Origin of the sequence: Streptomyces sp. NPDC057877, from assembly GCF_042796855.1 — a bacterium.
Classification (GTDB): Bacteria; Actinomycetota; Actinomycetes; order Streptomycetales; family Streptomycetaceae; genus Streptomyces.
Window position 1 is genome coordinate 115,344 of the sequence record NZ_JBHVMS010000011.1, and the last position, 56,666, is coordinate 172,009.

The following is a 56,666-nucleotide window of genomic DNA, read 5'->3' on the forward strand; positions in this document are numbered from 1 at the left end:
GCGGCGGCCGACTCCGGGGACGCCTTGCGGTAGCTGCGGCCGTAGAACGTCCACGCCGAGCAGAAGGAGCAGTCCCACGGGCAGCCGCGGGTGAACTCGATGGACGCGCAGGGGTCCAGTTCGCCGATGAAGTAGCGGCGGCGGTTGCGCATCAGGTCCCGGGCCGGGAGCGGCGAGTCGATGCTGTGCAGCATCAGCGGCGCGGGCCCCCGCCCGGCCGCGGTGACGACACCGGGCACCCCCTCCACGCCCCCGTCGCGCACCGCCTCCAGCAGCGGCGCGATCGCGGGCTCGCCCTCGCCGCGCACCACGGCGTCCACCGCGCCGTGCGCCTGCTGGAGCACCTCCTCGGCGACGAAGGACACGCTGTGGCCGCCGAGGAAGACGAAGCAGCCCGGCACCACCCGCTTGACCCGGGTGGCCAGTTCGATGGCCTCCGGGATGTTGGCCAGGTAGTTCAGCGAGATGCCGAGCGCTTCGGGCCGGAAGGACATCACCTCACGGCGCAGCCGTTCCTCGCCGAGCACCTGCCGGTCCACGACCCGCACCTCGTGCCCGGCGTCGCGGGCGGCGCCCGCCACCCGTTCCAGGCCGAGGGGTTCGAGCCGCAGGAAGATCTCGGAGTACATCAGGGCGCTGGGGTGGACGAGCAGCACGCGCATGGTCACCTCGCCACGTAAGCCGACGGAACCGGAACGCGGAAGCTTCCGGGGTTTCCCCTTCGTATCCCGGCAAACCCCCGCCGCGTACCGCCCGTACCGCCGCCTGGCGGCACGGCGCGGCCCGCAGGAGTGGTCCCGGCCCGTGGGGTACCGGTATTCACACGAACGGCTCCACCACTGGCGCGGCCCGCCCGGGTGGCGGTGTCCTGGAAGCCGGGAGGGACCCGCATCCGGGACACATCGGGCACGACCCCACCGTCCAGCCCCACCGGACCGAACAGCCCAGGGAGACCGCCAAGTGACCCACACCGGCTCCGGCTCCACCCAGGAACCGACGACCAGCACCACCCAGAACCCCGACGCCAACCCGGGCGTCGTGCGGGGCCCCGCCACCCCTAAGCCGGGCACCCCAGCCCCCGAACCCCCCACACCCCCGCCCCCCGACCGGCCCGTGGCCCTCGTCACCGGGGCCTCCTCCGGCATCGGCGCCGCGACCGCGCGCCGGTTCGCGGAGGGTGGCTGGCATCTGCTGCTCACCGGCCGGGACCGGGGGCGGCTGGCGGAGACGGCCGTCGGGATCCCGGCCGTCGTGCTGCCCGCCGACCTCACCGAGCCGGAGGGCCCGCGGCTGCTCGCGCAGGCCGCGCTGCGGGCCGTCGGACGGATCGACGTGCTGGTCGCGGGGGCCGGGATCGGGTGGGCGGGACCGTTCCTGACCATGCGGCACGCGGACATCGACCAGGTGCTGAACGTCGACCTCAACGCCACCCTCCACCTGGTCCGCGAGGTGCTCCCGGCGATGGTCGCCGCCGGACGCGGCCGGGTCGTCCTGGTCGGGTCGGTCGCGGGCTGCGTGGGCGTCCGCGACGAGGCGGTGTACTCCGCGGCCAAGGCGGGCATGGCCGCGTTCGCCGAGGCCCTGCGCCAGGAGCTGCGCGGCACCGGCGTCGGGGTCACGCTCGTCGTGCCCGGCCCGGTGGACACCGCCTTCTTCGACCGCCGGGGCACCCCCTACCGGCGCTCCCGCCCCCGCCCCACCTCGGCGGGCCGGGTCGCGGGCGCCGTCTGGGACGCCGTACGGCACGGCCGTGACGACGTCTACGTCCCGGGCTGGCTGACCCTGCCCGGCAGGGTGCGCGGTGTCGCCCCGTCCCTGTACCGTCGGCTGCTGCACCGGTTCGGCTGACCGGGCGACGCCCGCCGCCGAGCCGTCCCTTGTACGGCTCCTACAACGGCCACGCCCTCTGAGCAGTCGGAACGGCTGCATGCCGGTGTGGTTCTGTTCAGTCGTACCAGGAAAACACGCTGGAGACTGTACGGAGTCGACGGCCCGGATTCCTCGGTCTCCTTCGTAAGGTCGCTACATGACCGTTTTGGATGAGGCACCGGGTGAGCCCACGGACGCACGCGGACGCGTCGCCGAGCTGCACGAGATCCGCGCGCAGGCCCTGGCCGGTCCCGGCGAGAAGGCGACGGCGGCACAGCACGCCAAGGGCAAGCTGACCGCCCGGGAGCGCATCGAGCTGCTGCTTGACCCCGGTTCCTTCCACGAGGTCGAGCAGCTCCGGCGGCACCGGGCGACCGGGTTCGGCCTGGAGGCCAAGAAGCCGTACACCGACGGTGTCATCACCGGCTGGGGCACGGTCGAGGGCCGCACGGTCTTCGTCTACGCCCATGACTTCCGCATCTTCGGCGGCGCGCTGGGCGAGGCCCACGCCAAGAAGATCCACAAGATCATGGACATGGCCATCGCGGCCGGGGCGCCGCTGGTGTCCCTCAACGACGGCGCGGGCGCCCGCATCCAGGAGGGCGTGGTCGCCCTCGCCGGGTACGGCGGCATCTTCCAGCGCAACACCAAGGCCTCCGGAGTCATCCCGCAGATCAGCGTGATGCTCGGCCCCTGCGCGGGCGGCGCGGCCTACAGCCCCGCCCTCACCGACTTCGTGTTCATGGTCCGCGAGACCTCGCAGATGTTCATCACCGGCCCCGACGTGGTCAAGGCGGTGACCGGCGAGGAGATCACCCAGAACGGCCTCGGCGGCGCCGACGTGCACGCCGAGACCTCCGGCGTCTGCCACTTCGCCTACGACGACGAGGAGACCTGCATCGCCGAGGTGCGGTACCTCCTCTCGCTGCTCCCGCAGAACAACCGCGAGAACCCGCCCCGCGTGGAGTCCTCCGACGCCCCCGACCGCCGCTCCGACGTCCTCCTCGACCTCGTCCCGGCGGACGGGAACCGGCCGTACGACATGGCCAAGGTCATCGAGGAGATCGTCGACGACGGCGACTACCTGGAGGTCCACGAGCGCTGGGCCCGCAACATCATCTGCGCGCTGGCCCGCCTGGACGGTCAGGTCGTCGGCATCATCGCCAACCAGCCGCAGGTCCTCGCGGGCGTCCTGGACATCGAGGCTTCGGAAAAAGCTGCACGCTTTGTCCAGATGTGTGACGCTTTTAACATCCCGATCGTCACGTTCCTGGACGTGCCCGGCTTCCTGCCCGGCGTCGACCAGGAGCACGGCGGAATCATCCGGCACGGCGCGAAGCTGCTGTACGCCTACTGCAACGCCACCGTGCCGCGCATTTCGCTGATCCTGCGCAAGGCGTACGGAGGTGCGTACATCGTCATGGACAGCCAGTCCATCGGTGCGGACCTGACCTTCGCCTGGCCGACGAACGAGATCGCCGTGATGGGCGCCGAGGGCGCCGCGAACGTCATCTTCCGGCGGCAGATCGCCGACGCCGAGGACCCCGAGGTCATGCGGCAGAAGATGGTCAAGGAGTACAAGTCCGAGCTGATGCACCCGTACTACGCGGCGGAGCGCGGCCTGGTGGACGACGTCATCGACCCGGCCGAGACCCGCGAGGTGCTCATCAGGTCGCTCGCGATGCTGCACACCAAGCACGCCGACCTGCCCTCCCGTAAGCACGGCAACCCCCCGCAGTAACCGGACGGACCCCGCACGGCAACCCCGTAGACCACTTCCTGACGGAGACTGAGAACTATGAAAGCCCCTGACATCCGCGTCGAGAAGGGCCACGCCGAGCCCGAGGAAGTCGCCGCCATCACGGCGATCCTCCTGGCCCGTGCCGCCGCCCACAGCGCCACCCCCGCCCCCCACGCCCACGGAGGCCGGGTGAGAGCGGGCTGGCGCCGCCTGGAACGCGAACCGGGCTTCCGCGCCCCCCACAGCTGGCGCTGACAACAGCAGACAGAAAAGGGCCCCTCTCCCGGAGAGGGGCCCTTCTGCTGTCGGGGGCGCGAGGAACCGCGCGACAAACCACAGACTGCCCGCGGACGGCCAGAAACCGCCGGGGGCAGCCCGGTAGCCGCGGATCCCTACCGCAGCCGCGCCATGAGCGCATGCTCGACAAGCGTGATCAACGTCGACTTCGCATCGGCCCGGTGCCGCGCATCCGTCGTGATGATCGGCGTATCAGGCCCGATCTGCAGCGCTTCCCGCACTTCCTCCGGCTGATACGGCTGCTGCCCGTCGAACCCGTTCAGCGCGATCACGAACGGCAGCCCACTGTTCTCGAAGTAGTCCACCGCGGGGAAGCAGTCGGCAAGGCGCCTGGTGTCCACTAGGACCACCGCGCCGATCGCGCCGCGCACCAGGTCGTCCCACATGAACCAGAACCGGTCCTGGCCGGGCGTACCGAAGAGGTACAGGATCAGGTCCTGGTCCAGGGTGATACGCCCGAAGTCCATGGCGACCGTCGTGGTCGTCTTGTCCCCGGTGTGGGTGAGGTCGTCGATGCCTGCCGAAGCAGACGTCATGACGGCCTCCGTGCGCAGCGGATTGATCTCCGAGACGGCGCCGACGAACGTGGTCTTGCCCACGCCGAAGCCGCCAGCCACCACGATTTTCGCGGACGTGGTGGAGCGGGAAGGCCCTCCGCTAGAGCTTGCGAAGTCCACTGAGCACCCTTTCGAGCAGTGTCACGTCTGGCTGGCCGCCGGCGCTCTCGTCGCCGCCGGGCTGATGGATGGCGACCAGTCCCGCCTCCGCCAAGTCGGCGACGAGGATCCTGGCCACGCCGAGAGGGATCGTCAGGAGGGCGGAGATTTCCGCCACCGACTTGATCTCGCGGCAGAGGTTGCAGATCCGCTGATGCTCGGGCAGCTGGCCCTGCATCTGGTGCGGCTGCGCTGTGGTGTGCACCAGTGCCTCGATGGCGAGCTGGTACCGCGGCCTGGTGCGACCGCCCGTCATGGCGTACGGGCGCACCAGGGGGTTGTTCGACGCCCCGGCGGGCGCCGGCTCAGGGGTGCGGCGCTGCGGCTGCACGGGCTGGATGCGCGGTGCCTGCGGCTGGTCGTACGGGCCGGGGCCCTGTGGAGCGTACGGCTGCCGGTGGCTCGGGGTGGAGGGGAAGTTGTACCGGTTCTGGGAACCGTCGTTCTGGCCCTGGGCAGGGCCGTACGACCAGTTGCCCGATGATGAACCGCCTGGGGGTGTTGCCACTTTCTCTCCTCCTCCTACTGCGCCGGGCACCCATCCCTGTGGAGCCGCGTCCCGAAACCTTACGGCCCCGGGACGCGAAAACGCACCGTCTGTCTGTTAGTTGAGAAGGCTCCCCTGGAGCTCCGCACGGAGATCCGGGGTCAGAACCGTGCCCGCTCGGTCCACCAGAAGGGCCATCTCGTACCCAATGAGACCGATGTCCGCTTCGGGGTGTGCCAGAACCGCGAGCGACGAACCGTCGGAGATGGACATGATGAAGAGGAATCCCCGCTCCATCTCCACAACCGTCTGGTTCACGCTGCCGCCCTCGAAGATGCGCGAGGCACCGGCGGTCAGCGAGGTCAGACCGGAGGCGACGGCCGCGAGCTGGTCGGCGCGGTCGCGGGGAAAGCCTTCGGACATCGCCAGAAGGAGTCCGTCGGCGGAGACCACCACCGTGTGGGACACACCGGGGGTGTTGTCCACGAAGTTGGTGATCAACCAGTTCAGGTTCTGTGCCGCCTGGCTCATCGGGCTCACACTAACGCTCCTGGTTGTAGGTGCTGTCAGGACCGAAGCCCTGGCCGTTCGTTTCACTTCCTGCGCTGCGTCCCCGCTGGACGCCCCGGCGCAGGTTGCTCAGCCTGCCCCGGACGTCCTCGGGAGCGCGGGAGACCTGTGGGCCGCCCTGCGGGGTCGACTCCGCGGCGCCCTCGACCAGATTGGCCTTGGGCACCCGCCGCGGCAGGCCGGAGGCTGTCACTCCGCCCGCCTTGGGCTTCTTCAGGCGCGAGGCCTGCTGCCAGCGCTCGTCGTTGGCCGAGCGCCAGTTGTCGTCGCTGCTCGCCGAGGGGGAGGCCGGTGCCGCCTGGGCCGCATGCCGCTCCGTGCCCGCGCCGCTCGCGGTGGATCCGCGGCGGGGGAGCCCGGCGTCGGTCAGCTCGTGGCCCGTGGGCTGGTCCGCTCCCGGACGGTCGAAGCCTACGCCGTTCCGGTCACTCGCGTCAGCGGCCTGGGTAGATTCCGCTTCCGGAGCGTACCCGGCCGGGTAGCCGTTCTGGTAACCGTCCGTCCGCTGCCAGTCCTGCTGGTAGGACTGCTCGTCAAAGCCACCGAAGGAGTCCGCCGAGGTACCGGGCGCGGCCTGTGCGTCGGCCTGCGCGGGCTCCCCGAAGCTGGGTTCCGGATAGCCGCCGTTCGCCGGGAATCCGTTGGTCGAGCCGAATCCGTCGTTCTGCGGCGCACCGTCGTTCGACGCGTAGTACTGCTCGTCGTACGACTGCTGCTGCGGCTCCTCGTACGAGGACTGCTGCCCGTACGCCGACTGCTCGGGGTAGCCGGTACCTCCGTTGTCGTAGGCCTGCTGAGCCTGCTGGCTCTGCTGGCCCTCCGGGAAGCCGTCGTCGTAGGCGGTGCCTTCCGGCGTCTGGTGGGTCTGGGCCTCCAGGGCCGCCCGGCGCTCCTCGCGCATCAGGGAGCGGCCGACCGGGTCCAGCTCGCGGATGTCGTCCGGGATCTCGGCGTAGCGGCTGTCGTCGAAGCCGAGTTCCGCGGCCGTGCGCATCGGCTGCTGCGGCTGCTGCGGTACGCCGAAGTTCTCACCCTGGAAGTTCTGCTCCGGGATGATCTGCGAGACGGTGAACTCCTCGCGGTCCAGCGGCTGTTCGCCACCGCCGCCGTGGGTGATCGCGTCCGGCAGCATGACCAGCGAGGTGGTGCCCGCCTGCTCGCCCGAGGGGCGCAGCTGGACCCGGATGCCGTGCCGGTCGGAGAGGCGGCCGACCACGAACAGGCCCATGCGCTGGGAGATCGCGACGTCCACGGTCGGCGGGTTGGCCAGCTTGTGGTTGATGTCCGCGAAGTCCTCGGCGGTCAGGCCGATGCCCTTGTCGTGGATCTCGACCATGACACGGCCGTCGGGGAGCCGGGTCGCGGTGACGCGGACCTTGGTCTGCGGCGAGGAGAACGTGGTGGCGTTCTCCAGCAGCTCGGCCAGCAGGTGCACGAGGTCGGTCACGGCACGGCCGTGGATGTCCGCCTCGGGCACGCCGGACAGCTCGATGCGCTCGTACTGCTCCACCTCGGAGGAGGCGGCGCGCAACACGTCGACCAGCGGGACCGGCTGGTCCCAGCGGCGGCCGGGCTCCTCGCCCGCGAGGACGAGGAGGTTCTCGCCGTTGCGGCGCATACGGGTCGCCAGGTGGTCCAGGCGGAAGAGGTTCTCCAGCTGGTCCGGGTCGGCCTCGTTGTTCTCCAGGTCGGTGATCAGGGTCAGCTGGCCCTCGATCAGCGACTGGTTGCGGCGCGAGAGGTTGGTGAAGATCGCGTTGATGTTGCCCCGCAGCAGGGCCTGCTCGGCGGCGAGCCGGACGGCCTCGCGGTGGACCTGGTCGAAGGCGCGGGCGACCTCGCCGATCTCGTCCCGGGTGCTGATCGGGATCGGCTGGACACGGGTGTCCACCCGGCCCGGGTCGGTCCGGGAGAGCTGGTCGACCAGCATCGGCAGGCGCTGCTCGGCGATGCCGAAGGCGGCGTTGCGCAGCTGGCGCATGGAGCGGCTCATCTGGCGGGCCACCATGCCGGCCAGGATGAACGCGGCGAGCAGCGCGATCACGACGGCGGCACCGGTGATGAAGGCGTCCCGCTTGGCGTCGTCGGCGATGGTCGAGGCCTCGCTCACCGCGGCGTCGGACATGTCCGACTCGATCGTGCGGTAGGCGTCGTACTTGAGGGTGTTGACCGCCCACCAGTTCTCCGGCGTGATGCCCTGCTGGGCGAGGGCGGCACGCTCGGCCGGGTCGGTCGACTCCAGGCCCGCGACGGCCGCGACCATCTTGGCCGGGTCGGACGGCGGCGCCTGGTAGTCGGGGTTCTGGGCGAGCGCTTCCTTCGCCTGCTCCTTGGCGTCGGCCGTGATCTGCTCCTGGAGGTCCTCCAGCTTGCGCTGGTCGGCCTCGGTGCCACCGCCGATGTACTCCTCGATGGCGATGCGCTCCAGGTAGGCGTACGAGGAGAGCGACACCTTCTGGGTGGCCAGGCTGCCCTCGCCGGGACCCGGCTTGACCAGCAGGTGCATACCGATGGAGCGCTCCAGCGACAGCGCCGACTTGGTCAGTGAGATCGCGTAGACCGTACGGCCGTAAGCGGTGATGTTTCCGGTGCCGAGGCCGAGTTCGTTGGCGAACTCCAGCAGCGGGTGGGCCACCTGGAGGTAGCCCTCCTCGCTCTGCACACCGGTGAGCTTGGAGGAGACGTAGGCGCCCTGGCGCAGCGTCGGGAGGGTGGTCTCCGCCTCCCGGAACAGCCGGAGCCGACGCTCGAGGCCGGGCTTGCCCGGCATGCTCTGCGCGGCCTGGTCGAAGGCGTCGGCGGCCTTGTCGGTCTTCTCGCGGGCCTGCGTGACGGTGGCCTGGTCCTCGTTGCTCTTGCTCTGCAGTAGCAGCGGGGCGGCGGTGATGTCACGTTCGTTGTAGAGCGCGTCGGCGTAGACCAGCGCGGCCTGCACCAGCCGGGCGGTCTTCTCCGCGTCCTCGGCCTCCTGCCAGGTGTCGATGGAACTCTTCACCTGGAAGCCGCCCATGACCAGGCCGACCAGCACGGGTATGAGCAGGATCGCGTTCAGCCGGGTCGGCACCCGCCAGTTGCGCGGCGAGAACCGGCCGCCGCTGGGCGCGGGCGCGGCCGTCGGCTCCGGGCCGGGCACGGGGGCGGGCGCCGCTCCGCGCGGCGGCGGGGTGAAGTTGCCCCGCGCGGGCGGCTCGGGACCGTTCTTGCTTCGCCTCACTCGACCAACAACCTCTCGGCGGCGGGCACCAACGTTGTGCCGCAGTGTCTCAGAGCCCAGTACGCCATCGACCATGAAGTACGTCTTTGACTATTGGGCAGTTCAGGCATTCCAGCACGTCAACCAGCGCTCATCCAAACATGGGAAAGCGCTGGTTCTTGACGATGTAAGCACCAGATAAAACGGTCATAAAGAACGAGCCCCGGCAAAAGACGGGGCCTTCGTGCGCGCAGCGACACCATATGACCGCGACGCGTGGTGGCATCACCCGATTCCTCTGCCGAAACGTTATGAACAGCGGAGCCGGCCGTGTCAAAGGCCACAGCCGGCTCCGGAAGGTCTACGACAACTGCCGTAGGTGACTGATCACTTGGGTGAGGTCACCGCAGGCGCGCCATCAGCGCGTGCTCCACCAGCGTGATCAGGGCGGACTTGGCGTCCGACCGGTGCCGGGCGTCCGTGGTGATGATCGGGGCGTCCGGTCCGATCTGAAGTGCCTCGCGCACCTCTTCCGGGGTGTACGGCTGGTGGCCGTCGAAGCCGTTGAGGGCGACCACGAACGGCAGGCCGCTGTTCTCGAAGTAGTCGACCGCGGGGAAGCAGTCGGCGAGCCTGCGGGTGTCCACCAGCACGACGGCGCCGATCGCGCCGCGCACCAGGTCGTCCCACATGAACCAGAACCGGTCCTGGCCGGGCGTACCGAAGAGGTACAGGATCAGGTCCTGGTCCAGGGTGATACGGCCGAAGTCCATGGCCACCGTGGTGGTGGTCTTGTCCCCGGTGTGGGTCAGGTCGTCGATGCCCGCGCTGGCGGACGTCATGACGGCCTCCGTGCGCAGCGGGTTGATCTCCGAGACGGCGCCGACGAACGTGGTCTTGCCCACGCCGAAGCCGCCCGCCACCACGATCTTCGCGGAGGTGGTGGAGCGGGAGGCGGCAACCTGCCCGCCGCTAGAGCTTGCGAAGTCCACTGAGCACCCTTTCGAGCAGTGTCACGTCCGGCGCACCGGTGGTTTCGTCGCCGCCTGGCTGGTGGATGGCGACCAGTCCGGCCTCCGCCAGGTCGGCGACCAGAATCCTGGCCACGCCCAGCGGCATGGCCAGCAGTGCCGACACCTCGGCCACTGACTTCACCTCACGGCACAGGTGGCAGATGCGCTGGTGCTCCGGGAGGAGTCCCATCAGCGCTGCCGGGTCGGCCGTGGTGCTGATCAGTGCCTCGATGGCGAGCTGGTAGCGCGGCCGGGTCCGGCCGCCGGTCATCGCGTAGGGACGGACCAGCGGCTGGTCGCCCTCGTCCCCGTACGGATCTGAGTACGGATCATGAGAGGCGGTGGGCGGGGTCATGAATCCTCCGGGCGGGACAGCAAGTCGGTCAGTCGAGCCGTCGGACGGGGCCGGTGGGGGGATTGTGGCGGCCGGACGGTGATTTGGTGAGACGGGTGGATCCGGGGCCGATCAGTGGAGCAGACTGCCTTGTAGTTCGGCACGCAGGTCGGGGGTGAGTACCGCGCCCGCACGGTCGACGAGCAGAGCCATCTCGTAGCCGACCAGGCCGATGTCGCACTCGGGGTGCGAGAGGACGGCGAGGGACGAGCCGTCCGAGATGGACATGAGGAAGAGGAAACCTCGCTCCATCTCGACCACGGTCTGCGCCACCGTGCCGCCTTCGAAGATGCGGGACGCCCCGGCCGTCAGCGAGGTCAGTCCGGACGCGACGGCCGCCAGCTGGTCGGCGCGGTCGCGGGGGAAACCCTCGGACAACGCCAGCAGAAGGCCGTCGGCGGACACGACGACGGTGTGGGACACCCCGGGGGTGTTGTCCACGAAATTCGTGATCAACCAGTTCAGGTTCTGTGCCGCCTGGCTCATCGGGCTCAACTAACGCTCCTGCTGGTGAGTGGGGCTGGGGAAGCTGCCCGTCTGGCCGGATCCGGCCTGGCGTCCCTGGGCGATGCCCCGACGGAGATTGGTCAACCGGCCGCGTACGTCCTGAGGAGCGCGCGAGACCTGCGGACCACTCTGGTGCTGTTGCTGCTGAGCCGTGCCCGGGACGAGGTTGGCCCTGGGCACCCGGCGCGGCAGGCCGGAGGTGGTGACACCGCCCGCGGCGGGCTGCCGTACGCGCTCGGCCTGCCGGACGAGATCGTCGTTCGGCGAGCTGCGCCAGGCGGCGGTGGAACGCTGGGGGGCCGCCGGGGTCTGCGGCTGCTGTTGCGGGGCGGGAGCCGAGCCGTTGCTCTGCTGACCGCCGTCGCGCTGGCCGTGGAACCAGTTGGTCTCCAGCGTGTCGTACAGGGGGGTACGTCCGTCACCGCCGCCCGGCGCCGGGGGCAGGGCCTCCGGCTCGGGACGGTGGGGACGCTGCGGCTGGGGACGCTGGGGGGCCGACGGGCGCTGTGCACCGAAGTCGGACCCGGCGCCGCCCTGCTGCGGCCGCTCGAACTGTCCGGTGGGGGCGGGGTTCGAGGGGGTCTGGCGGTCGGGCAGCCGGTGCTGCCCGGTGGAACCGTTGTCGTAGCCCTGGGGGGCCTGCGGCATCTGCGGGGCCTGGAACTGGCCCGTGGAGCCGTTGTCGTAACCCTGCGGCGTCTGCGGCATCGCGAACTGGCCGGTGCCGGACGAGTCCTGCTGCCCGGAGCCGAAGAGGTCGGCGCGCCGGAACGGGTCGTTGCCGTCCTGGCCGCCCGGGCGCTGTCCGCCCATGTCGGACGGGCGCGGGAACTGGCCCGAGTCCTGCCCGCCGTTGACCCCCGGACGCGGGGCGTCGAAGTCGGGGCGCGCGAACTCGGAGGTCGAGCCGGGGCCCTGGCGGTCGTCGACGCGCGGGAACTCGGAGGTGGACGCCGGGTTCTGGCGGCTGTCGTAACCGGGGAAGCCGGAGGGGGATCCGGGGCCCTGGCGGTTGTCGAAGCCGGGGAAGTCGGAAGGGGAAGCGGAACCCTGGCGGTCGTCGAAGCCGGGGAAGTCGGAAGGGGAAGCGGAACCCTGGCGGTCGTCGATCCGCGGGAACTCCGAGGTGGCCGCGGTGGAGCCGGGGCCCTGCCGGTCGTCGACGCGCGGCATCCGGGAGGTCTGCGAGACATCCGGCTCGTCATGGCCGCGCGGCGCGTCCAGCGAGGCGCGCGGCACCGGCGGCTGCGCGTTCTCGTCGCTCCAGCTCGGCCGGGACTGCTGGTTGCCGCCCGGCAGCTCGGCCCGGGCCCCGCCGCGCGGCGGCAGCTGGGGCTGCTCGCCCTGCTGCTGACCACGACGGCCGCGCCCACCGCCCGCGTTGCCGCGCTGCGGAGGCACCCCACCGCGGGTGTCCTGGCCCTGCGGCGCACCCGGGCCGGAGGACTGGAAGCCCTGCGGCGCCGCCTGCGACGGCTGACCGAACCCGGCACCCGCGCCCGCGGGAGCCGGACGACCCTGCTGCGGGCCCCGCGCGCCACCCGGCGCACCCGGACCCGGACGGCCGCCCGCACCGGGCAGCGCGGCCCGCGGACCCTGACCGGCGCCGAGCAGACCACCGCCCGCTCCGGCCCCGGCGCCCACGGCACCGCCACCGCGGCGCGCGGCGGCGACACCGGCCGCGGCCTGCGCGGCGGCGGAACCGCCACCGGGGCCACCGGCGCCCTGACCCTGCTTGGGCTGCGGCTTGGCGCCACCCTGGGCGACGTCGACGGGCAGCATGACCAGCGCGGTCGTACCACCGGAGTCGGACGGGCGCAGCTGGATGCGGATGCCGTGGCGCTGCGACAGACGGCCGACCACGAACAGACCCATGCGGCGGGAGACGGAGACGTCCACGGTGGGCGGCGAGGCGAGCCGCTCGTTGATCGCGGCCAGGTCCTCCGGCGACAGGCCGATGCCGGTGTCGTGGATCTCGATCAGCACCCGGCCGTCGGGCAGGGCGTGACCGGTGACCTTGACCTTGGTCTGCGGCGAGGAGAACGAGGTCGCGTTCTCCAGCAGCTCGGCGAGCAGGTGCACGAGGTCGTTGACGACGCGTCCGGCGACCTGGGTGGTCGGCACGGCGGCCAGTTCGATGCGCTCGTACTGCTCCACCTCGGACGCGGCGGCGCGGAGCACGTCGACCAGCGGGACCGGGCGGGTCCAGCGGCGGCCGGGCTCCTCACCGGCGAGGACGAGGAGGTTCTCGCCGTTCCGGCGCATACGGGTCGCGAGGTGGTCCAGCTTGAACAGCGAGGCCAGCTGGTCCGGGTCGGCCTCACGGGACTCGAGTTCGGAGATCAGCGACAGCTGGCGCTGGATCAGACCCTGGGAGCGGCGCGAGAGGTTGGTGAACATCGCGTTGACGTTGCCCCGCAGCAGGGCCTGCTCGGCGGCGAGGCGGACCGCCTCGCGGTGCACGTCGTCGAAGGCCGCGGCCACTCGGCCGATCTCGTCCCGGGAGTGCACGCCGACCGACTCCACCGAGGTGTCGACGTCCTGCGGGTCGGTCTCCGAGAGCTGCTTGACCAGCTCGGGCAGGCGTTCCTGGGCGACCTTGGTGGCGGTGTCCTCGAGGCGGCGCAGCGAGCGGATCATGGACCGGGCCACGACGAACGCGCCGACCAGCGACACACCGAGCACGATCAGGATCAGCGCACCGGAGATGATGGCCTCTTGCTCCGACTCGTTGCGCAGCTCGCGGGCCTTCTGCTCCATCTCCTCCAGCAGGCGGCGCTCGATGTTCTTCATCTGCTGGATCTTGGTGGAGCTGTCGTCCAGCCAGTCCCGGTAGGAGCGCTTCTCCAGACCCTGCAGACCGTCCTCACCGCTCAGCGCGCGCTTGGCGTAGAGGTCGGTGGCCTCGATGATGGCGTTGCCCTGGTCGATGGGCCGGAGCAGTTCCTCGGTGCCGTTGCCGTAGATGCTGCTGAAGCTGCGCAGTTCGGAGGCCTGGCTCTGCAGGGCCGCCTCGGCGTACAGCCGGTCGTTGTCGGACAGGTTGCCGAACGTGGTGTTGCTCGCGGGCAGGGCCGCGGCGAGCACCGCGCGCTGGACGGACGCGTACTCCTTGGCGGAGGAGAACGCCGACAGCGAGCGGGTGCGCTGGATCATGTCGGGGTTGCTGGTGGCCTCGGCCATGTCCTGGGAGAGGTCCAGCAGGTGGGTGATCAGCCGGTGGTAGGCCTCCACCGTCTGGGTGGAGTTGTCCTTGGCCTCGTACGCGGTGTTGCGGATCTTGTTGAGGCCGTTCAGGTCGCTCGCGAGGCCCACCAGGCTGTCGCGGACGCCCTGGAGGTTGCCTTCCTTGCTCGCGGCGTCGACCTCTTCGGAGGCGGTGAGGAAGTTGTCCAGGGCCCGGTCGGTCTTGTCCCGGTAGCCCTTGACCAGGACGGCGCTGGTGGTCGAGCCGTGCGCCAGCGGGCCCGCCGAGTTGTCGCGCTCCTCCTGGAGGGCGGCGGCCAGCTCGGTGGCCTGCTTGGTCATGTCCGTCAGCAGCTTCATGTTGTCGAGCTGCTGGATGTCGTCCATGGACTGGTTGATACGCAGGGCGCCCAGCGAGGTGGCGGCGACCACCGGGAGCGCCAGCAGCGACACCAGTCGGGTCGAGATGCGCCAGTTGCGCAGGGCTATTCGCGGGCCGGGGCCCACCGGACCCTGCGGTGGCTTCACGTCGGGGGTCGGGGGCGTGGGCGACGCGGGCGCGCCGGGGCGCCCGGAGCGGGCACCGCCGTCACCGGTCGGGGCCGGGCCCTGGTTCTGGGCGTGCTGGGGCGAGGAGCTGCCGGCCATGGAGCCAGTCCCGCCGTGCGGCTCCGGCTCCGCCGAAGCACTGCCATCCCTCTTGAAACGTCCCTGCACTAGCGTCGCAACCTCTGGACCAGGCGCCCCTCCGCGTGAACGGAAGGACGGTGTCGGCGTCGTCGGGAACGCCCTGAATACGTTCCCGGGTGGTCGTGAGTGACCGGCGCTGGTTCCCCCTATCTCGCCGCCACTCGGCGCTGCTTCGCGCCCCCTGCGCGCCGGCTCGATCCTGCGGCGGTCCGTGGAATTCCAGCACAGTGCAGGATCTCCAACAAGGCCAGTTGGTCAGGCTGTGACCTACGTGACTGCTCGTGAGTGGCGGACTACCACCGGTAGACAGAGGTTGCGCTTATACCGGGCGTATCGCCGCGAGTCGCCGGTGTGGGCCACCTGTCCCAGTCGCCATGATCAGGAGCGGAATGTTGGGTTCAGGCGGCTATTGTCCTTTTCGCCGGTATAGCAGTCGCGCCCGAATTGACCGGTTTGATCTCGCCACCGTGAGCAAACTCACATCGAAATCAGGGGAGCTTCCTGTCCTCGCTGGGGAACGCGATGTTTAGCCTGACGCTTTACAAGAGACGTCATTCTGTAAACCGGCGCCGCAGGCGCCCCGTACCGACAGGGTCCGTACAACCGTGAAGACGACGACGCTGTTCCGCCCGACGGCCGGCACCGCCAACCCGCGACGCACCACGCTGGCGCATCTGAAGGACGCCGACGAACTGCGGGCGCCGGTCCAGCAGGAGCACTCCGTCGAACTGCCCGCCCAGACCGCCAACCCCCGGCGCACCGTCCTCGTCGACGCCCCGGAGCCGGCCGCCGCGGCGCGGTAGCAGCAGGCAGTAGTAGCACACGGCCCCCCGGGTGGGCCGACCGGGCGCCCCGCGTGAAGTGCGCGAGGCGCCCGCCCTTTACGGGCGTTAGCCTGGAGCGTCAGACTCCAGCCGCTTCAGTCAAGGGGCCAAGCAACCCGTGCGTATCGCCAGGTTCTCCATCGACGGGAACGTCGCCTTCGGCGCGGTCGAGGGCGACAAGCCGGACGAGCTAGTACTCGACATCATCAAGGGCATCCCGTTCGCGGACTTCGAACTCTCCGGTACGAAGGTGCCGCTGAGCAAGGTCCGGCTGCTGCCCCCGGTGCTCCCCAACAAGGTCGTCGCCTTCGGCCGCAACTACGCCGACCACGCCCGCGAACTGGGCAACGAGGTGCCCGAGGCGCCGTTCGCCTTCTTCAAGCCGTCCACCTCGGTGATCGGCCCCGGCGACGAGATCCAGTACCCGTCCTTCTCGTCGGAACTGCACCACGAGGCCGAGCTGGCCGTCGTCATCGGCCGGATGTGCCGCGAGGTCCCCCGCGAGCGCGTCAAGGACGTCATCCTCGGCTACACCTGCGCCAACGACATCACCGCCCGCGACGTCCAGAAGCGCGAGAAGCAGTGGGCGCGGGCCAAGGGCTTCGACACCTCCTGCCCGCTGGGCCCCTGGGTGGAGACCGACCTCGACCCGGCGGACCTGACCATCCAGCTCACGGTCAACGGCCAGCAGCGCCAGCTCGGCCGGACCAGCGAGATGACGCACTCCGTCGAGGACCTGATCGTCAACATCACCGAGGCCATGACGCTGCTCCCCGGCGACGTGATCCTCACGGGCACCCCCGCGGGCGTCGGCCCGCTCGCAGTCGGCGACGAGGTCGCCGTCAGCATCGAAGGCATCGGCACTCTCACCAACAAGGTTGTCAAGCGTGGCTAGCGCACCCTCCCCCAAGCTCTCGACCCCGCTCGAGCAGGGGGTACCCCCCCGCGTCCGTTTCTGCCCGTCGCCCACCGGCAACCCCCACGTGGGCCTGGTCCGCACCGCCCTGTTCAACTGGGCGTTCGCCCGCCACCACCAGGGCACGCTGGTCTTCCGCATCGAGGACACCGACGCGGCCCGCGACTCCGAGGAGTCCTACGAGCAGCTCCTGGACTCGATGCGCTGGCTGGGCTTCGACTGGGACGAGGGCCCCGAGATCGGCGGCCCGCACGCGCCGTACCGCCAGTCGCAGCGCATGCACCTCTACAAGGAGGTCGCGTCCAAGCTGCTGGAGGCCGGGCACGCCTACTACTGCTACTGCTCGCAGGCCGAGCTGGACACCCGCCGCGAGGCCGCCCGCGCCGCCGGAAAGCCCTCCGGCTACGACGGCCACTGCCGCGACCTGAGCGCCCAGCAGGTCGCCGAGTACCAGGCCCAGGGCCGCACCCCGATCGTCCGCTTCCGGATGCCCGACGAGACGATCACCTTCACCGACCTGGTCCGCGGCGAGCTGACCTTCACCCCGGAGAACGTCCCGGACTACGGCATCGTCCGCGCCAACGGGGCCCCGCTCTACACGCTGGTCAACCCGGTCGACGACGCCCTGATGGAGATCACCCACGTCCTGCGCGGCGAGGACCTGCTCTCCTCCACCCCGCGCCAGATCGCCCTGTACAAGGCGCTGATCGAGCTGGGCGTCGCCAAGGAGATCCCCGCCTTCGGGCATCTGCCGTACGTGATGGGCGAGGGCAACAAGAAGCTGTCCAAGCGCGACCCGCAGGCCTCGCTCAACCTCTACCGCGAGCGCGGCTTCCTGCCCGAGGGCCTGCTCAACTACCTCTCCCTGCTCGGCTGGTCCCTCTCCGCCGACCAGGACATCTTCACCACCGCCGAACTGGTCGCGGCCTTCGACATCGCGGACGTCAACCCCAACCCGGCCCGCTTCGACCTCAAGAAGTGCGAGGCCATCAACGGCGACCACATCCGCATGCTCGACGTGAAGGACTTCACCGCCCGCTGCGAGCCGTGGCTGAAGGCCCCGTTCGCCCCCTGGGCGCCGGAGGACTTCGACCAGGCCAAGTGGCACGCCATCGCCCCGCACGCGCAGACCCGGCTGAAGGTCCTCTCCGAGATCACGGACAACGTCGACTTCCTGTTCCTGCCGGAGCCGGTCTCCGACGAGCCGAGCTGGACCAAGGCGATGAAGGAGGGCTCCGAGGCTCTGCTGCGCACGGCCCGCGAGAAGCTCGAGGCGGCCGACTGGACCTCGGCGGAGTCCCTGAAGGAGGCCGTCCTCGCCGCCGGTGAGGCCCACGGCCTCAAGCTGGGCAAGGCCCAGGCCCCGGTCCGGGTCGCCGTCACCGGCCGCACGGTCGGCCTGCCGCTGTTCGAGTCCCTGGAGATCCTGGGCAAGGACAGCACCCTGGCCCGGATCGACGCGGCCCTGGCGAAGCTCACGGGCTGACACACGGGGGAGTCGACGCGCTACCTTCGGTGGCATGGCCATCCACGCCGTCGTCTGGGACGTCGACGACACCCTCTTCGACTACAGCACCGCCGACCGCGAGGGCATGCGGGCGCACCTCGTCACCGAGGGCCTGCTCGACGGACACGGATCCGTGGAGCGGGCCCTCGTGCGTTGGCGGGAGATCACCGACGCCCAGTGGGCCCGGTTCGCGGCCGGTGAGGTCGACTTCGAGACCCAGCGCAGGGACCGCACCCGGGTCTTCCTGGGCCGTGACCTGACGGACGCCGAGGCCGACGACTGGTTCGACCGCTACCTCGCGCACTACGAGGCCGCCTGGGCGCTCTTTCCCGACGTCCTGCCGGTCCTCGACGCCCTCGCCGCCAGCCACCGGCACGCGGTGCTCTCCAACTCCAGCCTCACCGTCCAGGACCGCAAGCTGCGCGTCCTCGGCGTCCACGAGCGCTTCGAGTCCATCCTGTGCGCCGCCGAACTCGGCGTCTCCAAGCCGGAGGCCGCCGCCTTCCTCGCCGCCTGCGACGCCCTCGGCCTGGCCCCGCACGAGGTGGCGTACGTCGGCGACCACCCGGAGATAGACGGGCGGGGCGCCGCGGACGCCGGATTGCTGTCGGTGTGGATCGACCGGCCCGGCGGGTACGCCACCGCCGTACCTCCGACGGGTCCGCATCGCATCGCGTCCCTGGCCGAACTGCCCTCCCTGCTCGGCGCGGATACTCGTTTTGGAGCCCCGTCCACCTTCGGGTAATGTTCTTCCTGCGCCGCGGGGAGCGGGCCGGAAGGCCGGAACCCTCCAGCGCAAAGCTAGAACAAGAACCCCTTTGGGGCTTGCGTTCCAGTGGCCTATGGTGTAATTGGCAGCACGACTGATTCTGGTTCAGTTAGTCTTGGTTCGAGTCCAGGTAGGCCAGCTCGCAGAGCTTGATCTGCGCCGCGGATCCCAGTCCGCAAGCCCCCGTTGTGTAGCGGCCTAGCACGCTGCCCTCTCAAGGCAGTAGCGCCGGTTCGAATCCGGTCGGGGGTACGGTGATGTCTCACGAGATGATCGCGGGACGATCGCTAGGGCCCCCGTTGTGTAGCGGCCTAGCACGCCGCCCTCTCAAGGCGGTAGCGCCGGTTCGAATCCGGTCGGGGGTACTGACTGGTCTAAACCACATTGGTCTATGGTGTAATTGGCAGCACGACTGATTCTGGTTCAGTTAGTCTTGGTTCGAGTCCAGGTAGACCAGCTCGGACCTGCGGAAACGCAGTGTCCACGCCCCCGTTGTGTAGCGGCCTAGCACGCCGCCCTCTCAAGGCGGTAGCGCCGGTTCGAATCCGGTCGGGGGTACGAGTCCCAAGGGCCTTCGCTTCGGCGGAGGCCCTTCGGCGTGTCCGGTACGGCGATCGATCCCGGTGCCCCGCCGGTGAGTTCGGGACCTGCCGCGGCGTTGAGGCAGGTCCCTTGTCCGTTCCGGCGGGGCGGGCGGTCAGCCCGTACGGCGAAGGGCCTCCGAGAGGCGGCCCGCGGCGTCGATGACCGCCTGGGCGTGCATCCGGCCGGGGTGGCGGGTGAGGCGCTCGATGGGGCCGGAGACCGAGACGGCGGCGACCACGCGGTTCGAGGGGCCGCGCACCGGCGCGGAGACGGAGGCGACGCCGGGCTCGCGCTCGCCGATCGACTGGGCCCAGCCCCGGCGCCGTACGCCGGACAGGGCCGTGGCTGTGAAGCGGGCGCCCTGGAGGCCGCGGTGCAGGCGCTCGGGCTCCTCCCAGGCCAGCAGGATCTGCGCGGACGAGCCCGCCTTCATCGTGAGGGTCGAGCCGACCGGGACCGTGTCCCGCAGACCGGACAGGCGTTCCGCAGCGGCGACGCAGATGCGCATGTCGCCCTGGCGGCGGTAGAGCTGGGCGCTCTCGCCCGTCACGTCACGCAGGTGCGTGAGCACCGGCCCCGCGGTCGCGAGCAGGCGGTCCTCGCCCGCCGCCGCGGCCAGCTCGGATAGGCGCGGGCCGAGGATGAAACGGCCCTGCATGTCGCGTGCCACCATGCGGTGGTGTTCCAAGGCCACGGCCAGGCGGTGAGCCGTGGGTCGAGCCAGTCCGGTGGCACCGACCAGACCCGCGAGGGTGGCCGGACCGGACTCCAGAGCGCTCAGGACGAGGGCCGCCTTGTCCAGAACGCCGACGCCGCTACTGTTGTCCATGCAACGATACTCGCGTCTCACTCTGTGAAACGCAAGTTCAATTTTCCGTGGAACACGCCACCCTGGATGGACACAGCGGCCCGCCGAGCAGCGGGCCAGGCGGCGGATGCCCGGACCGGGGCACGGGCGCCGTCACCGCACAGTCTCTAGTTGGGCCGGCGCACCATGGCCGGCCGGAGGGAAAGCGATGGGTAGGACACTCGCGGAGAAGGTCTGGGACGACCATGTCGTCCGGCGCGCCGAGGGCGAGCCCGACCTCCTCTACATCGATCTGCACCTGCTGCACGAGGTGACCAGCCCACAGGCCTTCGACGGGCTCCGCAAGAGCGGCCGCACGGTGCGCCGCCTCGATCTGACCATCGCCACCGAGGACCACAACACCCCGACCCTCGACATCGACAAGCCGATCGCCGACCCGGTCTCCCGCGCCCAGCTGGAGACCCTGCGCCGCAACTGCGCCGAGTTCGGCGTACGGCTGCACCCGCTCGGCGACGTCGAGCAGGGCGTCGTCCACGTGGTGGGCCCGCAGCTGGGTCTGACCCAGCCGGGCACGACCGTGGTGTGCGGCGACTCGCACACCTCCACGCACGGCGCGTTCGGCGCGCTGGCGTTCGGCATCGGCACCTCGCAGGTCGAGCACGTACTGGCCACCCAGACGCTGCCGCTGGCCCGCCCGAAGACCATGGCCATCACCGTCGACGGCGAGCTGCCCGACGGTGTGACCGCCAAGGACCTGATCCTGGCGATCATCGCGAAGATCGGCACCGGCGGCGGCCAGGGCTACGTCCTGGAGTACCGCGGCCCGGCCATCGAGAAGCTGTCGATGGAAGCCCGGATGACCATCTGCAACATGTCGATCGAGGCCGGTGCCCGCGCGGGCATGATCGCCCCCGACGACACCACCTTCGCGTACCTCAAGGACCGCCCGCACGCCCCCGAGGGCGCCGACTGGGACGCCGCGGTGGAGTACTGGAAGACGCTGCGCACCGACGACGACGCGGTCTTCGACGCCGAGGTGTTCATCGACGCCGCCGCGCTGTCGCCGTTCGTCACCTGGGGCACCAACCCCGGCCAGGGCGCGCCGCTTTCGGCCGCCGTCCCCGACCCGGCTTCGTACGAAGACGCTTCGGAGCGCCTGGCCGCCGAAAAGGCCCTGGAGTACATGGGGTTGAGCGCCGGGCAGCCGCTGCGCTCCATCGACGTCGACACGGTCTTCGTAGGTTCCTGCACCAACGGCCGCATCGAGGACCTGCGCTCCGCCGCCGAGATCCTGCGCGGCCGCAAAGTCGCCGACGGCGTACGGATGCTGGTCGTCCCGGGCTCCGCGCGGGTCGGTCTGCAGGCCGTCTCCGAGGGTCTGGACGTGGTCTTCAAGGAGGCCGGGGCCGAATGGCGGCACGCGGGCTGCTCGATGTGCCTGGGCATGAACCCCGACCAACTCGCCCCTGGCGAGCGCTCGGCGTCCACCTCAAACCGCAACTTCGAGGGACGGCAGGGCAAGGGCGGCCGTACGCACCTGGTGTCGCCGCAGGTCGCCGCGGCCACCGCGGTCCTCGGCCACCTGGCCTCCCCGGCCGACCTGTCCGAAGCCGCCGACCGTACGCCCGCTGGAGTCTGATCAAGCATGGAAGCCTTCACCACCCACACCGGCCGGGCCGTTCCGCTGCGCCGCAGCAATGTCGACACCGACCAGATCATCCCCGCCCACTGGCTCAAGAAGGTGACGCGGGACGGGTTCGAGGACGGGCTGTTCGAGGCCTGGCGCAAGGACCCGGAGTTCGTGCTCAACCGTCCGGAGCGCGAGGGCGCGTCGGTGCTGGTCGCCGGGCCCGACTTCGGCACCGGCTCCTCGCGCGAGCACGCCGTCTGGGCGCTGCAGAACTACGGCTTCAAGACGGTCATCTCGTCCCGCTTCGCCGATATCTTCCGCGGCAACTCGCTCAAGAACGGCCTGCTCACGGTCGTACTGGAGCAGAAGACCGTGGACGCGCTGTGGGAGCTGACCGAGCGCGACCCGCAGGCCGAGATCACCGTCGACCTGGAGAGCCGGGAGGTGCGCGCCGAGGGCGTCACCGCCTCCTTCGAGCTGGACGAGAACTCCCGCTGGCGGCTGCTGAACGGGCTGGACGACATCTCCATCACCCTCCAGAACGAGGCGGACATCGCCGCGTACGAGGCGGAGCGTCCCGCCTACAAGCCGCGGACCCTCCCGGTCTGATCCACCGGGCGCGCGGACCGGCCGAACCGGAGGCCGCGCAAGGTCGAGTTTCGGCCACCCGAGATCCACGCCGTACCCCCGATCGGCCCGATCGGGGGTACAGCCGTGTCTGGGGTCGGGCGGGTTGACGGGCCGGGCCGACGGCTTGCAACTTCCCACGTTAGAGCGGTGGTTGACGGGGTACGCGAGCCCTGACCCGGTGGTCGCGGTGCGGTCCGGGAGGGCCCGTCGAGGCGGCAGTTGCACCCCGAGCAGGCGACAACTCGCCCCAGATGGCACAATCTGTGCATGGAACACGACGGCCAACTCGAGCTGTATGCGGCGGTCGCGGGCCAACTCAAGGAAGCGCACGCAAGGGTGCGCGCACTGCAAGTCCCGGAGGGCGTACGGATGGCGCTGACCCGGAAGCTGCTGGTCATTACGGCCGCGGCCAAGCACGATCTCGCCGACGCGACAAGGCGGCTGGAACGGTTCATCGCGGACCTCGACGCGGGGCGATTCCCCGAAGAGGACGGCTGAACAAGTCCAAAGCGACCGAGTCGGTTGCGGCACAAGGGTGATTAGCCCGTTTCGTGTTTGATTTGCGGTATATATCTGCCTAACGTGCGAAAAAGCTTGAACAGTTTCGTTCTGGCGATGTCTCCGAAGGGGAAGACGTGAACAAGGCGCAGCTCGTAGAAGCGATTGCCGACAAGATGGGTGGCCGCCAGCAGGCCGCCGATGCTGTCGACGCGGTACTGGACGCCATCGTCCGCGCGGTCGTCGCGGGTGACCGGGTCTCGGTCACCGGCTTCGGTTCCTTCGAGAAGGTGGACCGTCCGGCCCGTTACGCCCGCAACCCCCAGACCGGGGAGCGGGTTCGGGTCAAGAAGACCTCGGTGCCGAGGTTCCGCGCGGGCCAGGGGTTCAAGGACCTGGTCAGCGGGTCGAAGAAGCTCCCGAAGGGCGACATCGCCGTCAAGAAGGCGCCGAAGGGCAGCCTGACCGGCGGTGCTGCCGCGACGGTCAAGAAGGCCGCCGCGAAGAAGACCACCAAGGCGGCCGCGGCGAAGAAGGCCACGGCCAAGAAGGCGCCCGCCAAGAAGACCACGGCGACCGCCAAGAAGGCGACGGCCAAGAAGGCCCCGGCCAAGAAGACCACGGCCACCGCCAAGACCGCCGCCGCGAAGAAGACCACCGCCAAGAAGGCCCCGGCGAAGAAGGCGACCGCCAAGAAGGCGCCCGCCAAGAAGTCGACGGCCCGCAAGACCACCGCCAAGAAGGCCACCGCCCGCAAGAAGTAAGCGGCAAGCACGCGCGGGCACGGGCACAGGGGCACTCACACGCCGGGCCGGACTCCCTCGGGAGCCCGGCCCGCGGCCTGTTTAGCAGTACGTCCCCTGGTCACAGGGTCTGGAGCGTCACCAGCGTGATCCGGCGGGCCTCGCCCTCGCCCTGCGTCTCGATGCGCACCCGCTGACCGGGCCGCAGCAGCCGCAGCCCGCCCGCGTCGAACGCGGCGGCGTCGAAGGGGACGGGTGTGCCGTCGTCGAGCAGCACCTGTCCGCTGCGCGTCCCGGCGTCGTACGTGTATGCGGTGGCGTGCATGACGGCAGCCTACTGCCCGGGAATGAGCAGCCGCGCGCTCACCGCCGCCGTATGGGACCCGACGCCCAGCGCGAGCGCGGCGCGCAGATCTTCGCCGGTGTCCACGTCCTGGCGTACGGAATCCACCGCGGTCAGCCTGAGTTCCACCGCTCCCGAGGCGCGATGGCGGGCCCGGGAATCCGTGCCGAATGCCGGGCGCAATTCCTGGCCGGGGGCGGCGGCCAGCAGAGTCGTACCGATTGCGGCCGCATCGGGGAGAAAAGCACGCGGAAATTCGGCGGCGGCGTCGAGGACCCGGGACAATTCCGTCGGGCGCAGCGCGGGAAGATCGGCATTGAGGGCGGCGACGGCGCTTTCCGGACGGGACACGCGTACGGTCGTCGCGGCGTACGCCAGTGCGGCGTTGAGGCCGCCCGCGGGCTCGTCCGGCACGATCCGGGCGCCCAGCGCGGCCAGCTCCCGGCCCGCCAGGGCGTCGTCCGTGACGACTGCCACATCACGCACCGCCGCCGCGGCCAGCGCCGCCGCCACGGTGTCCTGCGCGAACGCGAGGGCGAGGCCCGGGCGCAGCCCGTCCGCCGCGGTGTCCGCGAGCCTGCTCTTGGCCCGCGCCAAAGGCTTCAGGGGTATCACCAAGGTCCACTGCACGAGCGTTCCGTCCCTCTCTTGTCGCGGCCATTGTCACCCGGCCCATCCGGCGGTCCGCGATTCGGGAGGGGTGCGAAGCTCCTTGCAAGGGTGGGGGTGGGAGACGGGCGGGCGTACGGTGTTCTCGACAGACCGGCGGCCTGGGGCGACACTTGTGCGGCCCCCCAGGCCCTAGAGGAAGGTGTTCGCGTGCCCCGCCGCAGAATCGGCTTCTGGTACCGCTTCGCCGCGGTGATCTGCAAACCGCCGCTGGTGGTTCTGCTCAAGCGGGACTGGCGTGGAATGGAGCACATTCCGGCCGCGGGCGGATTTATCACCGCGGTGAACCACAATTCTCACGTCGACCCCTTCGCGTACGCGCACTTCCAGTACAACACCGGACGGGTTCCGCGATTCCTGGCGAAGAGCGGGCTTTTCCGGAAGGGGTTCGTCGGCGCCGCGATGCGCGGTACCGGGCAGATCCCCGTCTACCGCGAGAGCACCGACGCGCTCAGCGCCTTCCGGGCCGCGATCGCCGCGGTGGAGCGCGGCGAGTGCGTCGCCTTCTACCCGGAGGGCACCCTCACCCGCGACCCCGACGGCTGGCCCATGACCGGCAAGACCGGTGCCGCGCGCGTCGCCCTGCAGACCAGGTGCCCGGTCATCCCGGTCGCCCAGTGGGGCTGCAACGAACTGCTGCCGCCGTACGCCAAGAAGCCGCGTCCGCTGCCCCGCAAGACCTCCTACGTGCTGGCGGGCCCGCCCGTGGACCTCTCCCGCTTCTACGGCAAGGAGATGACCGCCGAGGTGCTGAAGGAGGCCACCGAGGTCATCATGGCCGCCGTCACCCGCCAGCTGGAGGAGATCCGCGGCGAGAAGGCGCCGGACCAGGTGTACGACCCGCGCGAGGTGCGGATCCAGCAGCGGCGCAGGACCCAGGCGCAGTCCGGCCGGGGCAGTGGAAGCGGTCGCAACGGTGACAGCGGCCGGGAGAGCACGAGCGGTCGGGAAATGGAGAGCGGCAAGTGAGCAAGCCCGTCAAGGCGGCGGTGTTCAGCGCGGGTTCGTGGGGCACGGCGTTCGGCATGGTGCTCGCCGACGCGGGCTGCGAGGTCACCCTGTGGGCACGCCGCCCGGAGGTCGCCGACGCGATCAACTCCACCCGGACGAACCCCGACTACTTCCCCGGTGTGGAACTCCCGCAGAACCTGCGCGCGACCACCGACCCGGCCGAGGCCGCCGCCGGAGCCGACTGGACCGTGCTGTCGGTGCCCTCGCAGACCCTGCGCGCCAACCTCGCCGAGTGGACGCCGCTGCTGGCGCCCGACACCGTGCTCGTCTCCCTGATGAAGGGTGTCGAACTCGGCACCACCATGCGGATGAGCGAGGTCGTCCAGGACGTCACCGGCGTCGGACCCGACCGGGTCGCCGTGGTCACCGGGCCCAACCTCGCCCGGGAGATCGCCGCGCGCATGCCCGCCGCCGCGGTGGTCGCCTGCACCGACGAGAGCGTGGCCCAGCGGCTCCAGGCCGTCTGCCACACGCCGTACTTCCGCCCGTACACCAACACCGACGTCGTCGGCTGTGAACTCGGCGGCGCGGTCAAGAACGTCATCGGCCTCGCCGTCGGCATCGCGGACGGCATGGGGCTCGGCGACAACGCCAAGGGCTCGCTCATCACGCGCGGGCTCGCCGAGACCACCCGGCTCGGGCTCGCCATGGGCGCCGACCCGCTGACGTTCTCCGGACTCGCGGGGCTGGGCGACCTGGTGGCCACCTGCTCCTCACCGCTGTCGCGCAACCACACCTTCGGCACCAACCTCGGCAAGGGCATGACCCTCAAGGAGACCATCGCGGTCACCAAGCAGACCGCCGAGGGCGTCAAGTCCTGTGAGTCCGTGCTGGATCTGGCCCGGAGCCACGGCGTCGACATGCCGATCACCGAGACGGTCGTCGCCATCGTGCACGAGGGCAAGTCCCCCGTGGTCGCGGTGAAGGAGCTGATGTCGCGCAGCGCGAAGCCGGAACGACACTGAGCGACCCCGCCGACGCGTGCGCCGCGCACGCTGTATCACCGCACTACCAACGGGTACCCTCATCGCGATATGAGCACCGAGAACCTCCCCCAGAGCCCCGAGCAGCCGTCCCGCAAGCCGCGTGTGGCCGTCGTGTTCGGCGGTCGCAGCTCCGAACACGGGATCTCCGTGGTCACCGCCGGCGCCGTCCTGCGGGCCATCGACCGCACCAGGTACGAGGTGCTGCCGATCGGCATCACCCAGGACGGCCGCTGGGCGCTCACCGCCGACGAACCGGAGCGGATGGCGATCACCGACCGCCGTACGCCCAGCGTCGACGAACTCGCCGAGTCCAGCGAGGGCGGCGTGGTGCTCCCCGTCGACCCGGCCAGCCGCGAGGTCGTCTACGCCGAACCGGGCTCGGTGCCCAAGGCGCTCGGCGAGGTCGACGTGGTCTTCCCGGTGCTGCACGGCCCCTACGGCGAGGACGGCACCCTTCAGGGGCTGCTGGAGCTGTCCGGGGTGCCGTACGTGGGTTCGGGCGTGCTGTCCTCGGCCGTCGGCCAGGACAAGGAGTACATGAAGCGGGTGTTCACCTCCTTCGGGCTCAAGGTCGGCCCGTACGTGGTGGTCCGCCCGCGCGAGTGGGAGCGGGACGAGTCCGCGGCCCGCAAGAAGATCGTCGACTTCGCCGGTGAGCACGGCTGGCCGCTGTTCGTGAAGCCCGCGCGCGCGGGTTCGTCGATCGGCATCACCAAGGTCGACGACATCGCCGGTCTGGACGAGGCCATCGCCGAGGCCCAGCGGCACGACCCGAAGATCCTCGTCGAGGCCGCGCTGCGCGGCCGGGAGATCGAGTGCGGGGTGCTGGAGTTCGAGGACGGCCCGCGCGCCTCCGTACCCGCCGAGATCCCGCCGCCGGACGCGCACGCCTACTACGACTTCGAGGCCAAGTACATCGACTCCACCCCCGGCATCGTGCCCGCCCCGCTCACCGAGGTGGAGACCGCCGAGGTGCGCGCGCTCGCCGTCGAGGCGTTCGAGGCGGCGTCCTGCGAAGGCCTCGTCCGGGCGGACTTCTTCCTCACCGAGGACGGCGAGTTCGTCATCAACGAGATCAACACGATGCCCGGCTTCACCCCGATCTCGATGTACCCGCAGATGTGGCAGGCGACGGGCGTGAGCTACCCGGAACTGGTGGACCGCCTGATCCAGGCGGCACTTCGGCGGTCCACGGGCCTGCGCTGACCCTAGTCGGCGATCCCCGCGGGGATCGCCTGCTTGACGGCCGGGGCCAGATCCACCAGTGCCCCGGAACTGTCGCTCCCCTCGGCCACGGTGACCTCGACATACGCGACCCGGTTCGCCGTGGTGAACCGGAACGCCCCGTCGTCCGCGGCCTCCTGGAGCCAGTCCACCCCGTTCACCCCACCGGCGACCGCCTTCGGGTCGGTCATCATCGGCGGCCGTACGACACCGCAGCGCAGTATGATCGCCGGGTTTCCCCAGCCCGCCGTGAGCGCGGAGGGGGGCTCGGGATCACGGCGTTCCAGACCGGCGACCTCGCGCGGCAGCGCCTTGTCCAGGTTCTGGCACACCTTGGTGACCTCGGCGCCCGGGCTGGGAACCGCGGTGACGGCGCTGTCGTCGCTTGAGGAGCAGCCCGCGACGCCGATCAACGCGGCGAGCGCGGGCGGCCCGATGACAAGGGGGCGCCGGTGACGGAAGAACTTCACCGGCCAAGCGTAGACGGGGGCTACAGATGGACGACCGGGCAGGTCAGGGTACGGGTGATGCCGTCCACCTGCTGGATCTTGGCGACCACCATGCGGCCCAGGTCGTCGACGGTGTCGGCCTGGGCGCGCACGATGACGTCATAGGGTCCTGTCACGTCCTCGGCCTGGATCACCCCAGGGATCTTGCTGATCGTCTCGGCGACGGTCGACGCCTTGCCGACCTCCGTCTGGATCAGGATGTACGCCTGTACCACGGAACCTCCAGGGCGGCCACGAGGATCATGTGGGGAAAAGGAACGCCACGGTATCGCGTCGCCGCTCGCCGCGGGGAGACCTGCGGAAACCGGGGCATGCGCGCCGGGGTGCGGGCGCCACGGAAGTTGACGGTCGCGACGGGTGTCACCCGGACGTGACACCGACCGTGGCCTCGACCGTGAACGAGGACACTGATGACGCGCGAACGGGGTTGGAGCTGGATGACTGGCATAGAAGGGGCGAAAGGGCGATGAAGGGCACTGTTGGTGAGCTGGGGGAATTCGGGCTCATCAGGGAGCTGACCTCCCGTCTCACCACCACCCCGGCGGTCCGGGTGGGCCCCGGCGACGACGCCGCGGTGGTGGCCGCGCCCGACCGCAGGGTGGTGGCCAGCACCGACATCCTGGTGGAGGGGCGGCACTTCCGCCGTGACTGGTCCACCGCCTACGACGTGGGGCGCAAGGCCGCCGCGCAGAACCTCGCGGACATCGCGGCCATGGGCGCCGTACCGACCGCGCTGCTGCTCGGTCTGGTCGTGCCCTCCGAACTGCCGGTGACCTGGCCGACCGAGCTGATGGACGGGCTGCGCGACGAGTGCCAGGTCGCCGGTGCCTCGGTGGTCGGCGGGGACGTCGTCGGCGGCGACACCATCATGATCTCGATCACCGCGCTCGGCGATCTGCGCAACCAGGAGCCGGTCACCCGGGCCGGGGCCCAGCCCGGCGACCTGGTCGCCGTGACCGGCTGGCTGGGCTGGTCCGCCGCCGGGTACGCGGTGCTGTCGCGCGGCTTCCGCTCCCCGCGCGCCTTCGTCGAGGCGCACCGGCGACCGGAACCGCCGTACCACGCGGGTCCCGCCGCGGCCGGGCTCGGCGCGACCGCCATGTGCGACGTGAGCGACGGGCTGATCGCCGACCTCGGGCACATCGCCGAGGCCAGCAAGGTGCGGATCGACGTCCGGTCCGCCGCGATCGACATCCCGTCGCAGATGAACGACATCGGCCAGGCCGTCGGCGTCGACCCCATGCAGTGGGTGCTGACCGGGGGAGAGGACCACGCGATCGTGGCGACCTTCCCGCCGGACGTGAAGCTGCCCGCCCGCTGGAAGGTCATCGGCGAGGTCCTCAACCCCTCCGCGCTGCCCCAGGTGACCGTCGACGGGGCGCCCTGGACCCGTAAGGGCGGCTGGGACCACTTCGGGGACATCGAGTCATGAGCGGCCCGCCCAGGGTGCTCACCGTCGCCGGGTCCGACTCCGGCGGCGGGGCCGGGATCCAGGCCGACCTGAAGACGATGCTCGCGCTCGGCACCCACGGCATGAGCGTGATCACGGCGGTGACGGCGCAGAACTCGCTCGGGGTGCAGGGCGCCTGGCCGCTGCCCGTGGACGCGGTGCGGGCCCAGTACCGCAGCGTCGTCGACGACATCGGCGTCCAGGCCGTCAAGACCGGGATGCTCGCCTCGGCGGAACTCGTCGAGGCGGTCGCCGAACTGGTCGGCGGGACGGACGCGCCCACCGTCGTGGACCCGGTGGGGGTCTCCAAGCACGGGGACTCCCTGCTGGCCGCCTCCGCGCTGGACTCCGTACGCGCCAAGCTGCTGCCCGTCGCCACCGTGGCCACCCCCAACCTCGACGAGGTGGCCCAGCTGACCGGCGTCCGGGTCGAGTCCGAGGAGCAACTGCGGGAGGCCGCCGCCGCCATGCTGGCGTACGGGCCCCGGTGGGTGCTGATCAAGGGCGGGCATCTGCCCGGGGACGCCGTGGACCTGCTCACCGACGGCTCCGAGGAGCACTGGCTACGGGCGCCGCGCCACGACAACCGGCACACCCACGGCACCGGCTGCACCCTCGCCTCCGCGATCGCCGCGCACCTGGCCAGGGGGGAGTCCGTGCCGGAGGCGGTCACGGCGGCGAAGGAGTACGTCACCGGGGCGATCGCGGCCGGGTTCGCGCTGGGGGGCGGGATCGGGCCGGTGGATCACGGGTGGCGGTTCCGGTAGCCGGACACAGCAAGAAGCCGGTCCACGCTCGGTGGACCGGCTACTCACAGCGAACCGACGGTGGCCGCGCGCTTAACTGGGCGTCAGCGCGAGACCTTGCCGGCCTTGATGCACGAGGTGCAAGCGTTCACGCGCTTCGGCGTCCCGCCGACCACGGTACGCACACGCTGGATGTTCGGGTTCCAGCGGCGGGACGTACGGCGGTGCGAGTGCGAGATGTTGTTGCCGAAGCCCGGCCCCTTGCCGCAGACGTCGCAGTTGGCAGCCACGGGTCACTCCAAAGACTTCAGATGCACTTACGGTTGATCCCGGCATGCCGGAATCAAGATCACGGACTCTACGAGCCCACTGCGATCTGAGTGGCGTTGCCAGGGGGAATGGCCCGATCGGGATCGGGCAACCGGAGCAGCATACAACGGCTGCGCCCGTACAACGAAACTACCATGGCGGGCTACGCTGCGTGCCACGTCCAGCCAGCTCAAGGAGGCGCAGGTGGCGCAGGTGCCGCAGACGTTCTTCGATGCTCTCGCGGTGCGCACCTGGTGCGGGCTCGCGCTCGCGGCGCTCGGCCGCTCGCGCGAGGAGATCGACGCGATCAACGTCTACCCCGTGGCGGACGGGGACACCGGCACCAACCTGTATCTGACCGTCGAGTCGGCCGCCGCCGCGGTGGAGGCGGTGTTCGCCGCCCATGAGGTCGCCGGTGGCCGGGACGACGCTGCCGGGAAGCCCTCCGTGGCCGAGGCCGCGCGGGCGATGGCGCACGGGGCGCTCATAGGGGCCCGCGGCAACTCCGGGACGATCCTCGCGCAGCTGCTGCGCGGCATGGCCCAGGTGCTCGCCGCCGACGACGAGACCCCGCACACCGACGGCCAGGGGCTGCGGCTCGCGTTGCGGCACGCCGCCGAGTCCGCCCGGCAGGCGGTGGCCCACCCGGTGGAGGGCACCGTCCTGACCGTGGCGTCCGCCGCCGCTGACGCCGCCGAGACGGTCGCCGCCGCCGTGGCCGACTGCGGGGCCGTCGCGCGGGCTGCCTACCGGGGCGCGCGGACCGCGCTCGCCGCGACGCCGGGGCAGCTGGCCGTACTCGCGCGGGCGGGGGTGGTCGACGCCGGGGGGCGGGGGCTGGTGGCGGTCCTGGGGGCGCTGGTGGAGACGTTCACGGGGGAGACGCCGGGGGAGGTGTCGCGGGGCGCCGGGGTGGCCGTGGAGACGCCTCACGAGGCGGGTGACTGCGCGGAGGCCGGTGGGCCCGCGTTCGAGGTGATCTACCTCCTGGAGGCCGACGACGCGGCCGTGGCCCGGCTGCGGGAGCGGCTCGACGCGCTCGGCGACTCGCTCGTGGTGGTCGGCGGCGACGGGCTGTGGAACGTCCATGTGCACGTCGACGACGCGGGCGCCGCCGTGGAGGCGGGCGTCGAGGCCGGACGGCCGTACCGGATCCGGATCACGCACTTCGGCGCCGGGGACGTGCACACCGCGCGGGGTGATCGCCCGCCCCAGGAGCGGGCACAGCGGGCCGTGGTGGCCGTGGTGCCCGGCGAGGGGCTGGCGGGGCTGTACGCCGACGCGGGCGCCACGACCGTGCTCGCCCGGCCCGGGGAGCCGCCCGCGAGCGGGGAACTGGTCCAGGCCGTACGACGGGCCCACGCGCGCGAGGTGGTGCTGCTGCCCAACGACGCCGAACTGCGCCACACCGCCGCCGCGGCGGCCGAGCAGGCCCGCGAGGAGGGCGTCCGGGTGGCGCTGATCCCGACCCGCTCCGCGGTGCAGGGCATCGCCGCGCTCGCCGTGCACGAGCCGGGGCGCCGGTTCGACGAGGACGTGGTGGCGATGACCTCCGCGGCGGGCGCCACCCGCTACGCCGAGGTCGCCCTCGCCGAACGGCAGTCCTGGACCACGGCCGGGATCTGCCAGGCCGGGGACGTGCTCGGGCTCGTCGACGGGGACGTGGCCGTGATCGGTGCCGACGTCACCGCCACCGCGGAGACCGTCCTCGACCGGATGCTCGCCGCGGGGGGCGAGCTGGTCACCATCGTGCTCGGCGACGGGGTCCCCGAATCCGTCGCCGAGCGTCTGGAGAGCCGGGTCCGGGACGCGTATCTCGCCGTGGACACGGTGGTGTACCGGGGTGGACGGCAGGGGTCGCTGGTGCTCATCGGGGTGGAGTGAACACCGCTGCCCCGCTCACGTGTCCTGTTCGGCCGTGAGCTGGAGTATCTGCTCCGCCTCCGCGCGCCGGGACCGTGCCGTCTCGTCGTCCTCGGGGGCGTCGGCGTAGGCGTCGAGGACCGCACGCGCGCGTGCCGTCGCCCGCGCGGGGCGGCCCAGGTCGGCCTCCAGCCAGCCCGCGGCGAGTTCGGCCGCCGTACGGCCGTGCAGACCGTCCGGGCCGAGCGCCCCGAACGCCTCCATGGCCCGCGCCATCTGCGCCAGCGCCGCCTCGAACGCCTCCTGGATGGAGCCGTCCTCCGCGTCCTCGGCGGACGAGCGGGCCAGCAGGTCGCCGAACTGGCGGTGGGTGTGGCCCAGCTCCGCGGTGAGCTGCTGCCGGGTCTCCTCGTCGGCCGCCTCCGCCAGCGCCGTCGCGCACTCCCCGAGGGCGTCGCCCATCAACTGCCGGGCGCCGTCCGTCCCGTCCTCGGTGCGCAGGGCGAGCCAGGCGCGGGCGCGCAGCGAGCGCACCAGGCCGGGCGCGTTGCCGAGGGTGCGCCACAGCTCGCCCGCGCGCGCGTACGCCCGGTCCGCTTCGGCGGGCAGCCCGGCCTGTCCGAGGGACTCGGCGGCCAGGTGCGCGAGGGTGGCGTGGTCCTGCTGTTCCGGCCAGTGCCGGGCGGTCTCGGCGGCCTGGAGCCGCCGCTCGGCCGCCGCGTGGTGCTCGCCCAGCTCGCTCAGGCAGTCGCCGAGCCACCACCGCGTCTGGACGACCGCGCCGTCCCCGTGCGTCTCGGCGGTCAGGTCGGGCAGCGCCGACTCCAGCACCTCGGCGGCCTCGGCCCAGCGGCCCTGCCGCAGCAGGAACCCGCCCAGCAGGTGCCGCGCCCAGGCCCCGAGCGCCGGGCCGCCGTCCGCCTCGTCGGCCCAGTGCGCGGCCTCCAGGGCGTGCTCCGCGGCCTCCTCGGGCCGTCCCGTGGCGCCGAGCACCTCGGCGAGCTGGAGGTGCAGCTGGGCCCGGCCAGGCGCCTCCACGTACGGCCCGCCGTGCTCCAGGGCCGCCCGCAGCGCCCGCTCGGTCCGGTCCAGGTCGCCCAGGCGGTGGGCGAGGGCGGCCAGCTGTGCCTCGTACTCCACGGCGAACCAGGGCAGTCCCGCGGCCACGAAGTCCGCCGCCGCGCGGGTGAGCCGCTCCACGGCCGCCGGTGCGTCGCCGGTGTGCGCCGCCAGCTCGCCCAGCATGGCCCGCGCCTCGGCGGCCCGCGCCGCGAGCCGCACATCGTCGCCGCCGTACCCGTCGACGAGGGCCAGCACCTCGCGTACGGCCGCCTCGGCGTCGGCCACGGCCCCGGAGCCGCCGCCCGCGTGCACCGCCCGCAGCAGGATGCGGGCGCGCCCCATGAGGACGGACGCGGTCTGCCGCAGGCCCGTGCCGCCCTCGGCGTACAGGCCGAGGATCCGCTCGTACGGCTCGGCGACGGCGGTGAGCGCGGCGTCGATGTCGCCGGACAGGGCCCGCAGGTACGCCCCACGCGCGCGTGCCGACAGCGCCTCGCCCGGGTCGCCCGCCTCGGCGTACAGGCGGGCCGCCCGCTCGAACAGCTCGATGCCGTCGGGGCCCGCGTCCATCGCCCGGTGGTCGGTGATCTCCGCGCGGGTGTGGGCGTCCAGCTCGGCGCCCTCGGCCGCCCGCGCGACCGCCGCCCACGCCTCTACGGCGTGCGGTCGCAGGTTCTCCGACAGCTCCCGGGCCTCGGCCAGCAGGGCGGTCAGGTCGCGTACGGCGGGCTCCGGCGCGGTGGGCGGTGCCGCGACCGGGGCCACGGCCGCCGGACGCGGCGCGCGCACCCCGAGCGGCAGCCGGTCGGCCAGCGGGCGCCGGTCCATCCGCGCGCGTGTCTGCTCGCCCACGTAGGGCGTGCCGTTGCGCCGGTCGAACCGGGCCGCCAGTTCCAGGGCCTCCTCGCGCGCGTGGACGGCGAGTTCACCGGCCGTCCAGTCACGGCCGGGCGGCCCCGGCACCTGCCGGTCGGCGAGCCCCAGCTCCGTCAGCCGGTCCATGAGCAGCGTCACGACGCTCAGGAACTCCATCCGGCTGCGCGGATTGCCGGTGTCCGTGAAGTAGGCCGGTCGCTCCGCGAGCAGTTCGAGCCCGCGCGCCTCGTTGCCGGTGAGCGCGCAGAACTCCACGTGGTCCGCGTACGCGCCCCGCATGCTCTCCATGGTCCGTACCAGCCGGAAGCCCCGCAGGTGGTGGGTGCGCGCCTCCTCCGTGCGGCCCAGCCGCAACAGCGGCACCAGCGAGGACGCGAGCGCCGCGTGCGGCTCGTGGGCGCACGTGAACTCGCCCTCCAGGACCGGCGCCCACAGCCGCAGCGCCTCCTCGTCGCGGGCCAGCTCCGCCTGCCACCAGCCCTGCGAGTGCAGTTCGCAGGCGTGGCAGTCGGCCATGCTGTCCCGGTCGGCGGCCAGCCACGCGGCGTACGCGCGCCGCGCGCGCGGGATGTCGCCCACATGCGCGGCCACGCTGAACTCCGCGCTGCGCACGGCCCGTTCGGAGTGCCCCGCCAGCCGGTAGCGGTGCTCCATCTCGCCGAGCCACTTCTCGATGGACGCCAGCGGGATGTGCGGCTGGCCCAGCATGCCCGCCGTCATCCACTTGAAGACCCAGTGCAGGGAGTGCGTCTCGTACTCGTCGAAGTCCTCGGGGTTCTCGTCCCACATGCGCAGCAGGCGCGCGAAGGGGACGAACATCTTGTCCTTCTCGGAGCTGTAGTTGTAGACCTGCAACTGGTGCCCGAGCGCCTCGATCACGGCGAGCGGGATGTCCAGCTTCTCGGCCTCCGCGAGGAGTTGCTCCGCGCGCGCGTTGCGTGCCGGTCCCTCCGGCTGCTCGGAGTTCTCCGCCATCGCCGTGCGCAGCGCGTCGAAGTCCGTGATCTCACTCATGCCTGACCGCCCCCCGTGGAGTCAGAGTCGTTGCCGCTGTGGGTGGCCCACTCCAGCAGGCCGATGAAGGCCCGGTTCAGCAGGGCCGAGTCCGCGGGCCTGAGCGGGCGTTGCGCCATCAGCAGGGCCTGCCCGTACAGCGACTCCGTGGCGGTGCCGATCAGCTCCCGGTCGCCGAGCGAGCTGATCCTGCGGATCAGCGGGTTGAGGTGGTTGAGCACCAGCCGCGCGCGCGGGGCGCTGCCCCGCAGCGAGCCCAGGATGCCCGCCCACAGGTCGTCTGCCTGCTCCTCGGCCGCCGCCCGCGCCTGCTCGTGCCGGGCCGCCCGGTCGTCCAGATGCAGCGCGGGCACGGACAGCGGGTGGAAGGCGCGCAGGACGACATCGCAGCCCAGCGGGTCGAGCGCGGCCCGCGCGGCAGCCAGGAAGCCGGACAGGGCCAGTTCCTCGGCCGGGTCGACGGCGTCCAGGTGCGCGGTCACGGTGTCGGCGTCCAGCTCGGCCACCGCCGTCCCCGGGCGCACCGAGGGCAGCGCCTCGACCAGCTCGGTGTCGTAGGTGTAGCCGCCGTTCACGACACCGATGCCCTGCGCGGAGGCGATCGGCGCGACCTGCCGGAACTCCTCGACGGTCCGTGTGAAGTGCACCACCGGGTGCCGCTGCGCGAACTCCTCCAGGGACAGCCGCCCGTCGGTCGTCTCGAACGGCAGCCACGGCAGCATCACCCGCAGCATGTCCCTGTCGTGCCGCGCGAGCGACTTCACGCCCAGGTGGTGCACGGCGAGGAAGGCCGCCAGCCGTTCCGGGTCACCGGCGGCGAGGCCCGTCAGCCACGAGCGGATCCTTTCTCCGAGCGCCTCCCGCACGGCGGCGAGGGTCTCGTCCTCGTACAGCGACTCGCGCGAGGCGGTCGGCCGCAGGCTGTCCGTGTCCAGCACACAGCGCACGAAGAACGCCCAGTCGGGCAGCAGTTGCTCGGCCCGCTCGGTCAGCAGCATGCCCTTGAGGTGCACCCGGTGCCGGGCCCGCTGCGCCGGACTGACCGCGGACGGCAGCACGTACGCGACCCCGCGGATCCCGGCGAGCGGCACGTCCAGCTCGATCGAGTCCAGCGGGGTGAAGCCGAACAGCTCGTGGCAGTGCCGGGCGAGGGCCACCCTGCGGGTCGCGGGGGAGGGGTACGGACGGTCCCAGGGCGCGGGCAGATCGGTGACCGCCTCCTCGCCCACCCGGACGTCGTACGGCAGCAGCGACCCGAAGTCGCGGGCCAGGCCGAGGACACGCTCCTCGGTGAGCCACTCCCCGGCACCGGCACGCGCCCGCAGGTGCACGGTCGTGCCCGGTTCCGGCCGGGCGTCGTCCGGCAGGGTGCGCACGGTGTACGAGCCGTCGTCCGTCGCCGTCCACTCCACGGGCCGGGCGTCCGGCGTACGGGCGCTGCGGCTGACGACGCGGATCCGCTCGGCGACCACGAAACAGGCCAGCAGCCCGATGCCGAACTGCCCGAGGAAGTCGGCGCGGGCCTCCTGGAGCCCGTCGGCCGCGTCGGCGCGCTTGGAGCTGCGGCCGATCGTCGCCAGCAGGTTGTGCACGTCGTCCTCGGTGAGCCCGACCCCGGAGTCCTCCACCCGCAGGGCGCCGCCCTCGGCGGTCAGCCGCACCCGGGCCGGGGCGTCGGGCTGTACGGCCCGCCGGGCCGTGATGGCGTCCACGGCGTTCTGGAGCAGCTCGCGCAGGTAGACCCTGGGACTGGAGTACAGGTGATGGGACAGCAGGTCCACCAGACCGCGCAGGTCGACCTGGAACGTATGAGGTGACTGGGATGCCTGGGATGGCTGTGAGGTCTGGGAGTCCATCGTCGCTGCGCCGGTGGGGGGACTGGCGACGGCGCGGGGTCGGGCGGCCCCGGTGAGGCGGTGACCGCGGAAGGATGGCCGGAGCGCGTCATCCTAAGGCCGCAACCAGCCGCCTGACCAGGGGTTTCCCGAGACGTATACGGCATTGTCAGTGGCGTGGTGTGCAATGGATCTCGTGCCCGCACTGAATGAACCGCTGCGACAACCGCTGAAGTCGGTGCTCGGCCCCGCCACCGCGAAGGTGATGGCCGAGCACCTCGGCCTGCACACCGTCGGCGACCTCCTCCACCACTACCCGCGCAGATACGAGGAGCGCGGCCAGCTCACCCACCTCGCCGACCTCCCCATGGACGAGCACGTCACGGTGGTCGCGATGGTCGCCGACGCCCGGCTGCACACCTTCGCCTCCAGCAAGGCCCCCCGCGGCAAGGGCCAGCGCCTGGAGGTCACCATCACCGACGGCAGCGGACGCCTCCAGCTGGTCTTCTTCGGCAACGGCGTGCACAAGCCCCACAAGGAACTCCTGCCGGGCACCCGAGCGATGTTCGCGGGCAAGGTCTCCGTCTTCAACCGCCGCCTCCAGCTCGCCCACCCGGCCTACGAACTCCTGCGCGGCGACACGGAGGAGGCCGTGGACACCTGGGCGGGCGCCCTCATCCCGCTCTACCCCGCCACCGCCAAGCTGGAGTCCTGGAAGATCGGCAAGGCGATCCAGACGGTTCTGCCGACCGCCCAGGAAGCCGTCGACCCCCTGCCCGACGCCCTCCGCGCGGGCCGGGGCCTGCTCCCCCTCCCCGAGGCCCTCCTCAAGATCCACCGCCCCCACACCAAGGCCGACATCGCCGACGCCCGCGCCCGCCTCAAGTGGGACGAGGCCTTCGTCCTCCAGATCGCCCTCGCCCGCCGCCGCCACACCGACGCCCAACTCCCGGCCGTGGCGCGCCGCCCCCGCCCCGACGGCCTTCTCGCCGCCTTCGACGACCGCCTTCCCTTCACCCTCACCGACGGCCAGCGCAAGGTCTCCGAGGAGATCTTCACCGACCTGGCGACGGAGCATCCGATGCACCGGCTGCTCCAGGGAGAGGTGGGCAGCGGAAAGACGATGGTCGCCCTGCGCGCCATGCTCGCCGTCGTCGACGCGGGCGGGCAGGCCGCGATGCTCGCGCCGACCGAGGTGCTCGCGCAGCAGCACCACCGGTCGGTGGTGGAGATGATGGGGGAGCTGGCCGAGGGCGGGATGCTCGGGGGAACCGAGCACGCCACCAAGGTGGTGCTGCTCACCGGCTCGATGGGGGCGGCGGCCCGGCGGCAGGCGCTGCTCGACCTCGTCACCGGGGAGGCCGGGATCGTCATCGGCACGCACGCGCTGATCGAGGACAAGGTGCAGTTCCATGACCTCGGGCTGGTCGTCGTCGACGAGCAGCACCGGTTCGGCGTGGAGCAGCGCGACGCCCTGCGCGGCAAGGGCAAGCAGACCCCGCATCTGCTGGTCATGACCGCCACGCCCATTCCCCGTACGGTCGCGATGACCGTCTTCGGTGATCTGGAGACGTCCGTCCTCGACCAGCTCCCCGCCGGGCGCTCCCCGATCGCCAGCCATGTCGTCCCGGCCGCGGACAAGCCCCACTTCCTGTCCCGGGCCTGGGAACGGGTGCGTGAGGAGGTCGGCAAGGGCCACCAGGCGTACGTCGTCTGTCCCCGGATCGGGGACGAGGACGACACGCCGGGCGCCAAGAAGAAGGCCCCCCAGGACGACGCCGAGAAGCGTCCGCCGCTCGCCGTCCTCGACATCGCCGACCAGCTCGCCAAGGGCCCCCTCCAGGGACTCGGCGTCGAGGTGCTGCACGGCAGGATGCCGCCCGACGACAAGGACGCCGTGATGCGCCGCTTCGCCGCGGGCGACACCGACGTCCTGGTGGCCACGACCGTCATCGAGGTCGGGGTGAACGTGCCCAACGCGACCGTCATGGTGATCATGGACGCCGACCGCTTCGGCGTCTCCCAGCTCCACCAGTTGCGCGGCCGGGTGGGCCGTGGCTCGGCGCCGGGCCTGTGCCTGCTGGTCACCGAGATGCCGGAGGCGAGCGCCGCCCGGCAGCGGCTGAACGCGGTCGCCGCCACCCTCGACGGCTTCGAGCTGTCCCGTATCGACCTCGAACAGCGCCGCGAGGGCGACGTCCTCGGCCAGGCCCAGTCCGGCGCCCGCACCAGCCTGCGGATGCTCGCGGTCATCGAGGACGAGGAGATCATCGCCGAGGCCAGGGAGGAGGCCACGGCAGTCGTCGCCGCCGACCCGGAGCTGACCGGGCTCCCCGGCCTGCGGACGGCCCTGGACGCCCTGTTGGACGAGGAGAGGGAGCAGTACCTGGAAAAGGGGTGAGCAGGCCACCCCAGGGGCGCGGGGAACCGCGCGACCAGCCACACTGAACGTGAAGCCGCCCACGACCAAGGACTACAGATGACCCGCGTGATCGCCGGCGCAGCCGGCGGCCGTCTCCTGGCCGTCCCACCGGGCACCCGCACCCGCCCCACCTCCGACCGCGCACGCGAGGGCCTCTTCTCCACCTGGCAGTCCCTGCTCGGCGGCCCCCTGGACGGCGAACGCGTCCTCGACCTGTACGCCGGCTCCGGCGCCGTGGGCCTGGAGGCCCTCTCCCGTGGCGCCGGTCACGCCCTGCTCGTCGAGGCCGACGCCCGGGCCGTCCGCGTCGTCCGGGAGAACGTCAAGTCGCTGGGCCTGCCCGGCGCCGAGGTCAGAGCGGGCAAAGCGGAACAGATCATCCGTACCGCCCCACCGCGGCAGCCGTACGACCTGGTCTTCCTCGATCCGCCGTATGCCGTCACCGACGACGATCTTCGGGAGATCCTGCTCACACTCCGCACGGAAGGGTGGCTCGCGGCCGACGCGCTCGTCACCGTGGAGCGCAGCACCAGAGGCGGTGAATTCCGGTGGCCCGACGGCTTTGAGCCGATCCGGGCCCGTCGCTACGGCGAGGGAACGTTTTGGTACGGTCGCGCCGCCTCTACGTGCGAAGACGCACGATGACCGGACCGGAGAGCGAGGGATCACAAGTGCGCCGCGCCGTCTGCCCCGGGTCGTTCGACCCGATCACCAACGGACACCTCGACATCATCGCCCGCGCCTCGCGTCTGTATGACGAGGTCTATGTCGCGGTGATGATCAACAAGTCCAAGAAGGGCCTGTTCGAGATCGACGAGCGGATCGACCTCATCCGCCAGGTCACCGCCGAGTACGGCAACGTCCGCGTGGAGGCCTTCCACGGTCTGCTGGTCGACTTCTGCAAGCAGCGCGACATCCCCGCCATCGTCAAGGGCCTGCGCGCGGTCAGCGACTTCGACTACGAACTCCAGATGGCCCAGATGAACAACGGCCTCACCGGCGTCGAGACGCTTTTCGTGCCCACCAACCCCACCTACAGCTTCCTGTCGTCCTCCCTGGTCAAGGAGGTCGCGCAGTGGGGCGGCGACGTCTCCCACCTGGTGCCGCCGCAGGTGCTGTCCGCCCTCGCCGAACGGCTCCGGCAGGACTGAACGGCTGACGGCTCATCACCCGGTGTCCCCCGGGCGCCCCATGGCCGTACAGTCGTCCCGTCCGTCTCCATCACAGCTGTAGAGAGTGGCGAGCACACGGTGGACGTGCAGAAGAAGCTCGACGAGATCGTCTCCTCGGTCTCCAGTGCCCGGTCGATGCCCATGTCGGCGTCGTGCGTGGTCAACCGCGCCGAACTGCTCTCGATGCTCGAGGAGCTGCGCGCGGCCCTGCCCGGCTCCCTCGCCGAGGCCCGTGAGCTGATCGGCGGCCGGGAGCAGCTGGTCGAGCAGGCCCGCCAGGAGGCCGAGCGGATCATCGCCGGGGCGCACGCCGAGCGCGGCTCGCTGATCTCCGACACCGAGATCGCCCGCCGCTCCCAGGCCGAGGCCGACCGGATCCTCGCCGAGGCCCGCAAGGAGGCCGAGGAGGTCCGCGCCGAGGCCGACGAGTACGTGGACTCCAAGCTCGCCAACTTCGAGGTCGTCCTCACCAAGACCCTGGGCTCCGTCGGCCGTGGCCGCGAGAAGCTCCTCGGCACCGGCCCGGGCCTCGACGAGCAGGGCTACGAGGACGAGGACGCCCCCGAGCGCAGCCACGACCCGGAGACCCTGCGCCGTACCGCCGACGAGTACGTGGACGTCAAGCTGGGCGCCTTCGAGGCGGTCCTCGCCAAGACGTTGGACGCGGTCGGCCGTGGCCGCCAGAAGCTGCACGGCCGGATCGCCAGCGACGACCTCGGCGCCCTCGCCGACGACACCAGCACGGTCCAGCACAGCAGCGACGCCGACTACCTCGCCGACCTCGCCGCCCTGGCCGAGCAGGACGCCTCGGCCCGCTCCCCGCAGCAGCCCGCCGCCGTCCCCGCCCAGCCGTCGTACACCCCCCAGGACGACTCCTACGCCGCCCGGCCCCAGGAGGAGTCCTACGGCACCCAGGACGCCTACGCCTACCAGCAGCAGCCCCAGAGCGACCCGTACGGCTACCAGCAGCAGTACGCCCAGCAGGACCCCTACGGCTACCAGCAGGTCGACCCCTACGCGGCCTACCCGCAGCAGCCCGCGTACCCGCCGCACGAGCCGCAGCAGGGCTACGCGTCGCCGGACCCGCAGGCGCTCGACGAGACCAGCCTCTTCGACACCAGCATGATCAGCGCGGAGCAGCTGCGGGCGTACGAGCAGGGCCGCGGCAACGGCTGACGCGGCCGATTGGGCCGTATGGGAAAGGTCCAGTATCCTGGCTGTTCGGTCGCGCGTGCGCTCACCCTCTTTTGCGGGTTCGCAGGCGTCCGCGATCAGCGCTGCCCGGAAGGCAAGGAAGGGCGGCGTCCTCCCCAGCTCACAGATCGAAAGCAGGAATGGCCTCCAACGCCCGCCTCGACCACCGCAACCCCCTCGTGTTCGACACGCACGAGCTGGGCCGGCGGCCCGGCGCGCTGCAACGGCTGTCCCGCACGGTCGACGCACCGAAGGACCTCGGTCTGAAGGACGTCATCGGAGTGCCGGAAGGCGCCCCGGTGGAGCTGGAACTCCGTCTCGAGTCGGTCATGGAAGGTGTGCTCGTCACAGGCACCGCCCGTGCACAGGCCGAGGGGGAGTGCGTAAGGTGTCTGGAGCCGCTCCACCAGGAGCTGGAAGCGGGGTTCCAGGAGATGTTCTCGTACCCTGACGCCGACGACCGGGGCCGTGTGAAGGCGGAACCGGCCGACGACGCCGAGGAAGACGAGGACAGGCTCCTCATCGAGGACGGCATGTTCGACCTCGAACCCGTGCTGCGTGATGCGGTGGTGCTCGCACTGCCGATGCAGCCGGTGTGCCGGGAGGACTGCCCGGGTCTGTGTGCCGAGTGCGGCGCGCGGCTCGCGGAGGACCCGGACCACCACCACGACGCCGTCGACATCCGTTGGGCGGCATTGCAGGGACTCGCCGGTTCGCTCGAACCCGGCGACAAGGACGACACGAGCGGCGCCGCAACGGGCGTCGACGAGAAGCAGGAGAAGTAGCCGTGGCTGTTCCGAAGCGGAAGATGTCGCGCAGCAACACGCGCCACCGCCGGTCGCAGTGGAAGGCTGCGGTCCCCACCCTGGTCGCGTGCGAGCGCTGCCACGAGCCCAAGCAGCAGCACATCGCGTGCCCGTCGTGCGGCACCTACAACAAGCGCCAGGTCCTCGAGGTCTGAGCGGCTGGTGAGAGGCACTGTGTCCACGCCGAAGAAAAACTCTGGCGACAACCAGGCCTCGTCCCACACGCTTCTGGAAGGGCGGCTCGGCTACAAGGTCGAGTCCGCCCTTCTGGTGCGAGCGCTGACCCACCGTTCCTACGCGTACGAGAACGGCGGTCTGCCGACGAACGAGCGGCTGGAGTTCCTCGGGGACTCCGTCCTCGGCCTCGTCGTCACCGACACGCTGTACCGCACCCACCCCGACCTGCCCGAGGGCCAGCTGGCCAAGCTCCGGGCCGCGGTGGTCAATTCACGTGCGCTGGCACAGGTGGGGCGCTCGCTCGACCTCGGTTCCTTCATCCGGCTCGGCCGGGGTGAAGAGGGCACCGGGGGCCGGGACAAGGCGTCCATCCTCGCCGACACCCTCGAAGCGGTGATCGGCGCGGTCTATCTCGACCAGGGCCTGGACTCGGCGGCGGAGCTGGTGCACCGCCTGTTCGACCCGCTGATCGAGAAGTCCTCCAATCTCGGAGCCGGCCTGGACTGGAAGACCAGTCTCCAGGAGCTGACCGCGACCGAAGGGCTCGGCGTGCCCGAGTACCTGGTCACGGAGACCGGCCCCGACCACGAGAAGACCTTCACTGCTGCCGCCCGCGTCGGAGGCGTCTCGTACGGCACCGGCACCGGCCGCAGCAAGAAGGAGGCGGAGCAGCAGGCCGCCGAGTCCGCCTGGCGCGCGATCCGCGCCGCGGCGGACGAGCGCGCCCAGCGGGCTGCCGCGGACGGCTCACCGGTCACGGGAGCCACCGACGACACCAAGCCCGACGAGAACGACGAGAACGACGAGGACGGGGACGCCACCCCCGAGCCGCCGGTCCCCTCCGTCTGACACCACCGCACCCCTGCGCTGAGCGCCCGTCCCCGTACCGGGGCGGGCGCTCGGCTCATCCACCTCCGGAGAGCGCCATGCCCGAGTTGCCCGAGGTCGAGGTCGTCCGCCGGGGCCTGGACCGGTGGGCCGCCCACCGCACCGTCGCCGACGTGGAGGTGCTGCACCCGCGCGCGGTACGCCGTCACACCGCCGGGGCCGAGGACTTCGCGCACCGCCTCCAGGGCCACCGGATCGGCACCCCGCGCCGCCGCGGCAAGTACCTGTGGCTGCCGCTGGAGGACACCGACCAGTCCGTCCTCGCCCACCTCGGCATGAGCGGCCAGCTCCTGGTGCAGCCGCACACGGCGCCCGACGAGAAGCACCTGCGCATCCGCGTCCGCTTCACCGACGGCCTCGGCACCGAACTCCGCTTCGTCGACCAGCGCACCTTCGGCGGTCTGTCGCTGCACGACAACACCCCGGACGGCCTGCCCGACGTCATCGCGCACATCGCCCGCGACCCCCTCGACCCGCTTTTCGACGAGGAGGCCTTCCACCAGGCCCTGCGCCGCAAGCGCAGCACCATCAAACGCGCCCTGCTCGACCAGTCCCTGATCAGCGGCGTCGGCAACATCTACGCCGACGAGGCCCTGGAACGCGCCCGCCTGCACTACGACCGCCCGACGTCGACCTTCACCCGCCCCCGCACCCAGGAACTCCTCGGCCACATCAGGGACGTCATGAACGCGGCCCTCGCGGTCGGCGGCACCAGCTTCGACAGCCTCTACGTCAACGTCAACGGCGAGTCGGGCTACTTCGACCGGTCCCTGGACGCGTACGGCCGCGAGGGCGAGCCCTGCCGCCGCTGCGGCACACCGATGCGCCGCCGCCCCTGGATGAACCGCTCCAGCTACTACTGCCCGCGCTGTCAGCGCCCGCCGCGCGTCTCGTCGTAGCGCCCGCGGGCCGCGAGGACGTCGTCCATGCGGTCCTCCACGAACTGGATGAGCCCCACCAGCCGCCCGGCGACCTCGCGCCCCAGCGGCGTCAGTTCATAGTCCACGCGCGGCGGATTGACCGGCTGCGCCTCACGGTGCACCAGCCCGTCGCGCTCCAGCGCGTGCAACGTCTGCGACAGCATCTTCTCGCTCACGCCGTCGACCCGGCGCCGCAGCTCGTTGAACCGGAACGAGCCCTCGTACAGCGCGCCCAGCGTCAGCGCGCCCCAGCGCCCGGTGACATGCTCCAGCGTGCCCCGCGACGGGCAGGCCCGGGAGAACACGTCATACGGAAGATCCTGCTCCGCGGTGCGCTCCGGCATGGTCGTCATCCCTCAAGCGTACGGGAGCACAGCGCTCTCCAGCGGGGTGCGCCGACGGAGGGGCAGCGCACCCCGTGGGGTGGTCAGTAGCCGAAGTTCTGCGTCCACCAAGGCCCGCCGGACCCGAAGTGCACTCCCACGCCCAGCGTGGTGAAGTCGCAGTTCAGGATGTTGGCGCGGTGGCCGGGGCTGTTCATCCAGGCGTCCATGACGGCAGCCGCGTCGGCCTGGCCGCGGGCTATGTTCTCGCCGCCGAGGTTGGCTATCCCGGCCTTGTCCGCACGGTCCCAGGGGGTGGCCCCGTTGGGGTCGGTGTGGTCGAAGAAGTCGCGGACGGCCATGTCCTCGCTGAAGGCTCCGGCCAGGGCGGCCAGGGCGCTGTTCGCGGCGACGGGGCTGCATCCGGCCTTCGCGCGCTCGTCGTTGACGAGCCTGAGCACCTCGGCCTCGGCGGCGGTCTCGCGCGAGACGGTCACCGGAGGGTCGGCCTGCTCGGGTGCCTTCGTCTCCGCGTTGGACGGCGGGGTGACCGGCTTCGGCTTCTTGGTCTTCGAGGGGGGAGCCGCCTCCGGCTCCTTCGACGGGGTCTTCGTCGGCGCGGCCGACGACTCCGAGGGGGACGGCTTGGGGGAGGCGGACTCGGCAGACCCGGAAGCGGAGCCGGAGCGCTCGGCGTCACGGCTCGTGGAGGTGTCCTCACGGCTCTCGGCGCTGCCCGAGGTGCCGCCCTGCTGGGTCGCGGTGTTGCCCGGGGTCTCGGCGGACTGCACGTTGTCCCCGCCGCCACCGCCCAGCTGGTAGTTCTCGGTGCCGGGCACCACGCCGGTGGCGACCGCGACGGTGCCGAGGGCGACCGCGGCGGAGACGCCGAGCAGGCCGTTGCGGACCGGCGCCCCGGCCTTCTTCTTGCGGCGGCGGTGCGCTCCCGCGCGCCGGGTGCCCTCGTCGGGCGTGAACCCGTCGGCCGGGAAACCGACCGTCTCGGAGGCACGGGGGTAGCCGTCGTCCGTCGGGTACTCGTCCGGCGCGAACAGATAGGCGTCGCTCCGGGTGCGGACCTCGGTGTATGCCTCGGGGTTGAGATACGGGGCGATGCCGGTGGTGCCGTAATCGCCCGCGTAGGGGTCCCGCGGGTCGTACTCCGGTGTGGACGAGCCGTGCGTCGGTGCGACCCCCCTGGCGCGGCCCGTGGCGGCGCGGCCGGCGGCAATGCGTCGGTGGCGTCCCATGTCCTGGCCTTCCTCGTCCTTGCGGCCGACGCGTCCCCACACGGTCGACCAGACTCGCACTCACTCGATCGAGTGAGTTTCATATGAGATTCATTGGGTGGGGACGGTACCGCATGGCGCCCGGGGAGGAAGTGCTCCGAGTGACATTGGCCGGTTAGGTTGCACCCATGAGCGAGGATGTACGGCTGGTGGCCTGGGTGCGGGGAAGCGTCCAAGGTGTGGGTTTCCGCTGGTTCACGCGTGCCAAGGCACTGGAGATCGGCGGCCTGAGTGGCTTTGCTCTCAATTTGGCGGACGGTCGCGTCCAAGTGGTCGCCGAGGGCCCGCGCAAGGCCTGCGAGGGGCTCCTCGACTGGCTCCGGGAGGGCGACACGCCCGGGCGCGTGGACGGCGTCACCGAGATCTGGGACACACCCCGCGGCGGCTACGACGGCTTCGCGATCCGCTGATCCACCAGCACCCGGTACGCCCCGGCGCGACCGCCGGGGCACACCACCGGCAGCCGCCCGGGATGAAAACCGCTGGTGGTTGCCGAGAACCGCTTGCGCCGACGGAGTTCGCACGCCAGGATGATCGCCACGCCCCAGGGCCCCGCAGGAGTCGCAGCGCCGCCGTTCGAAGGCCGCGCGCCCCCGGTTCGCCCGCCAATACGGGGCGTGATCGTGTTGACCGTCAAACTTTTTGGTGAGACTCTGAAAGCCCCGCGCACCTTAGCTGTTTGGCATGGATGAACGGCAGCACAACTCCACAGTGCCAAGCACCGCGGGTGCGAATCCCTCACGACCCACACCGCATCGGTCGGTCACTCATTGTGGAGGACCATCCATCATGGCAAAGGCGCTTCTCGGTTACGTCGGCGGCTCCGACCCTCGACTCCTCGCCGAGATGCGACGGCTCCAGCAGCGCGTCCAGGACCTGGAATCCGAACTCGTACGGATCCAGGCGGAGAACGACGCACTGACGGCTGCCGCTTCTCACGACAGGATCATGGAGAGCGTTGACGCACACCAGGCGGAGCCTGCGCTCACCTGATCACTGCATCGCACCACGACAGCAGTGGTTGGGCCGCCCGTAATCAACCGCTCAGTTGTCAGAAACTGCAAGGGACGCCTCGGCGTCCCTTCTTTCTTCCCCCAGGGTCCCCGGTTCCCGGCGTCTTCCTGACCCGCGCATCCTTTCACCCTCTTTAACGTTTGGTGTGCCCTGCGCCTCCCCGGGCGAAACCGTGGGTTCATGGAGTGAGACAACCCCGGAAGGTAGAGTCCAGCGGCGTGCACCTCAAGGCCCTGACCCTCCGTGGGTTCAAGTCGTTCGCCTCAGCGACCACACTCCGGTTCGAACCGGGCATCACGTGCGTCGTCGGACCGAACGGCTCGGGCAAGTCCAACGTCGTCGACGCGCTCAGCTGGGTCATGGGCGAGCAGGGCGCCAAGTCGCTGCGCGGCGGCAAGATGGAGGACGTCATCTTCGCGGGCACCACCGGCCGCCCACCGCTGGGCCGCGCCGAGGTGTCGCTGACCATCGACAACTCCGACGGGGCCCTGCCCATCGAGTACGCCGAGGTCACCATCACGCGGATCATGTTCCGCAACGGCGGCAGCGAGTACCAGATCAACGGCGACACCTGCCGTCTGCTCGACATCCAGGAACTGCTCTCCGACTCCGGCATCGGCCGTGAGATGCACGTCATCGTCGGCCAGGGCCAGCTCGACTCCGTCCTGCACGCCGACCCCATGGGCCGCCGCGCCTTCATCGAGGAGGCCGCGGGCGTCCTCAAGCACCGCAAGCGCAAGGAGAAGGCGCTGCGGAAGCTCGACGCCATGCAGGCCAACCTCGCGCGCGTGCAGGACCTCACGGACGAGCTGCGCCGCCAGCTCAAGCCGCTGGGCCGCCAGGCGGCCGTCGCGCGCCGGGCCGCCGTCATCCAGGCCGACCTGCGCGACGCCCGCCTCAGGCTCCTCGCCGACGACCTCGTACGGCTGCGGGAGGCTCTGAAAACCGAGATCGCCGACGAGGCCGCCCTGAAGGAGCGCAAGGAGGCCGCCGAGCAGGAGCTGAGGAAGGCGCTCCAGCGCGAGGCCCTCCTGGAGGACGAGGTACGGCGCCTCACCCCGCGCCTCCAGCGCGCCCAGCAGACCTGGTACGAGCTGTCCCAGCTCGCCGAGCGGGTGCGCGGCACCGTGTCGCTGGCCGACGCCCGGGTCAAGAGCGCCACCTCCGCCCCGCCCGACGAGCGGCGTGGTCGCGACCCCGAGGACCTGGAGCGCGAGGCCGCCCGCATCCGTGAGCAGGAGGCCGAGCTGGAGGCCGCCCTGGAGGCGGCGCAGCGCGCCCTGGACGACACGGTCTCCCACCGTGCCGAACTGGAGCGCGAACTCGCCGCCGAGGAGCGGCGGTTGAAGGACGCCGCCCGCGCCATCGCCGACCGCCGCGAGGGGCTCGCCCGCCTGAGCGGCCAGGTCGGTGCCGCCCGCTCACGTGCCGCCTCCGCACAGGCCGAGATCGACCGGCTGGCCGCCGCCCGCGACGAGGCCCAGCAGCGCGCGGTCGCCGCACAGGAGGAGTACGAGACCCTGAAGGCCGAGGTCGACGGCCTCGACGCCGGGGACGCGGAACTGGCCGACCTGCACCAGACCGCCAAGCAGGCGCTCACCGAGGCCGAGGCCGCCCTGACCGCCGCCCGCGAGGCCGCCACCGCGGCGGAACGCGCGCGTGCCGCCACCCAGGCCCGCCACGAGGCCCTCTCCCTGGGCCTGCGCCGCAAGGACGGCACCGGCGCCCTCCTCACCGCGCAGGATCGTCTCTCCGGCCTGCTGGGCCCGGCGGCGGAACTCCTGACGGTGACACCCGGCTACGAGATCCCCCTGGCGGCGGCCTTCGGCGCGGCGGCGGACGCGTTGGCGGTGACGTCCCCCTCCGCCGCGGCGGAGGCCATCCGCCTCCTGCGCAAGCAGGACGGTGGGCGGGCGTCCCTCCTGCTGGCGGGTGCACCGGACGACACCGGTGGGGCAGCCAACCCAAGGGGCGCGGGGAACTGCGCGACCAGCCACAGCGACGCCGCGGACGCCCGACAGCCCGACGGGGCTCGTCCTGCGGCGGCTTTGGTCCGCGGCCCCGCCGAGCTGATGCCATCCGTACGGCGCCTCCTGCACGGCATCGTCGTCGTCGGCACCCTCGAGGACGCCGAGAACCTTGTCTACACCCACCCTGACCTGACCGCTGTCACCGCCGAAGGCGACCTGCTGGGCGCGCACTTCGCCCACGGTGGCTCCGCCGGTGCGCCCAGCCTGCTGGAAGTACAGGCCTCCGTCGACGAGGCCGCCGCCGAGCTGGAGGATCTGGCCGTACGGTGCGAGGAACTGACCCAGGCGCAGCGCGCGGCGACCGAGCGGCGCAGGGAGTGTGCCGCGCGGGTCGATGAGCTGAGCGAGCGGCGCCGGGCCGCCGACCGGGAGAAGTCCTCCGTCGCCCAGCAGCTCGGGCGGCTCGCCGGGCAGGCGAGGGGCGCGGCCGGGGAGGCCGAGCGGAGCGTCGCCGCCGCCGCGCGGGCGCAGGAGGCGCTCGACAAGGCGCTGGAGGAGGTCGAGGTACTCGCCGAACGGCTGGCCGTCGCCGAGGAGATGCCGGTCGAGGAGGAGCCGGACACCTCGGTACGGGACCGGCTCGCCGCCGACGGTGCCAACGCGCGGCAGACCGAGATGGAGGCCCGCCTCCAGGTCCGTACGCACGAGGAGCGGGTGAAGGGACTGGCGGGACGGGCCGACTCGCTCGACCGGGCCGCCCGTTCGGAACGTGAGGCACGCGCGCGTGCCGAGCAGCGGCGCGCCCGGCTGCGGCACGAGGCGGCCGTCGCCGGAGCCGTCGCCTCCGGTGCCCGGCAGCTGCTCGCGCATGTCGAGGTGTCCCTCGCGCGCGCGGAGGACGAGCGCACCGCGGCCGAGGCGGCCAAGGCGCTGCGGGAGCGGGAGCTGGCCCAGGCCCGCGCGGCGGGGCGCGACCTCAAGGCGGAACTCGACAAGTTGACGGATTCGGTGCACCGCGGGGAGGTACTCGGCGCCGAGAAGCGGCTGCGGATCGAGCAGCTGGAGACCAAGGCGCTGGAGGAACTCGGTGTGGAACCGTCGGGGCTTGTGGCCGAGTACGGACCGCACCAGCCGGTGCCCCCCGCGCCCCCCGCCGAGGGCGAGGAGCTGCCCGAGGACCCGGAGCACCCGCGCAACCGGCCCCGGACCTTCCACCGCGCCGAGCAGGAGAGGCGGCTGAAGGCGGCCGAGCGGGCGTACCAGCAGCTCGGCAAGGTGAATCCGCTCGCGCTGGAGGAGTTCGCGGCGCTGGAGGAGCGCCACAAGTTCCTCAGTGAGCAGCTGGAGGACCTGAAGAAGACCCGCACGGATCTGCTCCAGGTCGTCAAGGAGGTCGACGAGCGGGTCGAGCAGGTCTTCACGGAGGCCTACCGGGACACGGCCCGGGAGTTCGAGGGCGTGTTCGGCAGGCTGTTCCCGGGCGGTGAGGGGCGGCTGCTGCTCACCGACCCCGACAACATGCTCACCACCGGTGTCGACGTGGAGGCCCGGCCGCCGGGCAAGAAGGTCAAGCGGCTGTCGCTGCTGTCCGGCGGGGAGCGGTCGCTGACCGCCGTCGCGCTGCTGGTGTCGATCTTCAAGGCGCGGCCCAGCCCGTTCTACGTCATGGACGAGGTCGAGGCGGCGCTGGACGACACCAACCTCCAGCGGCTGATCCGGATCATGCAGGAGCTGCAGGAGGCCTCGCAGCTGATCGTCATCACGCACCAGAAGCGCACGATGGAGGTCGCCGACGCGCTCTACGGCGTCTCCATGCAGGGCGACGGTGTGTCGAAGGTCATCAGCCAGCGGCTGCGCTAGATCTACGTGCCGTCTACACCTGTTCCGACCTGCGCTTTCGTCTGACGATATTCACATTTGCTTCAAGTCTTGAAGTCATGCGCCGCATTCCTCCCCCCAACTTCACGACCATCGCCCTATTGACTTCGAAACTTGAAGGCATAGTCTCTGCAACGTTGCTTTTACCTTCAGGACCAAGCGCCTCGAAGGGCTGACCCCCACGCCGGCAGTGACGCCGGCGGCCCGAGGAGTACTACGTGACCAGCACCGCGCAGGCACCCAAGCCCGGAGCCAGGACGGCTCAGCCCGAACATCTCGGGCACGTCATCTTCATCGCGGCGGCGGCCGCGATGGGCGGCTTCCTCTTCGGCTACGACAGCTCCGTGATCAACGGCGCCGTCGAGGCCATCCGGGACCGCTACGACATCGGCTCCGCGGCGCTGGCGCAGGTCATCGCCATCGCCCTGATCGGCTGTGCCATCGGCGCCGCCACGGCGGGCCGGATAGCCGACCGCATCGGCCGGATCCGATGCATGCAGATCGCCGCCGTGCTGTTCACCATCAGCGCCGTCGGCTCCGCGCTGCCGTTCTCGCTGTGGGACCTCGCCTTCTGGCGGGTCGTCGGCGGCTTCGCCATCGGCATGGCCTCCGTGATCGGCCCGGCCTACATCGCCGAGGTCGCCCCGCCCGCGTACCGCGGCAGGCTCGGCTCCTTCCAGCAGGCCGCGATCGTCGTCGGCATCGCCATCTCCCAACTGGTCAACTGGGGCATCCTGAACGCCGCCGACGGCGACCAGCGCGGCGAACTGCTCGGCCTGGAGGCCTGGCAGCTGATGCTCGGCGTCATGGTCGTCCCGGCCGTCCTCTACGGCCTGCTCTCCTTCGCCATCCCCGAGTCCCCCCGCTTCCTGCTCTCCGTCGGCAAGCGTGAGCGCGCCCGCGAGATCCTCGCCGAGGTCGAGGGCCAGGACATCGACCTGGACGCCCGTGTCGCCGAGATCGAGCAGGGCATGCGGAGCGAGCACAGGTCCAGCTTCCGGGACCTGCTCGGCGGCAGCTTCTTCTTCAAGCCGATCGTCTGGATCGGCATCGGCCTGTCGGTCTTCCAGCAGTTCGTCGGCATCAACGTCGCGTTCTACTACTCCGCCACCCTGTGGCAGTCGGTCGGCGTCGACCCGTCGGACTCGTTCTTCTACTCCTTCACCACGTCGATCATCAACATCATCGGCACCGTGATCGCGATGATCTTCGTCGACCGCATCGGCCGCCGCCCGCTGGCCATCATCGGCTCGGTCGGCATGGTGATCGGCCTCGCGCTGGAGGCCTGGGCGTTCTCCGCCGACCTGGTCGACGGCCAGCTGCCCGCCACCCAGGGCTGGGTCGCCCTGATCGCCGCCCACCTGTTCGTGCTGTTCTTCGCCCTGAGCTGGGGCGTGGTCGTCTGGGTCATGCTCGGCGAGATGTTCCCCAACCGGATCCGCGCCGCCGCGCTCGGTGTGGCCGCCGCCGCGCAGTGGGTCGCCAACTGGGCCATCACCGCGAGCTTCCCGTCGCTGGCCGACTGGAACCTGTCCTTCACCTACGTGATCTACACGGTGTTCGCCGCGCTCTCCATCCCGTTCGTCCTGAAGTTCGTCAAGGAGACGAAGGGCAAGCGACTGGAAGAGATGGGCTGACCCACCCCCGAGCCCGAACCCCGGGCCCGCGAGCCGAGGAGAAGGGCCAAGTCCCCGCTGCCCCTCTCCTCGTACCCCCCACAGGTACTGCCCCGGATCACCCGTTGATCCGGGGCAGTACGTCTTCGCAGAACAGCCGCAGACTGCGCCATCCCTCCGCCACCGGCAGCCCGCCGCACAGCGGATGCAGCACCAGGTTGTCGAGCCCGCGCGTGACGCACTCGTCCGGCGTGAGCACCCGGTACACGCCCTCCGCGCGCAGCTCGTCGACCGTGCTGGCCGCCGACCGGACCGCCGAGCGGACGCCGCCCGACTGCCAGGAGGCGTAGGTCAGGGCCTCGTGCAGGAAGTGCCGCCCGTGCTCGGACCAGGTCCGCTCCGGGTCCTCGGACAGGTGCAGCAGCGGGGTCTCGGCGCCCGGCATCATCGTCCAGCCCTCGGTGCCGTACTCGATGAGCCGTTCCTTGTAGTAGGCCTCCAGCTCCGGCAGGTGCGCGCTGGGGAAGAACGGCAGCCCGAGGCGGGCGGCCCGGCGGGCGGCGGCTTTCGAGGAGCCGCCGACCAGAAGCAGGGGGTGCGGGTCGGTGTACGGGCGCGGGGTGATCCGTACCGTGCGCCCCCGGTACTCGAACTCCTCGCCGGTCCATGCCCTCAGTACGGTCTCCAGCAGCTCGTCCTGGAGCCGCCCGCGCCGCTTCCACTCGGCCCCGAACAGCGCGTACTCCTCCGGCCGGTACCCGATCCCGGCGACCGTCACCAGCCGTCCGCCGCTCAGCAGATCCAGTACGGCGATGTCCTCGGCCAGCCGCAGCGGGTCGTGCAGCGGGCCGATCACCGCGGAGACGGTCACCGCGAGCCGCTCGGTGGCGCCGAGGACGGCACCCGCGAAGACGAACGGTGACGGCAGCCAGTTGTTCGCGGCGCCGTGGTGCTCCTCGGTCTGGACGGTGGTGATGCCGTGCCCGTCGGCGTACCGCGCCATCTCCAGGGCGGCCTGGTAGCGGGTCGCGAGGGACTCGGGGGTGGCGCCGGGGGCGACGAGGTTGAAGCGTACGACCGTGACGGGCATGGGGGTCCCCTTCGGCGGCGGGCGGTGTGGGCGGTGTGGGCAGTGCGCGCGGGGACCGTAGCTGACGGGCCGTCAGATCACCAGATGTGCCGAGGGGCACCCGTAAGGAAACCCGGAGGAACAAGCGGAAGAACAAGCGGAAGAACACGCAGAGGAACAAGCAGAGGAACACGCGGAAGAACACTTGGAGGAACACACAAACTGGGTCCGGGCCAGCCCCATGGCTGATACTGGACGGGTTATGGACATCGTCATCCTTGCTGTAGTCATCGCCGTGGTCGTGCTCGGCGCGATCGGCGGGCTCGTCGTCGGCACCCGGCGGAAGAAGGCCCTGCCCCCGCCGCCGCCCGCGACCCCCGACATCACCGCCCCTCCGGCCGAGCCGCACGTCGGCGACGAGGCCGAGACCCCGCGTGAGGAACCGCGCCGCACCATAGAGGAGGTGGACCTCCCGGACGGTGGCGTGCCGGTCACCGTGGAGGAACCGCCCGTCCAAGAGCTTCCGGTCCCCGTCATCGAGGTACCGGAGCCCACCGCGGGGCGGCTGATCCGCCTCCGCGCCCGTCTCTCCCGCTCGCAGAACGCCCTCGGCAAGGGCCTGCTCACGCTGCTCTCGCGCGAGCACCTGGACGAGGAGACCTGGGAAGAGGTCGAGGACACCCTGCTCACCGCCGACGTCGGTGTGCAGCCCACCCAGGAGCTGGTCGAGCGGCTGCGCGAGCGGGTGAAGGTGCTCGGCACCCGCACCCCGCAGGAGCTGCGCGGTCTGCTGCGCGAGGAGTTGCTGACGCTGGTCGGCACCGACTTCGACCGCACGGTGAAGACCGAGCCGGAGGGCCGCAAGCCCGGCATCGTGATGGTCGTCGGCGTCAACGGCACCGGCAAGACCACCACTACCGGCAAGCTCGCGCGGGTCCTGGTGGCCGACGGCCGCACCGTCGTTCTCGGCGCCGCCGACACCTTCCGTGCCGCCGCCGCCGACCAGCTCCAGACCTGGGGCGAGCGGGTCGGCGCCCACACCGTGCGCGGGCCCGAGGCGGGCGACCCCGCGTCGGTCGCCTTCGACGCGGTCAAGGAGGGCAAGGAGCTGGGCACCGACGTGGTGCTCATCGACACCGCGGGACGGCTGCACACCAAGACCGGCCTCATGGACGAGCTGGGCAAGGTCAAGCGCGTCGTCGAGAAGCACGCCCCGCTGGACGAGGTGCTGCTCGTCCTGGACGCCACCACCGGCCAGAACGGCCTCGTCCAGGCCCGTGTCTTCGCCGAGGTCGTCGACATCACCGGCATCGTGCTGACCAAGCTGGACGGCACCGCCAAGGGCGGCATCGTGGTCGCCGTCCAGCGTGAGCTGGGCGTTCCCGTCAAGCTGGTCGGCCTCGGAGAGGGCGCGGACGATCTCGCGCCGTTCGAGCCGGAGGCGTTCGTGGATGCCCTGATCGGCGACTGAGCGCGCGGGCGAGATGGCCGTACCCAAGAGCGAGAGCCCCACCCCATGCTGCAGATGGAGTGGGGCTCTTTCGTGTGCGTACGGGGTCGGGCCGGGGTGCGTGGGGCGTGAGGCGTGGGGCGGGGGCGTGCGGAGGTTATGCCTGTGGCCGGGGTGCGTGGTGCGTGGGGCGTGGGGCGTGGGGAGGTTACGCCTGGGGCCGGGGTGCCTGGGGCGCGCGGGGACTACGCCTGCGGCCGGGGTGCCTGGGGCGCGCGGGAACTACGCCTGTGCCCGGGGCGCGTGAGGCCTACGCCCGCGACCGATGCGCCACATACGCCAGCGTCCCCAGCAACAGCCGCGCCTCCGGCGGCTTGGTCGCCGCGTCCAGGGCGGGTGGGCGGAGCCAGCGGACCGGGCCGAGGCCCGCGCGGTCGGAGGGCGGGGCGGTGACGTGGGCGCCGGGGCCGAGGGCGCGCAGGTCGAGGGACGGGTCGTCCCAGCCCATGCGGTACAGCAGGGTGGGCAGCTCGGCGGCGGCGCCGGGGGCGACCAGGAAGTGGGCGCGGCCCTCGGGGGTGACGGTGACCGGGCCGAGGGGCAGGCCCATGCGCTCCAAGCGGACCAGGGCGCGCCGCCCGGCGGCCTCGGCGACCTCGATGACGTCGAACGCGCGGCCGACCGGCAGCATCACGGCGGCGCCGGGGGTCTCGCCCCAGGCCCGGGTCACCTCGCCCAGCGTCGCCCCGGCGCGCACCTCGGCGGCGAACTCCAGGGGGTGCGCGCCCGGCGCCCGGCAGTCGGGGCGGCCACAGGAGCAGACGCCCGCGGCGGCCCTGGCGCCCGGCACCACGTCCCAGCCCCACAGCCCGGTGTACTCCGCCACCGCGGTGCACTCCGAGGTGCGACCGCGGCGGCGCGAGGTGGACCGGATGTCGCGGATGCCCCGACTGCTGCCGATCGTGAAGCCCATGCCCCCTCCAACGGGTCCAACGCACCGGTGGTTAC

General features: G+C 71.4%; 51 protein-coding genes and 5 tRNA genes (1 of these 56 only partly in view). 35 read left to right on the plus strand and 21 right to left on the minus strand.

The window, feature by feature from the left end; all coding sequences use genetic code 11:
- Positions 1-662, minus strand: the start of a protein-coding gene (gene hpnR / locus ACFVQG_RS30775; protein WP_383389951.1) for a hopanoid C-3 methylase HpnR. It extends 838 nt beyond the left edge of the window; only the first 662 of its 1,500 coding nucleotides appear in the window; it begins with the start codon at positions 660-662; the stop codon falls past the left edge of the window.
- A 376-nt stretch (positions 663-1,038) separates the two neighbouring features.
- Between hpnR and ACFVQG_RS30780 the strand changes: the two genes are divergently transcribed.
- The 3 genes from ACFVQG_RS30780 to ACFVQG_RS30790 all read left to right on the plus strand — a co-directional run bounded on the left by ACFVQG_RS30780 (position 1,039) and on the right by ACFVQG_RS30790 (position 3,865).
- Entirely contained in the window at positions 1,039-1,848 is an 810-nt protein-coding gene (locus tag ACFVQG_RS30780) for an SDR family NAD(P)-dependent oxidoreductase (protein WP_383389956.1), read from the plus strand.
- Positions 1,849-2,026: 178 nt separating this feature from the next.
- Positions 2,027-3,610 (plus strand): acyl-CoA carboxylase subunit beta, encoded by a 1,584-nt coding sequence (locus ACFVQG_RS30785; RefSeq protein ID WP_383389617.1) that lies wholly within the window; start codon positions 2,027-2,029, stop codon positions 3,608-3,610.
- A gap of 57 nt (positions 3,611-3,667) precedes the next feature.
- A complete protein-coding gene (locus tag ACFVQG_RS30790; protein WP_383389619.1) occupies positions 3,668-3,865 on the plus strand; it encodes an acyl-CoA carboxylase subunit epsilon in 198 nt (65 codons plus the stop codon).
- A gap of 137 nt (positions 3,866-4,002) precedes the next feature.
- Here the strand turns inward: ACFVQG_RS30790 and ACFVQG_RS30795 are convergent, their stop codons facing one another.
- The 8 genes from ACFVQG_RS30795 to ACFVQG_RS30830 all read right to left on the minus strand — a co-directional run bounded on the left by ACFVQG_RS30795 (position 4,003) and on the right by ACFVQG_RS30830 (position 14,690).
- A complete protein-coding gene (locus ACFVQG_RS30795) occupies positions 4,003-4,584 on the minus strand; it encodes an ATP/GTP-binding protein (RefSeq protein WP_159535964.1) in 582 nt (193 codons plus the stop codon).
- A complete protein-coding gene (locus tag ACFVQG_RS30800; RefSeq protein ID WP_383389621.1) occupies positions 4,565-5,131 on the minus strand; it encodes a DUF742 domain-containing protein in 567 nt (188 codons plus the stop codon). Before ACFVQG_RS30800 ends, ACFVQG_RS30795 begins: the two co-directional genes overlap by 20 nt.
- A 96-nt stretch (positions 5,132-5,227) precedes the next feature.
- The gene (locus ACFVQG_RS30805; protein WP_004983065.1) at positions 5,228-5,641 is read right to left on the minus strand and encodes a roadblock/LC7 domain-containing protein; all 414 of its coding nucleotides are present in this window, start codon (positions 5,639-5,641) and stop codon (positions 5,228-5,230) included.
- 10 nt (positions 5,642-5,651) lie between these two features.
- Positions 5,652-8,894, minus strand: a complete 3,243-nt coding sequence (locus ACFVQG_RS30810; protein WP_383389623.1) for a nitrate- and nitrite sensing domain-containing protein — start codon at positions 8,892-8,894, stop codon at positions 5,652-5,654.
- A gap of 380 nt (positions 8,895-9,274) precedes the next feature.
- Positions 9,275-9,865 carry an ATP/GTP-binding protein gene (locus ACFVQG_RS30815; protein WP_210924405.1) on the minus strand — a complete coding sequence of 197 codons (591 nt, stop codon included), beginning with the start codon at positions 9,863-9,865 and terminating at the stop codon, positions 9,275-9,277.
- Positions 9,846-10,241: a DUF742 domain-containing protein gene (locus ACFVQG_RS30820; protein ID WP_210924408.1), complete on the minus strand. Its 396-nt coding sequence runs from the start codon at positions 10,239-10,241 to the stop codon at positions 9,846-9,848. The genes ACFVQG_RS30815 and ACFVQG_RS30820 overlap by 20 nt, the downstream gene beginning before the upstream one ends.
- Before the next feature lie 111 nt (positions 10,242-10,352).
- The gene (locus tag ACFVQG_RS30825; protein ID WP_037764993.1) at positions 10,353-10,766 is read right to left on the minus strand and encodes a roadblock/LC7 domain-containing protein; all 414 of its coding nucleotides are present in this window, start codon (positions 10,764-10,766) and stop codon (positions 10,353-10,355) included.
- Positions 10,767-10,775: 9 nt separating this feature from the next.
- Positions 10,776-14,690: a nitrate- and nitrite sensing domain-containing protein gene (locus tag ACFVQG_RS30830; RefSeq protein ID WP_383389625.1), complete on the minus strand. Its 3,915-nt coding sequence runs from the start codon at positions 14,688-14,690 to the stop codon at positions 10,776-10,778.
- A gap of 578 nt (positions 14,691-15,268) precedes the next feature.
- Here ACFVQG_RS30830 and ACFVQG_RS30835 point away from each other — a divergent pair.
- The 9 genes from ACFVQG_RS30835 (at position 15,269) to ACFVQG_RS30875 (ending at position 19,237) form a co-directional block, all read left to right on the plus strand.
- The gene (locus tag ACFVQG_RS30835) at positions 15,269-15,466 is read left to right on the plus strand and encodes a hypothetical protein (RefSeq protein ID WP_383389627.1); all 198 of its coding nucleotides are present in this window, start codon (positions 15,269-15,271) and stop codon (positions 15,464-15,466) included.
- 139 nt (positions 15,467-15,605) lie between these two features.
- Entirely contained in the window at positions 15,606-16,382 is a 777-nt protein-coding gene (locus tag ACFVQG_RS30840) for a fumarylacetoacetate hydrolase family protein (RefSeq protein ID WP_383389629.1), read from the plus strand.
- The gene (gene gltX, locus ACFVQG_RS30845; RefSeq protein WP_383389631.1) at positions 16,375-17,889 is read left to right on the plus strand and encodes a glutamate--tRNA ligase; all 1,515 of its coding nucleotides are present in this window, start codon (positions 16,375-16,377) and stop codon (positions 17,887-17,889) included. The genes ACFVQG_RS30840 and gltX overlap by 8 nt, the downstream gene beginning before the upstream one ends.
- Positions 17,890-17,923: 34 nt before the next feature.
- On the plus strand, positions 17,924-18,655 hold the full coding sequence (locus tag ACFVQG_RS30850) for an HAD family hydrolase (protein ID WP_383389633.1): 732 nt from the start codon (positions 17,924-17,926) through the stop codon (positions 18,653-18,655).
- A 91-nt stretch (positions 18,656-18,746) separates the two neighbouring features.
- Positions 18,747-18,818: transfer RNA gene (locus ACFVQG_RS30855), tRNA-Gln, on the plus strand.
- Between the two features lie 40 nt (positions 18,819-18,858).
- A tRNA-Glu gene (locus ACFVQG_RS30860) sits at positions 18,859-18,931 on the plus strand.
- A 40-nt stretch (positions 18,932-18,971) separates the two neighbouring features.
- A tRNA-Glu gene (locus ACFVQG_RS30865) sits at positions 18,972-19,044 on the plus strand.
- A gap of 20 nt (positions 19,045-19,064) precedes the next feature.
- A tRNA-Gln gene (locus ACFVQG_RS30870) sits at positions 19,065-19,136 on the plus strand.
- 28 nt (positions 19,137-19,164) lie between these two features.
- A tRNA-Glu gene (locus tag ACFVQG_RS30875) sits at positions 19,165-19,237 on the plus strand.
- 139 nt (positions 19,238-19,376) lie between these two features.
- On the opposite strand, the gene ndgR is transcribed toward ACFVQG_RS30875, so the two are convergent.
- Entirely contained in the window at positions 19,377-20,093 is a 717-nt protein-coding gene (gene ndgR, locus ACFVQG_RS30880; protein ID WP_383389635.1) for an IclR family transcriptional regulator NdgR, read from the minus strand.
- 187 nt (positions 20,094-20,280) lie between these two features.
- Between ndgR and leuC the strand changes: the two genes are divergently transcribed.
- The 4 genes from leuC (at position 20,281) to ACFVQG_RS30900 (ending at position 23,594) form a co-directional block, all read left to right on the plus strand.
- Positions 20,281-21,711, plus strand: a complete 1,431-nt coding sequence (gene leuC / locus ACFVQG_RS30885) for a 3-isopropylmalate dehydratase large subunit (protein WP_383389637.1) — start codon at positions 20,281-20,283, stop codon at positions 21,709-21,711.
- Between the two features lie 6 nt (positions 21,712-21,717).
- A complete protein-coding gene (gene leuD, locus ACFVQG_RS30890) occupies positions 21,718-22,311 on the plus strand; it encodes a 3-isopropylmalate dehydratase small subunit (RefSeq protein ID WP_383389639.1) in 594 nt (197 codons plus the stop codon).
- Positions 22,312-22,599: 288 nt separating this feature from the next.
- The gene (locus ACFVQG_RS30895) at positions 22,600-22,830 is read left to right on the plus strand and encodes a hypothetical protein (protein WP_383389641.1); all 231 of its coding nucleotides are present in this window, start codon (positions 22,600-22,602) and stop codon (positions 22,828-22,830) included.
- Positions 22,831-22,967: 137 nt separating this feature from the next.
- Entirely contained in the window at positions 22,968-23,594 is a 627-nt protein-coding gene (locus tag ACFVQG_RS30900) for an HU family DNA-binding protein (protein ID WP_383389643.1), read from the plus strand.
- 100 nt (positions 23,595-23,694) lie between these two features.
- On the opposite strand, the gene ACFVQG_RS30905 is transcribed toward ACFVQG_RS30900, so the two are convergent.
- Both ACFVQG_RS30905 and cofC read right to left on the minus strand, forming a co-directional pair.
- The gene (locus tag ACFVQG_RS30905; RefSeq protein WP_383389645.1) at positions 23,695-23,898 is read right to left on the minus strand and encodes a hypothetical protein; all 204 of its coding nucleotides are present in this window, start codon (positions 23,896-23,898) and stop codon (positions 23,695-23,697) included.
- A gap of 9 nt (positions 23,899-23,907) precedes the next feature.
- Entirely contained in the window at positions 23,908-24,546 is a 639-nt protein-coding gene (gene cofC, locus ACFVQG_RS30910) for a 2-phospho-L-lactate guanylyltransferase (protein ID WP_383389647.1), read from the minus strand.
- Positions 24,547-24,735: 189 nt separating this feature from the next.
- Here cofC and ACFVQG_RS30915 point away from each other — a divergent pair, with 189 nt between their 5' ends.
- The 3 genes from ACFVQG_RS30915 to ACFVQG_RS30925 all read left to right on the plus strand — a co-directional run bounded on the left by ACFVQG_RS30915 (position 24,736) and on the right by ACFVQG_RS30925 (position 27,788).
- Positions 24,736-25,554 (plus strand): lysophospholipid acyltransferase family protein, encoded by an 819-nt coding sequence (locus tag ACFVQG_RS30915; protein ID WP_383389649.1) that lies wholly within the window; start codon positions 24,736-24,738, stop codon positions 25,552-25,554.
- Entirely contained in the window at positions 25,551-26,561 is a 1,011-nt protein-coding gene (locus tag ACFVQG_RS30920; RefSeq protein ID WP_383389650.1) for an NAD(P)H-dependent glycerol-3-phosphate dehydrogenase, read from the plus strand. Before ACFVQG_RS30915 ends, ACFVQG_RS30920 begins: the two co-directional genes overlap by 4 nt.
- Before the next feature lie 69 nt (positions 26,562-26,630).
- The gene (locus ACFVQG_RS30925; RefSeq protein WP_383389652.1) at positions 26,631-27,788 is read left to right on the plus strand and encodes a D-alanine--D-alanine ligase family protein; all 1,158 of its coding nucleotides are present in this window, start codon (positions 26,631-26,633) and stop codon (positions 27,786-27,788) included.
- 2 nt (positions 27,789-27,790) lie between these two features.
- Here the strand turns inward: ACFVQG_RS30925 and ACFVQG_RS30930 are convergent, their stop codons facing one another.
- Entirely contained in the window at positions 27,791-28,276 is a 486-nt protein-coding gene (locus ACFVQG_RS30930) for a DUF3515 domain-containing protein (RefSeq protein ID WP_383389654.1), read from the minus strand.
- Positions 28,277-28,296: 20 nt separating this feature from the next.
- Positions 28,297-28,530, minus strand: coding sequence for an Lrp/AsnC family transcriptional regulator (locus ACFVQG_RS30935; RefSeq protein ID WP_210924442.1), 234 nt, complete (start codon positions 28,528-28,530; stop codon positions 28,297-28,299).
- A 251-nt stretch (positions 28,531-28,781) separates the two neighbouring features.
- On the opposite strand from ACFVQG_RS30935, the gene ACFVQG_RS30940 reads away from it, so the two are divergent.
- Together ACFVQG_RS30940 and thiD are read left to right on the plus strand one after the other, a co-directional pair.
- Positions 28,782-29,747, plus strand: coding sequence for a thiamine-phosphate kinase (locus ACFVQG_RS30940; protein ID WP_383389656.1), 966 nt, complete (start codon positions 28,782-28,784; stop codon positions 29,745-29,747).
- Positions 29,744-30,532 (plus strand): bifunctional hydroxymethylpyrimidine kinase/phosphomethylpyrimidine kinase, encoded by a 789-nt coding sequence (gene thiD, locus ACFVQG_RS30945; RefSeq protein WP_383389658.1) that lies wholly within the window; start codon positions 29,744-29,746, stop codon positions 30,530-30,532. Before ACFVQG_RS30940 ends, thiD begins: the two co-directional genes overlap by 4 nt.
- Positions 30,533-30,615: 83 nt before the next feature.
- On the opposite strand, the gene rpmB is transcribed toward thiD, so the two are convergent.
- Entirely contained in the window at positions 30,616-30,801 is a 186-nt protein-coding gene (gene rpmB, locus ACFVQG_RS30950) for a 50S ribosomal protein L28 (protein ID WP_003993230.1), read from the minus strand.
- Between the two features lie 223 nt (positions 30,802-31,024).
- Here rpmB and ACFVQG_RS30955 point away from each other — a divergent pair, with 223 nt between their 5' ends.
- The gene (locus ACFVQG_RS30955) at positions 31,025-32,704 is read left to right on the plus strand and encodes a DAK2 domain-containing protein (protein ID WP_383389660.1); all 1,680 of its coding nucleotides are present in this window, start codon (positions 31,025-31,027) and stop codon (positions 32,702-32,704) included.
- A gap of 15 nt (positions 32,705-32,719) precedes the next feature.
- Here the strand turns inward: ACFVQG_RS30955 and ACFVQG_RS30960 are convergent, their stop codons facing one another.
- Entirely contained in the window at positions 32,720-35,635 is a 2,916-nt protein-coding gene (locus ACFVQG_RS30960; RefSeq protein ID WP_383389662.1) for a tetratricopeptide repeat protein, read from the minus strand.
- On the minus strand, positions 35,632-37,491 hold the full coding sequence (locus tag ACFVQG_RS30965; RefSeq protein WP_383389664.1) for an HSP90 family protein: 1,860 nt from the start codon (positions 37,489-37,491) through the stop codon (positions 35,632-35,634). The genes ACFVQG_RS30960 and ACFVQG_RS30965 overlap by 4 nt, the downstream gene beginning before the upstream one ends.
- A 166-nt stretch (positions 37,492-37,657) precedes the next feature.
- Here ACFVQG_RS30965 and recG point away from each other — a divergent pair, with 166 nt between their 5' ends.
- From recG to mutM, 8 genes are all read left to right on the plus strand, one after another.
- Complete coding sequence (recG, locus tag ACFVQG_RS30970) at positions 37,658-39,871, plus strand: ATP-dependent DNA helicase RecG (RefSeq protein ID WP_383389666.1); 2,214 nt, start codon at positions 37,658-37,660, stop codon at positions 39,869-39,871.
- 78 nt (positions 39,872-39,949) lie between these two features.
- Positions 39,950-40,537, plus strand: a complete 588-nt coding sequence (rsmD, locus tag ACFVQG_RS30975; protein WP_383389669.1) for a 16S rRNA (guanine(966)-N(2))-methyltransferase RsmD — start codon at positions 39,950-39,952, stop codon at positions 40,535-40,537.
- A gap of 26 nt (positions 40,538-40,563) precedes the next feature.
- On the plus strand, positions 40,564-41,043 hold the full coding sequence (gene coaD, locus ACFVQG_RS30980) for a pantetheine-phosphate adenylyltransferase (RefSeq protein ID WP_383389959.1): 480 nt from the start codon (positions 40,564-40,566) through the stop codon (positions 41,041-41,043).
- Between the two features lie 99 nt (positions 41,044-41,142).
- Positions 41,143-42,240 carry a cell division initiation protein gene (locus ACFVQG_RS30985; RefSeq protein WP_383389671.1) on the plus strand — a complete coding sequence of 366 codons (1,098 nt, stop codon included), beginning with the start codon at positions 41,143-41,145 and terminating at the stop codon, positions 42,238-42,240.
- Between the two features lie 158 nt (positions 42,241-42,398).
- Positions 42,399-43,043 (plus strand): YceD family protein, encoded by a 645-nt coding sequence (locus ACFVQG_RS30990; RefSeq protein WP_383389673.1) that lies wholly within the window; start codon positions 42,399-42,401, stop codon positions 43,041-43,043.
- Positions 43,044-43,045: 2 nt separating this feature from the next.
- Complete coding sequence (gene rpmF / locus ACFVQG_RS30995; RefSeq protein ID WP_003951102.1) at positions 43,046-43,219, plus strand: 50S ribosomal protein L32; 174 nt, start codon at positions 43,046-43,048, stop codon at positions 43,217-43,219.
- A gap of 19 nt (positions 43,220-43,238) precedes the next feature.
- Complete coding sequence (gene rnc, locus ACFVQG_RS31000; protein ID WP_383389961.1) at positions 43,239-44,090, plus strand: ribonuclease III; 852 nt, start codon at positions 43,239-43,241, stop codon at positions 44,088-44,090.
- A 77-nt stretch (positions 44,091-44,167) separates the two neighbouring features.
- Positions 44,168-45,028 carry a bifunctional DNA-formamidopyrimidine glycosylase/DNA-(apurinic or apyrimidinic site) lyase gene (mutM, locus tag ACFVQG_RS31005; RefSeq protein ID WP_383389675.1) on the plus strand — a complete coding sequence of 287 codons (861 nt, stop codon included), beginning with the start codon at positions 44,168-44,170 and terminating at the stop codon, positions 45,026-45,028.
- Here mutM and ACFVQG_RS31010 read toward each other — a convergent pair.
- Together ACFVQG_RS31010 and ACFVQG_RS31015 are read right to left on the minus strand one after the other, a co-directional pair.
- Positions 45,001-45,402, minus strand: coding sequence for a winged helix-turn-helix transcriptional regulator (locus tag ACFVQG_RS31010; protein ID WP_383389677.1), 402 nt, complete (start codon positions 45,400-45,402; stop codon positions 45,001-45,003). The two genes, mutM and ACFVQG_RS31010, sit on opposite strands and share 28 nt — an antisense overlap.
- 74 nt (positions 45,403-45,476) lie before the next feature.
- Positions 45,477-46,622 carry a CAP domain-containing protein gene (locus ACFVQG_RS31015; RefSeq protein WP_383389679.1) on the minus strand — a complete coding sequence of 382 codons (1,146 nt, stop codon included), beginning with the start codon at positions 46,620-46,622 and terminating at the stop codon, positions 45,477-45,479.
- Between the two features lie 167 nt (positions 46,623-46,789).
- Here ACFVQG_RS31015 and ACFVQG_RS31020 point away from each other — a divergent pair, with 167 nt between their 5' ends.
- The 4 genes from ACFVQG_RS31020 (at position 46,790) to ACFVQG_RS31035 (ending at position 53,160) form a co-directional block, all read left to right on the plus strand.
- A complete protein-coding gene (locus ACFVQG_RS31020) occupies positions 46,790-47,071 on the plus strand; it encodes an acylphosphatase (RefSeq protein ID WP_383389682.1) in 282 nt (93 codons plus the stop codon).
- A gap of 379 nt (positions 47,072-47,450) precedes the next feature.
- Positions 47,451-47,654 (plus strand): hypothetical protein, encoded by a 204-nt coding sequence (locus ACFVQG_RS31025; RefSeq protein ID WP_142192916.1) that lies wholly within the window; start codon positions 47,451-47,453, stop codon positions 47,652-47,654.
- Between the two features lie 239 nt (positions 47,655-47,893).
- Positions 47,894-51,505 carry a chromosome segregation protein SMC gene (gene smc, locus ACFVQG_RS31030; RefSeq protein WP_383389684.1) on the plus strand — a complete coding sequence of 1,204 codons (3,612 nt, stop codon included), beginning with the start codon at positions 47,894-47,896 and terminating at the stop codon, positions 51,503-51,505.
- A gap of 236 nt (positions 51,506-51,741) precedes the next feature.
- A complete protein-coding gene (locus ACFVQG_RS31035; RefSeq protein ID WP_383389686.1) occupies positions 51,742-53,160 on the plus strand; it encodes a sugar porter family MFS transporter in 1,419 nt (472 codons plus the stop codon).
- A gap of 97 nt (positions 53,161-53,257) precedes the next feature.
- Here ACFVQG_RS31035 and ACFVQG_RS31040 read toward each other — a convergent pair whose 3' ends face one another.
- The gene (locus ACFVQG_RS31040) at positions 53,258-54,229 is read right to left on the minus strand and encodes an LLM class flavin-dependent oxidoreductase (RefSeq protein ID WP_383389688.1); all 972 of its coding nucleotides are present in this window, start codon (positions 54,227-54,229) and stop codon (positions 53,258-53,260) included.
- Between the two features lie 241 nt (positions 54,230-54,470).
- Between ACFVQG_RS31040 and ftsY the strand changes: the two genes are divergently transcribed.
- Positions 54,471-55,679: a signal recognition particle-docking protein FtsY gene (gene ftsY, locus ACFVQG_RS31045; RefSeq protein WP_383389689.1), complete on the plus strand. Its 1,209-nt coding sequence runs from the start codon at positions 54,471-54,473 to the stop codon at positions 55,677-55,679.
- Positions 55,680-55,968: 289 nt separating this feature from the next.
- Here ftsY and ACFVQG_RS31050 read toward each other — a convergent pair whose 3' ends face one another.
- Positions 55,969-56,631: a bifunctional DNA primase/polymerase gene (locus tag ACFVQG_RS31050; protein ID WP_383389691.1), complete on the minus strand. Its 663-nt coding sequence runs from the start codon at positions 56,629-56,631 to the stop codon at positions 55,969-55,971.
- Positions 56,632-56,666 lie beyond the last annotated feature (35 nt).

Excerpts from the sequence above, each read along its gene's own strand:
- ACFVQG_RS30785 (WP_383389617.1), top strand. The coding sequence starts at position 2,027 with ATGACCGTTTTGGATGAGGCACCGGGTGAGCCCACGGACGCACGCGGA.
- ACFVQG_RS30790 (WP_383389619.1), top strand. The coding sequence starts at position 3,668 with ATGAAAGCCCCTGACATCCGCGTCGAGAAGGGCCACGCCGAGCCCGAG.
- ACFVQG_RS30805 (WP_004983065.1), bottom strand. The coding sequence starts at position 5,641 with ATGAGCCAGGCGGCACAGAACCTGAACTGGTTGATCACCAACTTCGTG.
- ACFVQG_RS30820 (WP_210924408.1), bottom strand. The coding sequence starts at position 10,241 with ATGACCCCGCCCACCGCCTCTCATGATCCGTACTCAGATCCGTACGGG.
- ACFVQG_RS30825 (WP_037764993.1), bottom strand. The coding sequence starts at position 10,766 with ATGAGCCAGGCGGCACAGAACCTGAACTGGTTGATCACGAATTTCGTG.
- ACFVQG_RS30850 (WP_383389633.1), top strand. The coding sequence starts at position 17,924 with ATGGCCATCCACGCCGTCGTCTGGGACGTCGACGACACCCTCTTCGAC.
- ndgR (WP_383389635.1), bottom strand. The coding sequence starts at position 20,093 with ATGGACAACAGTAGCGGCGTCGGCGTTCTGGACAAGGCGGCCCTCGTC.
- leuC (WP_383389637.1), top strand. The coding sequence starts at position 20,281 with ATGGGTAGGACACTCGCGGAGAAGGTCTGGGACGACCATGTCGTCCGG.
- leuD (WP_383389639.1), top strand. The coding sequence starts at position 21,718 with ATGGAAGCCTTCACCACCCACACCGGCCGGGCCGTTCCGCTGCGCCGC.
- ACFVQG_RS30895 (WP_383389641.1), top strand. The coding sequence starts at position 22,600 with ATGGAACACGACGGCCAACTCGAGCTGTATGCGGCGGTCGCGGGCCAA.
- ACFVQG_RS30905 (WP_383389645.1), bottom strand. The coding sequence starts at position 23,898 with ATGCACGCCACCGCATACACGTACGACGCCGGGACGCGCAGCGGACAG.
- ACFVQG_RS30925 (WP_383389652.1), top strand. The coding sequence starts at position 26,631 with ATGAGCACCGAGAACCTCCCCCAGAGCCCCGAGCAGCCGTCCCGCAAG.
- ACFVQG_RS30940 (WP_383389656.1), top strand. The coding sequence starts at position 28,782 with ATGAAGGGCACTGTTGGTGAGCTGGGGGAATTCGGGCTCATCAGGGAG.
- thiD (WP_383389658.1), top strand. The coding sequence starts at position 29,744 with ATGAGCGGCCCGCCCAGGGTGCTCACCGTCGCCGGGTCCGACTCCGGC.
- ACFVQG_RS30960 (WP_383389662.1), bottom strand. The coding sequence starts at position 35,635 with ATGAGTGAGATCACGGACTTCGACGCGCTGCGCACGGCGATGGCGGAG.
- ACFVQG_RS30965 (WP_383389664.1), bottom strand. The coding sequence starts at position 37,491 with ATGGACTCCCAGACCTCACAGCCATCCCAGGCATCCCAGTCACCTCAT.
- recG (WP_383389666.1), top strand. The coding sequence starts at position 37,658 with ATGGATCTCGTGCCCGCACTGAATGAACCGCTGCGACAACCGCTGAAG.
- rsmD (WP_383389669.1), top strand. The coding sequence starts at position 39,950 with ATGACCCGCGTGATCGCCGGCGCAGCCGGCGGCCGTCTCCTGGCCGTC.
- ACFVQG_RS30990 (WP_383389673.1), top strand. The coding sequence starts at position 42,399 with ATGGCCTCCAACGCCCGCCTCGACCACCGCAACCCCCTCGTGTTCGAC.
- mutM (WP_383389675.1), top strand. The coding sequence starts at position 44,168 with ATGCCCGAGTTGCCCGAGGTCGAGGTCGTCCGCCGGGGCCTGGACCGG.
- ACFVQG_RS31010 (WP_383389677.1), bottom strand. The coding sequence starts at position 45,402 with ATGACGACCATGCCGGAGCGCACCGCGGAGCAGGATCTTCCGTATGAC.
- ACFVQG_RS31015 (WP_383389679.1), bottom strand. The coding sequence starts at position 46,622 with ATGGGACGCCACCGACGCATTGCCGCCGGCCGCGCCGCCACGGGCCGC.
- ACFVQG_RS31020 (WP_383389682.1), top strand. The coding sequence starts at position 46,790 with ATGAGCGAGGATGTACGGCTGGTGGCCTGGGTGCGGGGAAGCGTCCAA.
- ACFVQG_RS31025 (WP_142192916.1), top strand. The coding sequence starts at position 47,451 with ATGGCAAAGGCGCTTCTCGGTTACGTCGGCGGCTCCGACCCTCGACTC.
- ACFVQG_RS31040 (WP_383389688.1), bottom strand. The coding sequence starts at position 54,229 with ATGCCCGTCACGGTCGTACGCTTCAACCTCGTCGCCCCCGGCGCCACC.
- ftsY (WP_383389689.1), top strand. The coding sequence starts at position 54,471 with ATGGACATCGTCATCCTTGCTGTAGTCATCGCCGTGGTCGTGCTCGGC.
- ACFVQG_RS31050 (WP_383389691.1), bottom strand. The coding sequence starts at position 56,631 with ATGGGCTTCACGATCGGCAGCAGTCGGGGCATCCGCGACATCCGGTCC.